The following is a 40,790-nucleotide window of genomic DNA, read 5'->3' as shown; positions in this document are numbered from 1 at the left end:
AAAAGTGTCAACACACCCTAATTAAATAAGGATTTATATGATCAACAGTTTCAATAACTTCATCTGAAATTAAATATTTATTTTTTATATTTTCTGATGAAGCCATGCCAATGATAGCTACTGTAACCCCAGCATTACTTCTTGCATTGTTCGACCACTTAAATGAAGTATAGGCAAAAGATATTTCTATACTATTTTGTAAAAGCTTAGGCCATAAAACAGATACTTGTTCACCTTGAGTTATTGAATTCGTAGTAACAAACGCTAGTTTCGCCTTAGAGGCAGAGATCATCTCTACACCTTTTTTAAACCAGCAACTAATATAATCAAGATTGTTACTACCTTTTAATGATCCAAAAAGTGATTTAACATCATTTTTTTGTGCTGTAGTTTGAAGACGAGCACCTAAGTATGGTGGATTACCTAGGATATAAATTTCACCATCATCACCACAGACATTGATCCAATTTTTAGCTAAAGAGTTTCCTTGAATAATTTGACCAGCTTGTTTTAAAGGCAAGGAAGGAAGGAATGCCCCAAACTCATCTTTAAACATTATATTCATCTGATGTTCAGCTAACCATAATGACAAAATCGCTATTTCATGCGCAAAATCATCAATTTCTATCCCATAAAATTGAGAAACCTGAATTACTGAAAATGGTTTTGAAGGTTGACCTGTTTTTTCTAGTTCTAATTCTTGAATACGTTTTAAAAGCTCCATTTCAAATTTACGAAGCTCTTTATACGCAATAATAAGGAAGTTACCTGAACCGCAGGCAGGGTCAAAAATTTTAAGTTGACCTAAACGTTGCTGTAATTTTAATAGCTTATTAATGCTGTCTTGGTTTTTCTCTAATTCTTCATAGAGATTATTTAAGAATAAAGGCTCAATTACCTTCATAATATTGGGAACAGAAGTGTAATGTTGTCCCATCGTGCTACGCTGTTCAGTATGAACAACCGCTTGGAACATAGAACCAAAAATATCAGGGTTGATATCGGACCAATCTAATTCCGCACCACACTCAATCAAAATCCTACGTGATTTACCTGTGAATTTTGGAACTTGAATATCATCTTTAAACAAACCACCGTTTACATAAGGAAAATCTGCTAAGTATTCAGGTAAATCTTTTTCACGATCTTCAGGTGACTGGTTTAAGACTTTAAATAATCGACCAATTAAAGATGATAAATCTGATCCATCTTCATTGCTCTTTGATATTGCCGAAGTAAACTGCTTGTCTTTAAAAATCTCTGTATCTTCAGCGAAATAACAAAATAGCAGTCGAGATAGGAATATATTAAGTTGATGTAAGTTATTTTTATTATGTAAGTCATCTTCATCGAAATTATCTGCTTTAATTTCGTCAAAAAGCTTTGCTAATTTTTCAGCAGCCTTAACATCCGCAGGGTTTTCGCCTTGATATACGGCTTTCTCCATCCCAGCCCATGGTAAGAAGAAATCAAATTTTTTAGCTAAATCACCAAAAGGAACATCCAATGTATCTTGTGTTTTAGTATCTATGGCTAATAGATTTTTAAAATCTGTCACGATCAAGAAGCGAATCTTATTACTTTCAGTTCGCTTTTCATTCTTCATTTGGTCAATCAGACCATGTAAATCATCTTGTTTCGCAATTTTGAAATATATTTGACGCTTCCAAAAAACAGAATTTTCTTTATCTTCCGCTAAATTACGCTCGCCATTACGAACACGTCCAATAGACTGACTGCGATGCCCATAAGCTAAAAGTAATTCGTAGATAAAATCTTTGTGGGCCAACTTACCCTGAGAAATCAAGTGAATAAGTTGTTTTATATTTTCTTCAATTTGGATAATATTCATGTAGGCACAGAACCATTCAATAGCTGTCTAATATTTTATATAAATAAAAAAATATATAAATAACAAAATTTTATCCTCACGACATATTTTGTCGTCATTTATACTTACCCGATAGATAACTTCTGTTAGTTTTATTTAATATTTCAAAAATAAGGTTTTTGCTAATTTATGTGTAATACCTCATATTTATCAAAACACAACTAACCAAGACTTTAATTCACTGCACTTAAAAGCCTGGCCTTTTAACCACAAAAATATTGAAGTTATTATTTAGAAGCAATTAATAGAAAAATAAACAAATCTTTTTTAAACAAGCTACTAATAAAAATATCTCCATCGAAAATAAAGTATAAAAATTCAAAAACCATTTAATAAAGTATCAATAGAGTTAAAATACATATAGCTTACTTTTAATTTTAAAGAGGAATACAAGAAATAATTTCTTGTATTCCTGTTATAAGATTGGGAGAACCAAGTTGATAATTTCACCCATTTCTTTGGATCTATTAATTTAAGTTTCGACTTTACTTATTTGAGCTTAGCCATTTGGTCGAGTCACAATCGGGAAAATTGAATCTGGACGTTTAAACATTGCAAAGAATTTTCCAATTTTCAGTGGATTACCTTTGACTTTACTGTCTTTAGAAAGCAGGACTTTTACCCCTTCTATTTGACCTGTAATCATTTTTAGATATAAGGGCTTGGTTAAGGTTAATGTAGGGCAATCCAATGCCAAATCTTTACTTTCATCATAACGCTTAAACTGCATGACTGAGTTTTCAACCCATAATGAAAAATGCTCTTTGGTATCCGACAAAACCAGATTGATACACTGGTTTTCATTTTTTAAATTTTCCACATCTAAATTTGTCGCCATAGCTTCAAGAAATCTTTCAGTTGGTGTATGAATCAATAAATCACTCGGATCAGAAGTATTTTGTAGGGGTACATTATTTTGTAGCTCTTGAGCGCCCACCAAAAAGAAATTACGCCAAGTTGAAGCCTCAGCAGCATAGCCCAATTGACGATAAGTATTCGCCAATAAGTCTTTTGCTTGTTGGTTTTGAGGGTTATTCAACACAATATGTTTTAAAATCTCGGCAGCCCATCTATAGTCAGCTTGAGCGTAGGCATCCCGCGCATTTTTCAATGCATTGTTCTCCCCACCTGCTAACTCAATATATTTTTTTGCAACAGCTTTAGGGGGTAATGGATCTAAATTGGAAGGATGGGCATCGAACCATCCCATATAATATTGGTATACTGCTTTTACATTATGTTTTAGGGTTCCATAATAGCCATGAGCATATAGTTTTTGATCAAGTGCCGCTGGAAGCTTAATTTTTTCGGCAATTTCAGCGCCATTAAAACCAGAGTTCATATATCTCACCGTCTGATCATGCGTGAACTTATAAACATCTCGCTGGGTTTTAATAAAATCTTGAATATTGTCATTGCCCCAGACAGGCCAATGATGCTGTGCAATCAATACATCGGATGCTTTGGCATGCTGCATTGCTTGGTCTAGATAGCCCACCCATTTTAAGGCATCACGGACTTTAGCACCCCGAAGGGTATAAAGATTATGCATGGTATGAGATAGAATTTCTGCGCCGTTATAAAGTTTCAATGATGGGATAGAGAACGTTAATTCTGCTGGTGCTTCTGAACCCGGCACGTTATAAAACACAAAATCCAAGCCATCAACCGTCATTTTCTGTTCTGGTTGAGTGATCAGTTGTGTAGGCTCAAGGATGCCCATTTTTCCCACAGCAACAGCCTTACCTAAACCTGTATCCACCAATCCTTCCGCATTTTTAGGTAGAAAAGTTCCATACATATAAGTCGCACGACGTATCATGGCTGAACCTGCCATCACATTTTCACTGGTCGCTTCTTCCATAAAGCCTTTTGGCGCAATAATTGGAGTTTTTCTAGCGTTAATTTCTTCGCTAGAAAGAACGCCTAATGCACCACCAAAATGATCGATATGGCTATGGGTAAAGATAATGGCTGAAATTTTTTGCTCACCTAAATGCTGTCTAGCAAATTTAAGTGCTGCTTCAGCCGTTTCTTTAGAGGTTAATGTATCCACAATAATCCAGCCAGTATCACCCTGAATGATGGTCATATTTGCCAAATCAAAACCACGAATTTGCCAAACTCGATCTGTTACTTTAAATAGCCCAACATTGTTGTTTAATTTTGCTTGTCGCCATAGAGTGGGATTAACGGTATTTGGTGCTTGATCTTGTAAAAAACTAAATGCATCAAAATCCCAGATAACATTGCCTTTCTCACTTTTAATTTGACCTGTTGGCTTGGCAATAAAGCCCTTTTGAGCCTGATTAAACTCAGTCATATCCTCTAAGTTATACTTCGCCTTATATGTATTATTTGATTCAATGACCGCTTTTTCTACTACAGTATTTGCTGCAAAAACAGAAAATGGCAGAATAAGCATCAATGAAACTGTTAAAAACTTAATTTTCATCTTCTTTCCTTTTTTTAAATAGAGGTGGTCCCACATGTTTGAACAACTAAAAGCTTATTTATAAGTGATACTCTGCTCTAGTTAAGCTACCTTATTTTGTTGTGGTAGCTGGTCATAGTAAAACTCATCTGGAGTCATTTTGTCCAGACTCGAATGAGGTCGTTTCAAATTATAAAATTCAAAATATGCGTTTAATTGCTTCTTCGCATCCAAAACATTGCTGTAGGCTTTGAGATACACCTCTTCATATTTAACGCTCCGCCATAATCGTTCAACCATCACATTATCAACCCATCGACCTTTACCATCCATGCTGATTTGGATGTCATTTGATTTCAATACTTCTTAAGTTTTCAAAAATTTGATTCTGAACATTTTCCTTGGGTTCTCCCCAAATATCACTTAACTTATTAATAACAGGCATGACCGATGCTGGCTGTAGCGGCTTATTCCCATTCATAACAAAAGGTCCATCTGTTTCAGTTAATATTCTATCTTTTGGTATATGACTTACAAGCAACCGACCTCTATCACTAGACAACATCCTTTGGTTAACTGAAAACCAGCATCCTTGAGCGATGGCTTTTTTTAAACCATCCTGTTTCCCTGTATACCAATGTAAAATTGGTATACCATTATTAAAATAAGTATCTAATCCATCTAAAGTCGCTTCCACAGCATTAAGACTATGTATAGTTAATATTTTAGGTGAAGAACTATTAGCTGTTTTCAAAATATGTTGGAAAACTTTACTTTGTATATTTTGATGAGCTTTCAGTGCTGATGAGCCGTCCAGACCAATCTCACCTATATACTTTGTTTCATTGATTAGTAAATCAAAAAAATCTAACTCGTCATAACGCTCATGTGCTATTTGAGGATGAAGACCAAGGGCTGTCTGAATTCGTTTATGATTTTCAGCAAGCTTCTTTGTACCAAACCAAGCTTTTGGCGTAGTTGTTACAGACAAAATATAATTTGACTCTCCACAAGCTGAGACCACAGCTTGTGGATTTTCGTATAAGTCCAAATGACAATGAAAATCGATCAACGGAAACATTAAATGTTTACACCTAAATTCTCTTTTTTTAGATACTGCTCTACTTCCGCAAACCCTCTTAAAACAGTATCAATGATTTGCTGACGTTCCTTAGGCTCTATTGGCAAAAATCCAGATTTTGCTACCCACAAATTTGTGTTTCCAGTATTTTTAATTTTGCTGATCGCCATAACCATAGACATTAGGTCATCCCTCTGCTTATCTCGTTTAATCACATCACTTAAAACAGAGTATTGATAATCAGTTAAATCTTTAAATTGGGATGCATTAAATGAGGCACGCCTAATCAAACACGGTAAGCACTTACCACATTGCACTCCTGACCTCTTCCATTTCCCACAGGATACTGTATCAGTAGCAACCTTTTTCAATAACTTTTGATCTTTACATTCGAGCATCATTTCTCCTTTGGTCTTGAACTGATAAGGATTTAATAACTCTACTGGTAAATCTATACTTGAAAATAGTTCATTTAATTTTTTTAGAAAGTATGGATGTGTTGTTCGCGTACTTAATGAACCTATTCGCCTAGGAGTAAGTGGAGGGTTAATAGAAATGAGGCCATTCTCGGGAATGTAAAGCGGTATTATCTTATTTGAATGATGGTTTTTACTCAAAGCAGTAGCGATTAAAGCTCCAAAGGCAATAAAGTTAAAACTGCGCGTTCTCATTTGAACATCTGCTGGAATTTCTTTAACTTTCCGAGGATTTGCTACAACTTGAAATCTAGCATTACTAAGTCGAAGCTTGTGGTACACACCATCTTGCTTTTGTCTATCTTTTGGGTAAGCATGACTGACTAAAACTGATTTTTTTCCTTGAAACTGCAAATCTATCGCACCAATTGTACTATCCAAACCTCCTGAAAATAAGCAAACAGAATCATGCTTATTTATGAAAATTTTTCGTGCTTTCATACCTTTCATCATTTCAGGGATTTGAAAGTCACTTTGTCTAAATTCAAAATCCCACAAGTCTCCACTTAAAAAATGCAATGTTTCCTTTAAGAGCGGCTTTTGTTTATCCCAAAGAGTTGGATTTAACATTGGAAGGTTTATCTTTAATTGGCGACACCATGCATCTTCTGCTCGACTATCTCTCTCTACAAAAGTATCAGCAGCCGTTACTGCTAATGAAAGCATCATTAAATCAAAAGCTGTTTCATGCGCTTCCTCTTGAAGTCTTCTAAATTCAATTAGTGCTGCTCCACCAATACTATTGTATTTACCAGAAATAGCAGACTTCCCAAACATCAAAACAGGTAATAATCGATCTGATAAAGGTGGTAATTTTGCACTATCGGTCTCAAAATAAAGCTCAATCATTTAAATAGTCCTCCCATTCACCCCAAATATCTTCTAATGCTTTTATTTGTATATTTTCAATATCTTTTCTTGTTAATGAATTCGCACCATTCTTTAATTGCTTACTCATATGCTTATCCACTGAAGAATTTATTAAGGAACGTAGATCCTGCTCAAGACTAGCAACATTCTCAGGCGTATCAGCTTTATCAAAAGCAGCTCTTGAATCTAAGACTATTTGTTGAAATAAATACTGCTCTGTGTAATTCAGCATTAAATCAATAATCATATCACTAGAAATTTGAGTGAAATCAAACTCATCTATCCCATCTAAACATTCAGCTAAAGATTGATTCAAACTTGCCCTGATTCGCTCAGAGTCTCCATCAATAACTAAAAGATTTTCTATAATTTGATCAATGACAATGTCAATAGGCTTACCATTTAGATCTGATATTTTCAGGTTTAAATAGTCATTTCCAGCTTGAATATTCTGGAATAAATCAAATAAACCTCCACCAGTTGCAATAAGTTTTTGGTAGCGTTTAGGACCTACCTTTTTTCCACCTGTTGCATTCTTAGCATAATGACCAATTGCTTTTCTTAAGTTTGTACCACTTGGACCAGACGGTTTATTCGCAGCTTTCCCTAAATACCCCCTAAATTCACCTAGAGTATTATCTATTCCACATGAAATTGCTCCTCCCCCCTCATTTGCCCAAGATGGCACTAATGGAGTCTTTCCATTTGGCCCCTTACTTGAAGTAGATGTTCCCATAATCCCTTCCTTTTTTTATAACTTATAAATTAGCTGTTAAACCAAACTTCATCTTTAATAAGACTTTTAAACCAAGGTTTAAGTTTTGGCATGACCTCTGAAATAAAGGCTTTGAACTGTGACCTAGTTTCTTCTAATTCTTGTGCTAGTAAAAAAGCACCAGCAAAACCTGAAGGTATGTCACTCCAATTTGAATGTTGTCTTAATTCCTCTAAAATTAAACGCATTACATCTTTTTCCTCACCTTGAGGAATTGTTCCAATTGCTTTAATTGCAGATGGCGAAGATACCTTGGATGTTCTTATTAATAGCCTATACGCACTATCTGCAATTTCAGATAAACCTCTAGAAACTATGCGAAGTGGGACAGTTTCTTTACTTAAATAAACAAGTGGTCTTAAATCTCTATCTGAAATAGACGGTTCCAAATTCACCCAATCAAAAAGGAAGACTTTGTGTTCTTTCCAATCTTTTGGTAATTTTTCTTCAAAAGCTTCGAGATCATTTTTAACAGCCTCAAGCTGTCTAAATAGTTCTGGCTTTCCATCGGCAGTAGCATTAATTTCATTGTAGAGAATAGATATCGCAGTTGATTTACAGCATCTTTCAAACAATGCCATTTTTGCTATAAGTTTCAAATCCACAGGCATCTGTCGGGCGCTTGCTATCATATTTCGCATACTTATTACATTTAGCATACGCTTTACAATTCTTGGATTACCTTCAACGCTTTTGGAGGTTGCCAATAATGGTGCTATTCGATCGGCTACAGTAAAATCATTTAAAAGATTGAATGTACTTGGACCATCCGAATCTAAGAGTAGCAAAGCTTTCTCCACGCTAATCGGATCTTCTTTCCAAGAAAGCCTCAAATTCTTTTCTAAACCAGTTCTTAATGCTTCTATTTTAACCTGTTGCTTTCCATAGGTTTCATGAATTGATGCGTAAAGTAAAAATAAATATGCTCTAACTTCACGAGTACTAATTTTTGGAACTTTAACTGGAAATTGAATTAACTTATCCAAATAGTCTGTAATATGTTTTTCATCTATACCATTGAAGTGTTCTTTAACAGCATGTCTTACCATATCTTCATCAGCTGCTATCACAAAAGCGGTATTGGGCATAAATAAAAATAAGCGTAATGATTCCAATGTTTGTATAGTCTGCTTTGGTAAACATCTATCTAGGTTGTCTACGAAGATGACTATTTTCTTGTTAAATCCCACAAGCAAATCTGCAAATTCTGTTTTTAAAGCAGCTATTTCTTTCGGTGCAGATGTCATTTCTTCATTCAAAAGTTCTTTTAAACTACTCTGACCATCTTTTATTATTTTACTTATTGCCTCACCATCTTCTGAATCAGCTTTCCCTTTAATCCCATCACCAAGAGCTTCAACTGCTTTGTATGCAGCACCAAAAGTTGGCACTCCTGCCATCCAAGAAGCACCTTCTGCGGCCATTGCTAACAAACGTAATTTATTTACTCGTTTAGTTATTGTCTTCGTTTTATCTAAAAGGGTCTTATTGTCCTCTACAAGTTTGGCTATCTCTAAAGCAACAACTTCAATTAATGCGGCTCTCGCATCATCAAACCCTTGATAAAGCCATGCATCAAACTTTATAAGAATATAATCTTTTTCATTTTCTGATTGTAGCTTTTGTTCAATCAAATTTAAGATTGTTGATTTTCCTGTCCCCCAAGAGCCAAATACTCCTATTGAAATCGGTAACATTGTAGGATTACTTAATACATTGACTACAATTTCAGAGGCTTCAGAATAATTTAAAAAATCCTTTTTTGATTCGATATCTGACCACATAATATTTGTTTCGCACTTTTTCTACTTGACTTCCAATCTATCAATAAATATTTAAAATTCAATAAATAAAAAGTCTACGTACAATTTCATACCATATAAAAATGCTAATACAAATACCCTATGCCCTCAAAAACCTAAATCCCATAAGTTAATTTATATAGTTAACGTAGTAATCATTTTTTAGACAATAGCAACCATTGATGTGCACAAAAAAATAAGGGAGCTTGTACTCCCTACTATAAAGAAATTCCTCAACATAGATGTATTGAAATCACTAGCTGATCAATCAACACTTAAGCTATTTAATTCACCGCCCTTACACTCCCCTGCAATCCTTTCTGTATATCCTGCACAAATCCTTCCCCTTGATTCGGTTTAGGCTTTGCCTTGGTTCGAGCTGTAGTTTCAGACTTTACTTGTTCAATATTAGTTTCTTGATTTTCATCACTATAAAACTCCTCCACAAAATCCAAACCTTCTTCTGCATTGACTTCAAACTGTGCATTGGCAAAACCCTGCCTTGCAGTCTGATCTAACGCCGTTTGATTAAAACCTGCTTGTTTACTTTGCTGGTCAATCTCTTGCGCTATTTGAATCGCCTGTTGCAGATTAATTCCATCCCTCAGCGTTAAATCCACGTAATACACAGGAGTACGATAACTTTGTGTGGTGGACTTACCTCGAAGGGTCAGTTGTAACGGCAAACAAGATAGCAAGCCATTCGAAGCTGCATAGTAATAACTTAGTCGTGCTGCCAAAGTCCGAATGCTGTTAAAACCAGTGGTTCTAAAAATAAATGTACCGAGTTCATCCGATTCATCTAAGTTCACATGCAAACGCCCATAAGGCTTACAGTTGCCTCCTTGAGCTAAAGAACATAAATCAGGGGATGGGCAGGAATGTTGTTCTACGCCTTGGTTGGTGAGTCGCTGACAGGTTTCACCATTGCCTACACAGACAGGCCGTCCTGTTTGACGGTCAAACAAGGTGTACTCAGCCCTTAGATTCAGCTCAGGATCATTGAAGATCATCCTTACTGGAATGGTACGGAGTTTTTGATTCGGTGCTTTACTGCGTAATTGCTCATCAAGCGGATGTTTGATCCACCCCTCTTTGCTTTGGATTTGACTGGTAATGGTAAATTGGTCGTCCTTTTCAGGCAGTCGTTTACCGTTCTTTTCAACAACTTTACCAATACTGATACGTCCAAGGATCGCTGGTGTGATTGCTAAACCTTTAATCATGATAATTTTCCTCTAAATAAAATTTTACTGTTGACCCTTTGTTATGTAAGCAAATACAAAACCGTTTAAAGATCAGATGAAATGCAAAGACCGCCATTGTTGGCCTACCGCTCCTTCGGGAGTCGGTAGGTCGGGGGTGGTTTTTTGCGCTTTTTTGAAGAATGGAAATATCGACGTGATGAATTCAGTCATTGGTATAGATCTGAAAGCGTCGTGTTCCTGCTTTGTTTTGCGGAAACTGCTCAAGCATTTCTGGGTGAAGTTTGAGTAAGGCTTTGCTGTCTAAACTGATTGAATCTTTGGATTTCTTCCACGTCACCGAACCATTCGCAAAGGTTGCTCGTTCAGCATCCTTCATCAACATCTGGATTTGATGCTTAATTTCATCAAAGTTATTTTGATGCTGCTCAATGTGATGCTTTTCTTGAATCAGTTGAGCAAACACTTGATTGGCTTGTTCGTTAAGACTCAAGTCTTCAACAGTCAACGGAATATGTTGTGGATAGAGCTGCTGTATGGCTTTGGCTGCGGACTCACTGGCATCTGCATCAGGTGGTATATCTTTTTCCACACAATCCCAGAAGTAACGTTCCGCATTGATGATATGTTTGATCACGGATTCGGAGCGCGTCACTTTGAAGATTTTGGTTTCATGACCACAAATCAGCACACAAACATGTGCTGCTCGTTTGCCTGTCACTGCCAATTGATGTTGTACCTGACACAAGACATATAAAGGCACACCCTCTCGCCAAAGTTTTGCGCCGTACTCTCCTGCTGTTTTGCATTCCAGAATTTGAACTTCATCACTACCCACAACGGAGTAATCCAGATTGGCAAGCATAAAATGCTTATCAGGATCTGGATGCTGAAGCACTGCATTGATTCTGCGTACCTTGTTATTGGTATGCATGCTGTAGTACTCAGCCACCAATGGCTCTAGTTGCTTACCCCAATAGAGTGGAGCGATACCTGAACTTTCATCTTCAATCGATTGTTTGACTCGTCCTGTCTTGATCATCCAAAGTTCGAGCATCGACATATAGGGATTCAATCCACAGGCTGCTGCACAATCACTGCTGCCAATGCCTTGTCGTCTGACTTCAAGCCAGTCAGATTGAGTCATGTTTTTGGTATTGACCAAGCGTTTGGCTGTGAATAATTTTGGGGCATTAAAGGGTTTACTTGCTTGTTGAATGGATGGGTTTAATATTGCTGTATTCATAGCTTGCTTCCTCATTTTATATGGATGGTGGCAAATAAAGGGCATAAAAAAACCACACCCGAAGATGTGGTTTAATTTTTTGAAATGTAAATTTATATTTAAAATATAAATAGATAGGTCTAACTTTCCATTGCAAGAAACTCAAATTTCTACGCTATGACACCATACGTAAAGCCTGTTCGAGTCCACGTTGCTTGATCGCTGCTCCTGCACCAAACCAAGCTGAATCGAGTCGATGATCTGTACTCATGGCACGTCGTTCATGATCAATAAATTCTGTAATTGAACACAGTAATCCATAGGCTGTTCCTTTAGCAGAACTCAACTCTGCACCACGTCCCTGACCATTAAACATGTCCATTGCTTTTGTCATCGCCTTGGCATTAGGTTCAGCTTTTTCCTTGGTATCTGCATGTGCCGCCTGAGTCGCAACCTCACGGTAGAACTGAATAATATTGTCCTCCTGATCTGCCACACTCATGCTAGTGTTGTTGAACACTGCATCAAAGAAAGCTGCTGCTTCTCCTTGGGTGACTCTACGCTGACTGAGCTGCTTCATTTCGTACATGTGTTCATCCCATGCACGAACTGAAATACCCAATTGTTGTTTGACTTTATCTGCATCAAACTTGGTGCTATGCGGAACTTTCACTACACCTGCACTACTGTTCTGACCACGTAAAGCAATCGCCAAGGTGTTGTTGCAGACAACACGAATGGAGGTGAATTGTGCTGTTGTCGCAAGCGTACCGTCACATGCAGTTGCAAGAAGAATATAGCCATTACTGACATCCTTGCCTTTAAGTGCAGTAGATTGACCTGTACGTGCCAGCGCCCAGAATTTCTTGCCACCTTTAAGCACGCCTGCGGTTTCCAATTCAAAGCCTGATTGTTCAGTTAGATCACGATAGAACTCTAAGATCTCACGAGGTTGTACTTCCTGAAAACGTTGACTGACCACTGACAAAGGTGCATGGGTATCAGAACGGTACAGTACACGCTGTTCTTCATACGGCATGATGATGCTTTGCCCACGTTCATTCTGTGCCATATAACTGACATTGGATGACTCGATACACCAGTCCATGCCTGCCTGCTGTGCCCAGACCTCAATCGGTTGGTTTTGACTTAGTTGATTCCCTAGCCCATGCCAAGGGGTTTCACCGACATAAGCCATTTGTTCAAGTTGATGTGCCATAGTTTTATTCCTTTTTAAAATCATATTGAAAAATTGGATCTGTTCTTAATTCAGATATTGAATGGGGAACTTTTGGTAACAGTTATGGCAGAAGCACAAACTTTGCTGCGGAGGTGTGCTTTGTTCTGTAAAAGAATTAAACAAACCACCGAGTACAGTTCCTGCAATTCCTCCAACGATGGGAGGCAAATTCAAAGACTTCGCAACGGTTGTACCTAAGGCCCCTAAAGCTGCGGGTGATGCAAGATTTGATAATGTTGAATTTGCTTGTTGCGCATTCGCTTCAACAATCATGATGTCGGTTGAATGACAAAAGGGACAATTCAAGCTCATGACTTGACTCCTAAATTTTGGGCATAAAAAAGCCTGCACGATGGCAGGCTTAATATTCATTTTTCATGTGTACTCTAAAGAGCTTCATGATTCTCATTAGGATGTTATGTATCTGAAATAATTTGGAATATGATTCAATTTAATGATTGATTTGTTATATAAAATCAGTACGATAAAAAAATACAAAATGGTTCTAAAATTATGACACACATTCGAATTGCAGATTTTTGTGCAAAGTATGGCTATACGAAGCATCAAATCCAACATGCAACACGTACAGGAAAATTAGATAAAGTTGCCAAAGGTATTGTGGACGAGCAACATGCGATTCAAGCAATGTCTTACACAAAACCGTTAAAGCCCCCAAAGCAAACAAAGGTCAAAACTGATACTATCACTCAGCCAGATCAATTTGTATCATCAAATCCAACCTCAGAAAAACCTAATTTTTTATCTCAGGAATGGGTAAAATCTATGCTTGCACCTGCAAGTAAAGGTGGAAAAGTTTTACCTCCAGAAGAATAACGTCCATCAACATAGCTGTGAAGGGATGTTGCTACATCCCTCCTTCCACCCTTAGCATTCAGCTAAATACCCAATTTATTTTATATTTATGCCATCCCTTGACACTCTCAATACATCACTGAGTTGCTTTAATTCCAACTAATTCTGGCAATTGATAATCATCAAAATTCTTAGAATAATGACTCATTTTATAATATTTCTACGCCTATCCACATCATACTGACTGATCCCAAATGTCCTCATGTTAGGAGATGTCTTAGCACGTAAACGTTGATCTACTTTGTTAGGATTCACCAAATACATACCTGCTCGAAATGCATTCTCCAGTTGTTGTGGTTGATTTCTATGAATCATTCCTATACCAAGTAAACCATTGACCTCAAACTTTTCTTTATTCTCTTTTCGGTTACAGTTGTAATAGCACCCTTGGTTATTGGTAATGGATTGTTGCCAGTACTTGCCAACTTCCTCTCCTAACCATTCATCTCTCCAATGCAGGTTAGCATCATAAATAAGCAATAAATGGCAGTGGTAGCCTTTCTTTGCACCTTGCTCGAATGCCCAAACACACCCTTGTAAACCATGAAAGCAAGTATCTTTATTTGACATTCTATTTCGTAGTATTTCCAAAGCCCTATGAAAGTCTTTAACACCCCAATTCTCTTGATGTTCTTGAAGGATCCCTACATCTACTCGTACAAAAAGCAACCTAGCATAATGATTGAGTATTTTGTTCAAGTAACCTTCTAATTCAATTTGATTTTTTCGTTCTTGATATTTAAATTTATGAATATCTTGAACAGCACTTTTCATTTCATGCTGAATCATGCCTTGTATATAAAATATATGATTTAGTTCAAACCGTAGAATGTCTGCATAAATATGAAAATCTAGTCTTTCCATGATGTAATCCACAAGGTTAATCACCCTTTTAAAAACCTGTATGATTTTGGAATAGCAAAGATCAAATCTATAAATCTGCTTAAACAGTACTACCGCTTCTAATAATTCTCGTTTGAACTCATCATGATCATCAATGAATTGCTCATGACAGGTACTGATTAAAAAATCTTCGATTGAAATAAGAATGGAGGCTTCATTGGCTAATGGAATATTTTGGTACATTTAGGTTCTCACTGAAACATAAGGTTCATATGTAAGTGAGGAATATATTTTTTTACTGATCTTGATTCTAAAGCAGGATTTTGTAGTCATCCTGCTTAGCTGAATATGCTCATAGACTTTTGTAACATACTATAGGGTTAGTTCTGAATATTTTAATACTGTGTTATTGATACATAGTCTATAGCCCATTTGAGTATAGGCTATACTGTGCTAAGTGTCTCACTCAACTAGATAAGATATTGTTTATGTTTGATATATTACTTATAGTTAATAATATAAGATACCTGTTAAGCATTCTGAGCTGTTACTTCGATAAGATCATTCATCTACATAACGCTTATCGCCGATGTATCGGATCTTGCTTAGGCTAAAGTTACGCCACTTTTTTATTTTAGAGCTATGATGAATAACCTTAATCCATCCTCTACCAATCAAGATGAAGATTTAACAACAAGCATAGGATCTCAAAAAACTTATGAGCTTAAAGTATTTGATGAAAATGAGGCATATCGCCAACTTGAAATCATTCAGCTCATTTTACATATAAGAAAATCTGAAAAAAAATCTATCTACTTACCACATCAAAAAAAGCAAAATATTTATTTGATTGCTGATAAAAATATACATGACTCTCTTCGAAGAATTGATCCCTATTACTTTGAAGATAGTACATGTACCAGTCCTGAAGTGGACTTATTTCGCAAGGTATTAAAAGAAAATATAATGCTTCATCATTTAACAGTTAGTCAGAGTGATTTTTGGCTTAGAAGTCATAATGATGCTATCGCCCTAGCACCCAATCAATTTATGTTAAAAGCTGAAATTTTAAATGACTTTTACCATCAGCTTGCCTGTGCTATTGCAAGCGATACAATCTATCAAAAAACACTTCTGTCACGCCAAGAAAAAAGTCTCAATCAGAACAAGAAAGCTAAAAGGCTTGCTAAAAAACTATTAAGTACATTCAGAAGGTTACTTATAATTAAAATGGATTTCTCCATACATACTGATCATACAGTCACGCTTGAATTATTAAAAACCTACCTCCGAATGTTCATCAAAAAACTTCATACACCAAATGATAAAGTCCCCCCCATAATCGGTTTTATTTGGAAATTAGAATACTCAGCATTAAAAAGATATCACTATCATTTTCTATTTTTCATGGATGCGAATACTTTTACAGAAGATAAAAACTTTGCCTATAAACTTGGTGAATTATGGCAAAAAATAACCTTAAAAAAAGGAATCTATCAAAGCTTCAATCATGAAGAGCAAGTACGTAAAAATCTTGCTATTGGTATACTCACTCATGATGATCAAGAAAAAATTGACTCTTTAAATAAGATGATTGATCACATAACCAAAACAGAGCAGTTCATTCTTGAAAGGAGCCAAATTAATCAACGAACATTTGGCTACAGCACTCGCAAGTATGCAACAAGGTAAATCAGATACTTTATTATGCTTTAGCTAGATTTATTGCAGAAGAGTAATTCAAAATACTTTAGAATCGACTTCCATCTGGATAGGAACACTATCAGCTTGATTAATTGAATATCTATGAGCACACCAACAAACCAAATAAATTTGATACATACCCACGGTCAAAAAAATTTCTGTGTTAATAAACATAATCTTTCGATTATGCAAGAGATATCATCAATCATCACAAATCCAAGTTATAGTGCATTCAAATTAAAATCCAGTAAGAAGGGTAAATACTATGTCAGTAACTCCCCTCAAACCGATCACGTATTTGAACTTTTACAAAATTTTTCCGGCATAAGTCCAATGCTACTCGAACATAAATTTTTCAAACTTAGTCAAAGTGTAAAAGCATTACACAAAGCTTATTCAAAATTAGGATATGAATTAGATAGGCCAATCAATCATTTATATTTACATAATGAACAATATATCAATTATATTTTGCCTATAGTAAATTCTTTCGTGAATGAATTAAAAAGAGATTCAACGACTCGAATAGCAATGGCTGACAGACTCCAACGCTTAGAACTTATTAATGTATTAAAAAAAGAAAATGCACGAGTAATGAAAAAGCTCTTCAAAACCCAGCAACGATTTAACCTTAATATTTTTACATATGTATTCGATATGAATAAATGTGATTCACGTGATAAATCATTTATTGAGCAAGGGCTTACACAACAAATTTCAGTAATGATTGATAAATTTCATGATAAGTATCAATCTGAAATTTTAGATTTGTTTTTTCGCGTTCAACGTGATTTATCAAATAATTATGTACTAACTGTATATAGTGCTACAGAACGTGAATGTAAACCGCTTTCGATGAAAGATTTCATCCCTCTTAGAAATGAAAAGTATCTTATCATTGCACCAAATACAAATATTATATTAACCCCTCATGAAGTTGATTATCCAATGGATATTCAAGGTGTTGAGGGCACAAATGAAAAGACATGGAAAGCAATCTTCGGAGAAATACTTTTTAAATACAACTATTTTTATTACGAAACTGAATATGTATCACCCAAATTTATTTACAGAAAATGTGCCTCCAACCACTGAATTATATAAAGCTTAATTGACCATTATTTGAATCTGCATATTATATAAAAAATATATTTAATCTTTATTAAATAAAATTTCCTTTAATATTTCAGGCTGATTTCTTAACTCATGGATGATTGTTTCAGCAATGTATCCACCACTGTAAGGCATCTTATACCCAAACTTTTCCATCTCTTTAGAAGGATATTTTGCTTTCAGTATCTGATTAAGATTATTAAGTTCGAGCTGTAATTTTTCTATTTTTTTCGCAATTGATGCTGGCTTTCTTCGCACGCCTTCAGACTGAGCTTTAGCGTACAACTGCTTACTCTCCTGTTCTAATTCACTGAGCATTTTTTGCTTAAGCACAAGTTCAGACTGAAGCCACTCAATATCGTAAACCTCAAAAGCTTTGACCAGATCATCAAGCACAAAATGAACAGCTTGATTTAGATTCTTCCATTTACCACGACGCGCCACCTGCTCTCTTAAAGTGCGATATAAAATTTCCCGTCTTGGATATAAATGCTTGTCGTAACGAGCTTTGACTGCAATGATTGCCTTTGCACTTTTGGCAAGTGTACGGTTCTGAATAAACTCCACCCCACCAAGAATTTGCACATAAGCAATTAAAATATCTGAATATTGCCTTTGGAAAATTTTGGCAGGCAAGTTATTCACCTCAAGTCTTAATGTATTTATCTGCATTAAAAGCTGTGCAATCTGGAATGGCTTGAAAGGGATTGAAACCACATCTCCCATCATTTCTAAATGAAAAGCTGACTGCTCACTCAATGGAAAATCATTCTGCTGCATTCTTTTTATGATTTTTTCTTTTTGATCAATATATGATTGATTCTCCGTTTCTATTAATTCATTATCCAATTCACACTGATAGTAGTAACCAAAGTTTAACCATATATCCTGCTCAAGCTGCTCTAACCTTGATAATTTTTTATCAATCATAATTTATTAAAATACAGATAATTGCATAGCATAATACTACTATATTTCTAGATATGCGTACTGCTCTATTTTAAACATTTTCTAAATTTTATAGTTACCCCATCAATGAACTGATCTAATAGTTTTAACATTATAGGTTGATTTCCAGCCAATATTTAAGGTTAAAAAATTAGTTCTTTTATCTAATTGCGATAATCACAAAAGGATCAAAGATATGGGCTACTTAACATCTAAAGAAATTCGCCACAAACTCAAAAATTGCTCTGCATCTACTTTATGGCGTTACCAACAACGTAATCAAAAAATGTTCGAGCAACCAATGCCTCAACCTATTAAGAAATGCGCTGGCTCTACTAGCCTTTGGGATGAAGAAACGTTTAACGAATGGTTAATCAAATATTTCAATAACAACCAAATGAGTAATCTGTCTAGCTAGACAGATTACTTAACTTTTTCCACCATTTTTTATAAGCCTTCGACATCTCTTTTTGATAATCATAATAGTCATATGTCCCCTGTTCCCCAGGCATCACATGACCAACCATCAGTTCCGCAACATCCCTACTTGTAAACGCACTGAAATTTGTCCTTGCTGTACGCCGTAAATCATGCATAGACCAATGATCCATTTCAATTTTATAATTCTTCCTTGCAAATTGCATGAAGTTATAAGGGGTATCTGTTGGCCCACTACGCCCCATTGGCTCTTTGCCATTTTCATGTGGGAAAATGTATTCAGAATTACTCAAATCCATTGCAGACTGAAGCCACGGTTTGATCTCATCAATAATAGGTCGAACAATGTCCCCTTTACTTTCTCCTGTCTTATGATTTTCATACGGTACTGTCCATGTATTTTTACTAAAATCAAAATCTGATTTCCGTGCAAGCCTCAACTCACTATATCGATTACCATAAAACAAACATAACTTGAGAAATAAAACATTCCTTAATGATGTTCTAGACTCATCACAAATTTTAAAAATTAAAGACAACTCATCATCTTGTAATACTCGAACAGTTTTATTTTTCTTAATATTCAAGTCACGCTTTCCAGTGATATGTCTTATGGGATTTTGCTCAATTAATTTTCGATTAATCCCCCAATCCAAACACTGCTTTGTATTCGTAAGAATGCGATCAGTTATCGATGGCGACTGTTTAAATTGCTCTTCTAGTAAATCTAACCACATATGTAATGTGATTTGCTCAGCAGGTATGCTACCTAACTTTGGAAAAACATAAAGTTCAAATGATCTTAAATATTGATCTGCATTCTTTTTATTAGGAATACTATATTTCGCATGCCACTCACGAAATAACGCTTCAAAAGTTATAGCCTCTGTGATCTTGTGAAGCTCTACTTTTTTATGAATACGCGGGTCATGTCCCTTTTCTAAAATTGCTTTCATTTTCTGCAATTCAATACGAGCCTCTTTAAGGCTCATATTTGGATAGGTTCCCAAGTCTAAACGAGCTTGCTTATCGTTATATCGAAAACGCATCTGAAAAGTGAGTTTTCCTTTTTGCGATACACGAACGCTCAATCCATCTTGATCAGACTCTGTATGTATAGCTGAACGTTCACGATCTAGATTCTTCTTAAGCCACGTATCTGTTAAAGGCATTTTACTCCACCTGTGTACATATTTTTTTCAAATAGAAAATTCTAGAAAATGTGTACACACATATGTACACAAACATACTGACTAGACTTGAAATCTATTGAATGGGGTTGAAAGATATACCAGATAAAGAATATCAATATTTTTATATTTTTACAGCACTTACAATGCTTTTATTATTATATTTGAAATAGGTTGAATGGGCTTGAATAGATATCAAATATTTGGGTGGGAAATAATCGCGAAAGTACGTCGCTGAGCGACCTGCGCCGCTAACTCTTGTTTAAAACTCATGGAAAATACCTACTGCAGATCCGCAGTGCAAAAGATCAAGCACGATCAATATGAAAAATTGGCGATATTGTAGCAGAATTTCTAAATGCAGTACTCATTCCTCAATGCCCACCCTCTCCTGCACTTCTTCTTTATAGAATGGACAGTTTTTAGAAGAACACCGTCTTCAGGTTGAAATTTCAGGAGAAATATCGACTTTTATCTCATGGTGAAACCTATTTAAAATAGATTTATATTTTAAGAGATCATTTAGTTTCTAGAAATTTATTGAAGCACCTGATCACATTTAAATAAGGATAAAAAAATGACAAGGATTGCCTTTCAGGATCTCTATGCTGAACCCTACACCCACTGTTACGGCTGTGGACGTGACAATCCACATGGTCATCAACTGAAAAGTTACTGGGACGTTCCTTTTGTACAGACTATTGCACATATTTTCCCCGCCTCTCATTATACCGGCGGTGTACCCGATCATCTGTATGGTGGCTTGATTGCATCTCTTCTAGACTGTCATGGGACCGCCTCTGCGGCAGCATTTAAAAGCCATACAGCTGGCATCGCCTTTGACGGTAGTGAAGCCTTAATTCGATGTGTTACTGGTAGTCTGAATATGCAGTTTATTCGACCGGTACCTGTGAATACTGAATTGATGTTGACGGGTCGATTACTGAAAATTGAAGGTCGAAAAATCCAGATTGCACTTTCTCTGTCTGCCGATCAGATTGAATGTGCAAAGGCTGAAATGCTCGCTATTCAAATTAAGTAGCTTCTGAGTTCAGAGGCTGATTGATAAAATTAAACAGATTAAGAAACGATAGCGGCTTCGGGTAAATCTTTCACACTAACTGGTCTACTGAATAGGAATCCTTGTAACTGCTGGCAACCCAAACGGGTCAGGATGTCTGCCTGTAACTGAGTTTCTACCCCTTCAGCAGTAACCTGCAAACCCAGCTTAATTGCAAGATGGATAATACTTTCCAGGATCATCTCTTCCTTGGAACCTGCGGTCAGGTCTGCAATAAATTCTTTATCGATTTTCAGCTCATTCACTGGCAGGTTCTTCAGATACAGGAAACTGGAATGCCCTGTACCAAAGTCATCAATTGCCAGCTGAATCCCCATATCACGCAAGCGTTCCAGGGTACGCACACTGCTATCAATATGATGCATGGCTGTAGATTCAGTAATCTCAATCATCAAGTGATTCGGATTAATCTGGTAACGTGCTAACAGTTCTTCCAGATTTTTAAACAGGTTCTTGTGTTCAAACTGCACGGCAGACAAATTAACGGCAATCGGGAAGAAATTCGTTCCTTCCGTTTCCCATTGATGAATCTGTTTACAGGCCTGCTCCAGTGCCCAATACCCCATCTGAATAATCAGGCCGGTTTTTTCCGCCCCCCGGATAAACATTACTGGTGATAACAAGCCCAGTGCCGGGTGCCGCCAGCGGATTAAGGCTTCAACCCCACAAATCTGCAAATCTTCGGTACGATATTTAGGCTGGTAATACAGCTCAAACTGGTGTTCTTCAACCGCTTTATACAGGTCATTAATCAGCTTGCTCTGACTTCTGGATTCCTTTTCATCATTACTGAAATTGAACAATGAATAGGTATTACGCCCCTGATTTTTGGAAGTCAGCATGGCTGAATCGGCATTAATCAGAAGATCCTGAACATTTTGACCATGTTCCGGATACATTGAAATACCAATACTCCCTGAAACATTAATCACCTTGCCAGCAATCGTAAAGCTTTCCTGAATCATGCTTAAAATCTTTTCAGCGACTTCAGCGGCCTGTTGCGGTTCTGCATTTTCCAGAATCAACAAGAATTCATCACCCCCAATTCGCAGTAATCTCGAGTGCTCATTGAGTAAACTATGAATCCGGTTAGCCAGCTGGATCAGGAGCTGGTCCCCCACATGATGCCCAAAGACATCATTTACTGCTTTGAAGCGGTCAAGATCAATATACAGAAAGGCAAACTGTGCATTACGGTAATGATGATCATTAAACAGAAAGTGAGAATACTCTGCCAGATAGAAACGATTGGGTAACTTGGTTAGATTATCCTGCACAGCCAGATTGGCCAGCTCTTTATTGGCCTCAGCCAGCTGACGATTGCGATGCTCAAGACGCTGTTCCAGCATGGCTACACAGAAACCGGCAACAAGAACCAGACAGGTAATGAAAACTACAGTAATCAGTAATTCGCGCTCAAGCGTGGACATTTCGGCCAAGCCTTCACCCACTATGGAATGAAAACTGGTCGCTGCCATCCCGGTATAGTGCATCCCGACAATGGAGAAAGTTAGCATCAATGCCACACCGGCTTTCAGCCAGAAGCTACGGCGAGCAATACTGCGATTCTTAAACAGCATCCAGAAGCCTAAACCAGCCCCGCTAATCGCAATGAGTACCGAACAGATCACCAGTACCGGATCATAGCGGATCACATAACCCTGCACCACCATACTTATCATGCCGGTGTAGTGCATGCCGGAAATTCCCAGCCCCATTAATACCGCGCCGAGTACCAGACGGGGAAAAGGCAGGGTTTGTCGTGTCGTCAGCCAGATGGCAAAGGTCGAGGCGATAAAAGCAATAATGTAAGAGGTAACAGTCAGTCCGGAATCAAAATAGGTATTGTCTGGCAAATGACTGGCGGTCATGCCGACAAAGTGCATACACCAGATAGAGAATCCTAAAATCGCACCACTTGTAACCAAAATCAGCTTTTCATATTTGGGAGGAGCTTTATCAAATAACAGCTGTTCAATTGAAATGGCAAGAAAACAAACTACCAAAGCTACAATGAGCGAGCCTATAACCAGATTAATGTCATAATGAACATGAATCATATAAGAGTCCTGTAGAAGCTTGCTTTCCCGAACTGCTTAAGCCCACATTGCATCTTTACCTGCCTAACTCGAGGGCACCCAAGAACATTGCTCAACCCATACACCCTTGGTCATATTTGACCCATAAAAAATTTTTAATTTATCGATACTTAAACCGCAATATTTAAAGCACAACAAAAACTATAATTTTACTGACTTAAATCCAAATCTGACAAAAATAAGAAATATGTGACATATATTAAAAGTGTTTCAAGTTTTAGCAAATGGTTAAATTCATTCATTGACTAGAATTTAGCAGATCTAGATCACAACATTATGAATTTCAACAAAACAAATAGCATTTTTAACACTTATCAACTTTTTTCTTGTTTACTATTTTTCAACAAAAAATAGAAAAACAGCCTGCATATGCAGGCTGTAAGTCAAATTAAATCCTTCAATTCTGAATAACTATTTCGCTTTTCCTTGTAAACGGGCATAGTCATGCAAAACATTGGCAGCTTCTACAACAAATACTTCCTCTTCAGGGAGCTGCGGACGATCTTTAGCTTTCATCTTGGCACGTGCTTCAATTAATGCATCCATTGAGGCCTGATAGCTTTCCCAGTTTGGATAAGGTTTCTGACCGGTTGCTGCACGACGTGCATTTTCAGATTCCAAGGTCTTACGTTCAAGTTCCAGCAATTCCGCTTTACGCTGATTCAGATCCAATACTAGACGCTTTTTCTCGTCAGTTTTCTTAGCAATCGCTGTACGTTGCTCAAGATACTTGAATTGTGGATCCAGATTGACACGAACCTGTGAGCTCTTGATCAGATCAGGTACATATTTCTGTACTTCACCTTCACGTTTAAAGGGTGCCGTCGGAATGGTATCCCACTGCAAGGCATTTTTAGCCTTACGCTCACCAAACTCTTCATTGTAAATATCGACCAGTTTGATATCCGGGACCACACCCTTGTTCTGGGTACTGCCACCAGTGATACGATAGAACTTACGTTGTGTCAGTGTAGCCTGTCCATGTGCCAAGGTATCCAACTGTACCTGTGCAGTACCTTTACCTGTCGTGGTGCTACCAATGACAATACCACGTTCATAATCCTGAATTGCAGCAGAGTAGATTTCACTTGCCGATGCAGAAGCGAGGTTGACCATGACCGCCAGTGGACCAGCATAGGTCTGTGCACCGCCATCATCATCTTCAAAGACACTGACATTGCCATTGCCATCACGAATCTGTACCACTGGACCGGACTTGATCACTTGCCCCAGCATACGTGCAACTTCTTCTAATGAACCACCTGGATTATTGCGCAAATCAACAATAATCCCTTCCACATTCTTGGCTGAAAGTTCTTTCAGGGCATTGTTGGTATCTTCAGATACAGAACGATAATCTGTACCTGCACGTCGTGCACGATAGTTCAGGTAAAATGATGGAATTTCAATCACACCATATTGATACTTCTTGCCATCTCGCTGAATCTCGACCACACGGGTACGTACGCCAGCATCTTCTTCCTGGATCACATCACGGGTAATAGTGACATTACGCGCCTGTCCGAGTGTTGCGCCAGCACCCAGCAATTTTAAAGTAACTTTAGTACCACGTTTACCACGAATCAGACCGACAATTTCATTACTCGGCCAACCAATGACATCGACCATTGGTCCGCCATCCTGAGCGACCCCAATAATACGGTCACCGGATTTCACTTGACCTGATTTACTCGCTGGACCACCTTCCACAATAGTTTCAATCTTGGTGTAGTCTTCATTGCCACGTTCTGGGCGAATTGAAACACCCACACCTTCAAGCTGTAAAGTCGTTTGGCGGTTCAGCTCCATCGCATCCACAGGCGGGAAATAATTGCTATGTGGATCATAGGTCAGCATCATGGCATTCAGGGTTTTATCAAGCACATCATCGCTTTTGATGCGACTTAAACGTTCAAGCTGACGGGTATAACGCTTGGTTAAGGTTTGTGCCGGCGTCAAATCCTCTGGACTACTCAGATCCTGACCATTGGCCAGTTCTGGGTTGTCTTTTAATGCTTTCTGTTTGGCCTGCTCTTCTTCTTTACTGATGGTCAGATTAATCAGCTGAGAAACCAGCATTTTTGACCAGTAAGCGCGTTGTTCTTCAGGTGTCTTGAAGAATGGTGCTTTCTCACGGTCAGTCTCAATATAAACATTACTTTGATTCAGGTTTTGAGGCTTTTTCAGTTCATCCAGCATAAAGGTATAGAACTGTTTGAGGCGATCACTATAGTGTGCATGAATCTCAAATGGACCAGCCAGATTGCCTGCTTTCAAGTTGGCACCAAAATTGGCACCATAACGTTTTTTATAGTTATCAATTTCAGGTGCCAGGAACAGGCTATGCTCCGGATCCAGGCTATCAATATAAAAATCAAAAATGCGCTGTGAGGTTTGAGCATCCAGACGCATATTCAAATAGTGCTGACGATCCACTAAAGTAGCCAGCTGTCTAGATACGAGCGCTTGTTCTTGAGATGGTTGAAGGGCTTTGCTTACGACTTCTGATTTTTCAGCAGCAATCGCGTCGCTCACCACATGGGTAAAAAAGAATCCGCCTGTCGCAACTGCAACTGCGCAAGCTACTGTTTGAAGTTTCATAAAAATTCGTACTTCCTTGGCCTTTTGACCAATTTAACCGTGTCGTTTTCCGATCTGAAATAAACGTATCCGCGATCTTAAACAACTTAATAAGTTTATGTTGTGTAGTTTTATCATATTCTGTGCAGTCAAAGTGTAGCAAAAGATTGCAGAAATCAGGTATTGTTTTCGCTGAAAAATTCTAATATGGACACCGCATATGATTGGCGCATTGATGCTCGACATCGCTGGCACTCACCTTACCCAGGAAGATATTGAACTGCTACAGGCTCCGCAGGTTGGCGGGGTCATTCTGTTTGGCCGTAATATTGAATCACCTGCACAGGTTCGCGCCCTGACAGATCATATGCGTCAGATTCGCCCGGATATTTTGATTGCAGTCGATCAGGAAGGTGGTCGCGTTCAACGCTTAAAACAGGGCTTTACTTTACTCCCGGCCATGGGTCGTTTTGGAGAACTTTACCAAAGCGAACCTGAACGTGCATTACAACTGTCAGAGAAATGTGGCTGGTTAATGGCAATTGAAGTGCTGGCAGTCGGCATTGATTTTAGTTTTGCTCCTGTGCTGGATCTGAATGACATCAGCGATGTTATTGGTGACCGTAGTTTTGCCACAAATATTCAGGACATCATTCCACTGGCAAGCGCTTTCCTGAAAGGTATGAAACGTGCTGGCATGGCATCGACCGGCAAACACTTCCCGGGTCATGGTTCTGTAAAAGCCGATTCTCATGTGGCAGCGGCCGTAGATCCACGCAGCTATGAAGAAATCCAGCAAAAGGACATGCAAACCTTTATTCAGCTACAGTCACAACTGGATGCCTTGATGCCAGCACATGTGATCTATAGTCAGGTCGATCCCAATCCAGCCGGTTTTTCAGAATTCTGGATTCAGAAAATCTTGCGTCAGGAACTTGGTTTTGACGGTGTATTGTTCTCGGATGATTTGAGTATGCAAGCCGCCTGTGTCGCAGGTGGCGCTGATGCCCGTATTCAGGCAGCGCTGAAGGCAGGTTGTGATATGGGTCTGGTCTGTAACGACCGGGCAGCACAATGTCTGGCACTTGAGGGGATTGTAGATTTACCATTACCGAATCAGGAACGTTTAGAGCGTATGCGCGGTCGTATTCCTCAGATTCAGATTAATGACGTTTTAGATCTTGGCAAAGAATGGCGTCAGGTTCGTGATGAAATTACAGGATTTAGAAATCAGGTGGCTTCATAAGCATATTTGGGTAATACGATTTAGGAATACGATAAAAGGAACACCATAAGTGTTCCTTTTTGTTTATGATGTAAAAATACAAAAACTTATACAATAACAATAAGGTCAGGAAGACATGACACAACCACTCTCGCAACATCGACATATCTCTTTTACTGCGCACTATACCGGCTATATCTGGTACCAAATGGGAATTTCTCATCCAGTGTTTGCGACTGGACGAGGTAAATTTCTCGCTGCATTGGTCCATCCCTTGGAAACCTGGGCTGAAAAGCACGTGGGCGGCAGTATGCGTACTACCTTAAAACAGCGCCACCAGATGATTGATGAACATCTCTGTCAGCTCATTACTCAGCACCCACAGCTACAAGTACTGGAAATTGCTTGCGGACTATCTCCGCGTAGCTGGAATTTCAGACAAAAATTTCCTAAAATCAATTACCGCGAACTTGATCTGCCAGATATGGCCAAGATCAAAACTCAGGCGCTGAAAATTCTGGATCAGGATGCACCAGAAGTCTTGACTGCTGATATTTTTAGTGCAGAGCTGGCCAATATTTTTCAGGTTTTTGATTCTGAACGACCACTAGTAGTCATTAGCGAAGGACTGATTAACTACTTTGACAAGGACATGTTGCACACCTTATTAAAAGGTATTGTCGAGTATGGACAACGCTTTCCGGAAATTCATTACCTCAGCGATATTTACCCTGAACCCGTGAAGAATCGATTAGCCAGCTTTATCTGGACATGCAGCCGCTTACTAAAGTTTATGTCACGTAGTGCTTTTACTTTCCACTTTAAATCACCACAAGAATTACAGCAGTTTTGTCAGCAGACCGGTTTTATAGAGGTAGAAGTAAAACAGCCGCAGCGCTATTTTGCCCAACCTCAGCAGTCCAATCCCACAATTGAACAAGATGAACATTTAGGTGATCTAGTCTGGATGATTCATGCGACCAAAAAAAACAGCGTTGAATAACGCTGTTTTTTTTTCAAAGTATCTATTTAACTTTCAAATTCAGGCCGGGAGCATTCTAAACGACTGCATCCAGCACTTGTGCTTCAAGTAAAGCTTTTTGAGTCTGCACAAAACCTAGCAAACGTTCCGCCACTTCAAAACTACCGTGCTTAAACAAGGCACGAATCTGCGTTTCATCATGCTGGAAAATCAGGCATTCAATTTTGAACTCACCTTCTTCATCTTCCAGATGCAAAGCCAAATCCCTTGGATACTGGATGGCCTGCTGCACCTGCGCTTCTTCCATTTCAAATAAGACACCAAAGAAACTTAAATCCACAATGGTGGTAGGCAAACGCAGATCCGAGTGTCGATGGCTCAGGAAACGTTCTGGCTCTTGTACCGGAATACGGTCTTCACCACGACGTTCAAGTTTCAGCATCTGTTCCCGAGTAAAGGGAATAATCCCTTCCAGCTGATCTACGGGTTCATCACGCAGGAAAGTGGCGAACAGATGCATGGTTTCTTTACGGCGCTGCAGCTGCGGTACATGGTCGGCACTGGCAATCTGTACATACTGCATGTCTGGACACTGTAGGGCAAAGCCAGCATTTTCATGCGGCAGGGTAAAACTGTCATATTGGCCGCAAGCAACGAGTACTTTACATTGTGGAATGGGTACATGTTTCAGGCGTAATAGACGGTTGCAGTTAACATCATAACGATCCTGCTCAGTTGCGGTAAACTCTGCCATCTGTCTAAAAAACAGACGCTTGGCCGTCGGTGACATACGGGTTTCTTTTAAACGGGCATGATTGACCAGATACAAAATGACAGCTTGACCAAACTCGTCCATACGCCCTTCTTTCATCAGGTGCAGGGATTCTTCCAGCAACATCCGCCAGCTCTTGCGGGTCTTTTGCATCACCCCCATCAGGATCATGCGATCCACCAGCTCAGGACGCTGATCTGCCAAACAGGAAGCCACGACAGATCCTAATGACATGCCCAATACTGCAACCTTAGGCAAGCACATTTGCTCTAGCCAGCGCCCTAGCATGCCTGCGAGATCTTCCAGTTCCAGAGAGCCTGCAGAGACGCCAGTATCCACATTGGTGATCTGCTGGTTAGCGCCCATTGAAGGCAAGTCAATCAGGATGATTGGACCTGCAGCGAACAGCTGCTCTACACAGTATTTATAGGAATTAAAGTTCTGAAATGCCCCACCAATAATAACCATCGGTGTCATATGCAGGGTTTCAGGGCGGGCAATTGCCATATATTCAATTTTCCAGCCATCCATCCAGGTCGTACGTGGTGGCTGTTTAAAACTGTTTTTATCGTATAGATCAAAAAACGCATAGTGGCTGTGTTGCTCAATGCGGTGGTGGTCCATCTGGATAATGGAATTCATCTTCCTTTCCTCCATCCTTGCCTTATTTTTATTGTGCAAGCAATTATTGAGAGATTTCATGCTTCAAGATCAAATGTGAAAGACCTGAATACGCGTCCTACTCTTTATTTATTATTGAATTCGACATCAATGTCGCTGTCATTCATTCTATACAGAGGTTCTTTTTACAAGCAACTAATCTTGCAACCGCTTGTCTGCTTTTAAAGATAAAACGATTTCAAAATGTTTAACGATTGTAAAAGCACATGAAATTTAGCCAGCAGACTTCATTGTATCGGCTCAGGCTGTTAATATCAGAAGGATATTTCTAAGTGATCGAACCGCTATGCAAGAGTCTATTGAACAATATATGCAAACGGTAGGACAGCAGGCTCGTCAGGCTTCACGCGTCTTGGCGCGTGCGTCCACCCAAACAAAAAATGATGCATTGTCAGCAATTTATACTGCTTTAAAAAACAGTGAAGCTGCGATTTTGGCTGCCAATCAGATTGATATGGCCAAAGCGCATAGCAATAATCTGGACAGTGCTCTCCTCGATCGCTTAGAACTGACTCCCGCACGCTTCAAAGGCATGCTACAGGGCTTAAATGATGTGATTAGCCTGGTCGATCCGATTGGTGAAATTACCGATATGGCCTATCGTCCATCTGGTATTCAGCTGGGTAAAATGCGCGTACCTCTGGGCGTAGTCGGCATGATCTATGAATCACGTCCAAACGTGACCTTGGAAGCAGCATCTTTAGCACTGAAATCTGGTAATGCCATTATTTTACGTGGTGGTTCGGAAGCACTTGAATCTAACCAGGCCATTGCCAAAGCGATTCAGCACGGCTTGCAGGTTTCAGGCTTACCAGAAGCAGCTGTGCAAGTGATCAATACCACAGACCGTGCAGCAGTGGGTCAGCTGATTACCATGTCTGAATATGTCGATGTGATTGTGCCTCGTGGTGGTAAGGGCCTGATTGAACGCATTACCAATGATGCGCGTGTACCAGTAATTAAGCATCTTGACGGTAATTGTCATGTTTATGTAGAAGCACAGGCAGACTTGCTCAAAGCCTTACCTATTGCCCTGAATGCTAAAACTCATCGCTATGGTGTATGTAATGCCATGGAAACTTTGCTGGTCGATGAAAAAGTTGCGGAAGAGTTCCTGCCACGTATTGCCGAACTTTATGAAGAAAAGCAGGTAGAACTGCGTGGTTGTCCTGCAACTCGCCGTATTCTGGAAAATGCAGTACCTGCTTCAGAAGAAGACTGGTATACCGAATATCTTGGTCCGATCCTGGCAGTTAAGGTGGTTTCTGGCGTTGAAGAAGCGATTGAACATATCAATAAATATGGTTCACATCATACCGATTCAATCATCACTGAAAACTACAGTATTGCGCGCGAATTTTTAGCTGGTGTGGATTCAAGCTCGGTAATGATTAACGCCTCTACCCGCTTTGCTGATGGCTTTGAATATGGTCTCGGTGCGGAAATTGGTATTTCAACCGATAAGATTCATGCCCGTGGTCCGGTTGGCCTTGAAGGTCTGACTTCACAGAAATGGATCGTATTTGGTGACGGCCAGATTCGTCAATAACAATGCAGTAAAAAATCATTTTCAGCTCTGTTCGCGCAGGGCTGATTTTTTATAGAAGCGAATGAAGAAAATAAAAAAACAGCTCAGTGAACCTTCAGGTCACCTTTTATGAAGATTATCTTTGGAAATTTGTAGCTTGTTTAAATTTCCAGCAATTCAATGTATAAACTATAAAAAGTGAATCTGTTTAGCATGCTTTATAAGGTTTATTGGCTCAACGCTATTTTGAATGAGGTGTGCTTTTACTACTATTTCATTGATAAATGAAAACGATGAACTGATAAATTTTAATTATAACTGGCAAAATGATCGATAGTGCTTAAGTCTAATCACCTAAAGTCTATCTAGGACAGAAAAATATCGCATGTTACAACTGCATCACTGATCTAAATTGCATCGCCTAGGCGCACAAAATAGATCAATCAAATGGATGAGAATTTTAATTAGAATCGGGTAAACAATCGTGTCTAAATCAGTATTAGTTATTAATTGTGGCTCTTCTTCAATCAAGTTTGCCTTATTACTTGAAGAACAGAATTTCCGTATTCACGGCTTAGCTGAGAACTTAGGCACAGAAAATGCCCGTATTAAAGGTGTGACTGTCGGTAATGAACCGGTAGACATCCATATCCCATTTGCAGATCATAAAAAAGCACTGGAAGTTGGTCTGGAGCGTCTAGCCAATTATAAACCAGATGCGATTGGTCACCGTGTGGTACACGGCGGCAGCTTGACTAAAGCCGAACTGATCAATGATGAAATTATTGAAAAAATTCGTGAAGCTACCCCGCTTGCACCGCTACATAATCCAGCACACCTGATTGGAATTGAAGCAACGCAACGCCTGTTCCCGGATCTGCCACAGGTTGCAGTATTCGATACCGCATTCCATCAAACCATGCCAGCACATGCTTACCGTTATGCTGTGCCTAAATTCCTTTACGCTGACTTTGGCGTTCGTCGCTACGGTTTCCATGGTACCAGCCATGCTTATGTATCTGAGCGCGGTTCTGAACTGGCTGGCAGCTTTAAACAAGGTGGCTGGTTAACAGCACATCTGGGTAATGGAAGTTCGACCTGTGCCGTATGGAATGGGCAAAGTGTAGATACTTCTATGGGCCTGACTCCACTGGAAGGTCTGGTAATGGGTACCCGTAGTGGTGATGTTGACCCAAGTCTGCATAGCTTCCTGGCAGCGAATCTGGGCTGGGACGTCTATAAAATTGACAGAATGCTAAACAAAGAAAGTGGCTTGCTCGGTTTATCAGACAATCTGTCTAATGACATGCGTACGCTGATCGAAGCTTCTGAAAATGGCAATGAAGATGCAACGCTTGCAATTGAAGTATTCTGCTACCGTCTAGCAAAATCACTTGCTGCTTTAAGCTGTGGTCTACCGCGTCTTGATGGTCTGTTCTTCACAGGTGGTATCGGTGAAAACTCAGCTTATATTCGTGAAAAAACTATGGCTTACCTGCCACATTTTGGCTTCAATCTCGATAAAGATGCTAATAATGTATTAAAGCGTGGTACTGAAGGTCGCATCGATAATGGTACAGGCCCACAAATCTGGGTCGTACCAACCGATGAAGAAGGCCGTATCGCCAAAGAAACCCAAAGCGTGGTTGAGCAGGAAGTGGAGAACACCACTGCAAAAAAGTCTGAACCTGAGGCTACGCTTGCTTAAGCAAGTGTAGGATTCCTATACCTTCTATTTGATTTTAGATATTTGAATACGCTATGAAGACCATTCTATTAGTTCCGACTGGGGAAGGCGTTGGTTTAACGTCTGCATGCTTAGGCCTGATTTACGCACTGGAATGCCAAGGTGTAAAGGCTGGTTTTGTTAAACCATTTTCTCAGGAAATTACGGATACGGCAGACCGTACCACTGCCCTATATCGTCATATCTCCAATGCAAAAACTGTGGAACCCATCAGCTATAACGCAATGATGCAACGTCTCAGTCATGGCGAGCAGGATGAACTTCTAGAAGATGCCGTGCGTCTGCATCGTGAAATTGCCCGCAATCACGACCTGATTATTGTAGAAGGTGTAGTGCCAAATGGTCGTGACAGCTTTGTCGATGAACTGAATGCTTCTCTGGCTCAGGCACTCGATGCCAAAGTGGTTATTGTCAGCAATGCCGATATCCGTCATCCAGTGCAAACAGCAGAAAAAGTTGAAAATCAGATTCGCAATTTTGGTGGTGCAAGCTCAACACGCCTGTCTAGTATCCTGTTCATGCGTACCAAAGGCTTACCTGAAGAATCTGCCCAGATTCCAGTGACCATTGATCCAGAATTGCGTCTGACTGCTGAAACTGAACAGTTTGTACACGCTATTCAGAAAACCCATCCATATATCGGCTCTGACAAACTTCCAGTGATTGGCTTGGTTCCGTTTAGTAAAACCTTGAGCGTGCCACGTATGTCCGACCTGGCTGCACATATTTCTGCGCTATGGATCCATCAAGGTGAAGCGGCTCAACGTCGTGTTCAGCATAGCAGCCTGATTGCATCCAGCATTGAACATGAACTGCATAAATTTGTCGCGGGTGAACTGATCATTACTGCCTCTGACCGTGTCGATGTGCTGCTGGCAAGTAGCCTGGCGAGCTGTAATGGTATTCCACTGGCGGGGTTAGTCCTGACTGAGCAACATCAGCCAAACGAACAGGTGTTAGGTTTCTGCCAGTCTGCAATTAAACATGGCCTGCCAATTTTACATACCCCATTAAGCACATTCGAAACTGCGCAAAAGCTGGCCAATCTTGGCAATGAAATTCCAGTTGATGATACAGAACGTGCTGATCAGGTTACCCGTTTTGTATCTAGCCATATCAATCCAGATTGGCTGATTCAGATGCTAAATGGCACCTACAAGCCACGCCTGTCTCCTTCTGCTTTCCGTCATGAATTGGTACAAAAATCGATTGCAGCAAAAAAACGTATTGTACTACCTGAAGGTGATGAGCCACGTACTATTCAAGCCGCAGCTATCTGTCAGTCACGTGGTATTGCGCATTGTATTCTGCTGGCTAAGCCTGAAGCCGTACTGGAAGTTGCCAAAGCACGCGGCATTGAATTGCCAGAAGGTTTAGAAATTGTCGATCCTGACCTGATTCGAGACGACTATGTCGAAAAAATGGTAATGCTGCGTAAAGGTAAACTGAATGAACTGCAAGCCAAAGAACAACTGCAGGATACTGTTGTTTTAGGCACGATGATGCTGGCACTTGATCAGGTGGATGGCCTGGTATCTGGTGCAGTTCACACTACTGCGAATACTGTGCGTCCAGCCTTCCAGCTGATTAAGACTGCGCCAGATTATTCACTGGTTTCTTCAGTGTTCTTTATGCTGTTACCAGATGAAGTATATGTATATGGTGACTGCGCGATTAATCCGGATCCGGATGCTGCGCAACTGGCAGAAATTGCCATCCAGTCTGCTGACTCGGCAAAAGCTTTTGGTATTGACCCACGTATTGCCATGATTTCTTACTCTACTGGAACTTCTGGTGCCGGTGCTGATGTAGAGAAAGTGGCAGAAGCTACCCGTATTGCCAAGGAACGTCGCCCTGATCTGTTGATTGATGGTCCATTGCAATATGATGCTGCATCGGTTGAAAGTGTAGGTCGTCAAAAAGCACCAGACTCCCAAGTAGCTGGTCGTGCCAATGTCTTCATCTTCCCGGATTTGAATACGGGTAACACTACTTATAAAGCGGTGCAACGTGCAGCAAATGTGGTGAGTGTTGGTCCAATGCTGCAAGGCCTGAATAAGCCAGTAAATGACTTGTCACGTGGTGCCTTGGTGGATGATATCGTATTTACTATTGCACTCACTGCGATTCAGGCGGATCAGCAGGCAGCCCACTAAGCGTCATCCCCATTCTCTATCTGTGCTTTCCCCATCCAATGGACACATTGGATGGTTTTTTGTTTTTAGTTCTTAAAAATTGCATATATGAGAATGCCAGTCGATTTGACTGGCATTCTTTGATAAATCATTTGCTTTTCTTATCAACTTATACAAAGAGATATAAGTTAAAGAAAAGTAGTTTGACTTACATCGTGGTCCATTCATTACGGACATCATCGGCCGCTTTATTCAAAATGACCTGATCGCCTTTCACTTCACTGACCCAACTTAACGGAATCAGATGATGCTCATTATTTTCGTCATCACTTCTTGTTAATTTAATTGAATCTTGACCTTCTAAATGGTCCACTTTTCCAACTTGTGTTCCGTCTGAAGCAATTACTGATGCATGTTCCTTGATGTCACTTGGATTTACTGTAGTCATTACAATTGCCCTATTATTAATAGAAGTTGAGAGAAATCAGTCTAGGCAATAAAAATTCGACTGTGTGTAAGGGTTATCAGACTTTAAGTATTACTAGGTTAATAGTGTAATGATAAAAATACAGTGTGTTTCAACAAGTGAGTAGCGTAACGAATTGATGGAAAGATTTAGGGGATTGTCAGTTTAGAGAATATGGTAATAGTTTTTTTATAATTTTTTTAGCATAAAAAAAAGAAGATTAAGCTTAGGCTTGATCTTCTTTTTGACCGTACATCCAAGTTGCCGCGATATATACACAAAAACCGCTAGCCATCAAAATACCTGTAACCATTGTCTTAGGATCTCTTTGTTTCGATGTGTGCATTATGCGAAAGTTTTATGACAGTTATATGACAATATACGAAGTATTTTATTTTTAAAATAATTATTAATTTCAAATATTTAATAAAATAAATACTATTTTTTGGGTTTTATAACATGAAATATGACAGTCATTATGACAATTTTTATTCAAATTATAACGCCGTAGACTTTATCTCTAGGCAGTTAAACGAGTATTAAACTTTCGCCCAAAGGCCCTGTAAAACGTCCCACAACTTTTATGTTTTGTCATATAATTTAGCCCGCTAGCTATCAGCCCGCTCAAGAGATTTTTGTATGACAACTATTATCAAGCAAGATGACTTGATCACATCGGTTAAAGATGCGCTTCAGTTCATTTCTTACTACCATCCACAAGATTTCATCCAGGCGATGAGTCGTGCGTATGACCGTGAAGAAAACAAAGCGGCTAAAGATGCGATCGCGCAAATCTTAATTAACTCTCGTATGTGTGCAGAAGGCCACCGCCCAATCTGCCAGGATACCGGTATCGTAAACGTATTCGTTGAAGTGGGCATGGACGTTAAATTCGATTTAACGATGAGCTTAGACGATGCGATCAACGAAGGTGTACGTCAAGGTTACCTAGAAAATTCTAATGTCTTGCGTGCGTCTGTACTTGCAGACCCTGCATTCGGTCGTAAGAATACGAAAGACAACACCCCTGCTGTGATCTACCACAAACTTGTTCCAGGTAATAAAGTTGACATTACTGTTGCAGCGAAAGGTGGCGGCTCAGAAAACAAATCTAAACTGGCAATGCTTAACCCATCTGACTCAATCGTGGATTGGGTACTAAAAACTGTTCCAACAATGGGTGCAGGCTGGTGTCCACCAGGTATGCTGGGTATTGGTATCGGTGGTACTGCTGAAAAAGCCATGATGCTTGCAAAAGAAGCATTGATGGAAGAGATCAACATGGACGAACTTCTTCGTCGTGGTCCACAAAATAAACTTGAAGAACTTCGTATCGAAATCTTTGAAAAAGTAAATGCTCTGGGTATCGGTGCACAAGGTCTTGGTGGTTTAACCACTGTTCTAGACATCAAAATCAAAGATTACCCATGTCACGCTGCGGGCAAACCAGTCGGCATGATTCCGAACTGTGCTGCAACTCGTCACGCACACTTCACGCTTGATGGTTCAGGTGTTGCAAACATTATTGCACCGAAACTTGAAGACTATCCTGAAGTAACTTGGGATTCATCATCATCTAAACGTGTTGACCTAGACACGATTACTCAAGAAGAAATGAACGCTTGGAAACCAGGCGATACCCTACTTCTTAACGGTACAATCTATACAGGTCGCGACGCGGCTCACAAACGTATGGTTGACATGTTGAACAACGGTGAAGAGCTTCCTGTCGATCTTAAAGGCAAGTTCATCTACTACGTAGGTCCTGTAGATCCAGTAGGCGACGAAGTTGTAGGTCCTGCTGGTCCAACCACGGCTACACGTATGGATAAATTTACACGTCAAGTCCTTGAAGCAACTGGCATGTTTGGCATGATTGGTAAAGCGGATCGTGGTCCTGCTGCTGTTGAAGCCATCAAAGACAACAAAGCGACTTACCTCATGGCTGTGGGTGGTGCTGCATACTTGGTATCTAAAGCCATTCGTGAAGCTGAAGTTGTAGCATTTGCTGACCTTGGTATGGAAGCAATCTATAAGTTCGTGGTGAAAGACATGCCTGTATCTGTTGCGGTCGACGTAAACGGTACTTCTGTACACGCAACTGCACCAAAAATCTGGCAAGCTAAAATTGGCAAGATTCCAGTAGTTGACGCTGCTGCAGGCTAATTTAATCTGCAAAAAAGCACCCTTGATGGGTGCTTTTTTATTGCGCTCTTTTCCTATAAAGGTTTAATTACCAAGTACGCGGATCCCATAACTTAAATGGGGTAGTCAGTTGTACGTCTTCAGTCGGATCATATTCGATGGCTTTAATTTTCTGAGCTTTCTTGCGAAGTTTCCCCGTTTCCTGATCTTGGGCAACAAAATTAAAACTGTCCGACTTAAGCTGGGTAAATGCAATTTCATTTAAACCAACAGTTTCAGGCATCAGCATTAGCGGGCCTGTAGCTGTACGGCGAGTCGTTATATTTTCTTCATCATATTTAATGAAGTAAGATCTGCCGGATTCCACGCTAAAATCCAAATATTTTGGTTTCTGGAAATGCAGTGCACCGAGCGGACGGCTAGTACTCAGACGATACGCACCCGGTGGCAGTTCAACCCAGTAATAATGATTATGCAACAGGCTTGGAATACGTTCCTGATTGATAAAGATACTGGCAGCCACAATTTCCTGGCGGTTCCATTTCGAATCTGGACGATATAAGTAAACCATTGCCGCCTGTTCATGCTGCGGCTTCACTGGTGCAAAACGTTGACCCAGCTTTTGATTGACCCATCCACCAATCGTGAACATGCCTACCTTATGCTGCTCGACAAACCCCGGTTTTTTGTTCAGATCGATATTTTTCAGTGTTGATGTCAGTTGCTGTTCCTGAACAGCGTGCTTCGAATGACACCCCATCAAGGCTAAACTGCTGATGAGTACAATTGCGGCTCCACGCATGCTTATCCCTCACTGCGTCTTTATTATTTTATGTACATTTTTATAAATTTATATGAATGATCAGGCGTCCACGCCTAAGAAACGAGATTAACATTGTGATTTATTTTTGAAAATAAAAAACGTGCGAAAACAGTTCATTTTCGCACGTTTCAGACGAACAGCAGTTAAGCAGACTTGCTATTTACTACCTTTAAGTCTGCCTTGGGAGTAGCAGTCTGTTCAATAGCGGCCTGACGTTCCGGACGGAATTCCGGTTTAGTCTCGCCATTGATCACAGCCTCACTCACTACCACAGTACCAACATCGGTACGGCTTGGCAGGTCATACATGGTTTCAAGCAATGAGTTCTCAAGAATAGAACGCAGACCACGTGCACCTGTATTACGTTCCAAGGCTTTTTTCGCCACAGCGCGTAATGCAGAATCTTCAAAGACCAGGTCTACATTTTCCATATCGAAAAGATGCTTATACTGACGAGTTAAAGCATTCTTCGGCTCAGTCAGGATTTGCATCAAAGCTTCTTCATCCAGCTCATCCAGCGTTGCGATCACTGGCAGACGGCCAATGAATTCTGGAATCAGACCGAATTTCACCAGGTCAGTTGCTTCAACTTGGCGGAACAGGTCAGATAGCTTCTTGGTTTCCTCTTTATTGCGTACTTCTGCAGTAAAGCCGATACCGCCCTTCTCCTGACGTTGCTGCACAATTTTCTCAAGTCCTGAGAATGCACCACCACAGATAAACAGGATATTTGAAGTATCAATCTGAATAAATTCCTGCTGCGGATGCTTACGGCCACCTTGTGGAGGAATTGAAGCAACCGTACCTTCGATCATTTTTAATAATGCTTGCTGTACCCCTTCACCCGATACATCACGTGTAATGGATGGGTTTTCAGACTTACGGGTAATCTTGTCGATTTCATCGATATAGATAATACCCTTTTGCGCTTTCTCGACATCATAATCAGCTTTTTGCAATAGCTTTTGTACAATGTTTTCAACGTCTTCACCGACATAACCTGCTTCGGTTAAGGTCGTTGCATCTGCCATCGCGAAAGGTACATCTAAAAGACGTGCAAGAGTTTGTGCCAGTAAGGTTTTACCCGAACCTGTTGGACCGACCAGCAAAATATTACTTTTGGCAATTTCAACGCGGTCATCAGCTTTTTTACCATTGGTCTGCACTTTTAAACGCTTGTAATGGTTATATACTGCAACAGATAACGTCTTTTTTGCTACGTCCTGACCAATTACATATTGATCTAGCGCCGCACGGATCTCATGCGGTTTCGGCAAAGGACGATTCGCCCAGTCATTGGTTTCTACCTGTTGACTGGTCTGAACCAGATCCAAGCATACGTCTACACATTCATTACAGATGTAGGCGTCTTCGCCAGCAATCAGCTTGCCGACTTCAGACTGCGTTTTACCGCAGAATGAACAATGCTTTTGTCCTTGGGTATGTTCGGACATAGTCTCTCCAATATCTCAATCTTTCAAACTTATGGACGTTTCGTTAGAACTTCGTCCACGAGACCATATTCTTTCGCTTGCTGAGCAGTCATGAAGTTATCACGGTCAGTATCACGCGCGACTTTATCAAAGTCCTGGCCACTGTGTTCTGCCATCAGACGGTTTAAACGCTCTCTGATAAACAGGATTTCACGGGCATGGATTTCAATATCAGATGCCTGACCCTTAAAACCACCCAATGGCTGGTGAATCATGACACGGGCATTTTCAAGGCAATAACGTTTGCCTTTTGCGCCCGCATTTAACAGAAATGCACCCATTGATGCAGCCTGACCCATACAATAAGTCACAACATCCGGCTTAATAAATTGCATGGTGTCATAAATGGCCATACCTGCAGTCACCGAACCACCTGGCGAGTTAATATATAGATGAATATCCTTGTCAGGATTTTCAGCTTCTAAAAACAGCATTTGTGCAACAATCAAGTTGGCCATGTTGTCTTCAACTTCACCAGTCAAGAAAATTACCCGCTCACGTAAAAGACGTGAATAAATATCAAAAGAACGCTCACCACGAGATGATTGTTCTACCACCATTGGAACTAAAGCGTTTTCAATCGCTGGAACATACATACGTTTATTTATTCCTAAATTTTTTGTGACTTAACCCATAATTACAATATGAGGGATAATGATCTAAATTGCAAAATATTCGCCATGAATTCCATGATATTTTTTGCATTAGTTTTGTGAAAAACTGATTAGGTCATAGAAAGCTAAAGTATTAAAAAAAGGCGCTTAAAGCGCCTTTTTTATGACCAGCTAAACTTAGCCTTGTTGGCGAGCTTGCTGAGCTTTTAATAGGTCTTCATAGCTAACCTTAGTGTCAGTCACTTTAGCAGCAGCTAGGATGTGATCAACAACTTGGTCTTCAAGAACAACTGCTTCGATTTGAGCAC

At 39.6% G+C, this 40,790-nt stretch carries 31 protein-coding genes and 3 pseudogenes (1 of these 34 only partly in view); 11 read left to right on the top strand and 23 right to left on the bottom strand.

Features of this window, described 5'->3' with window-relative positions; translation table 11 throughout:
• Positions 1-22 precede the first annotated feature (22 nt).
• The 11 genes and pseudogenes from BK820_RS08030 to BK820_RS15095 all read right to left on the bottom strand — a co-directional run.
• Positions 23-1,852: pseudogene (locus BK820_RS08030) on the bottom strand (DNA methyltransferase); the annotation flags it as partial.
• Positions 1,853-2,390: 538 nt separating this feature from the next.
• Complete coding sequence (locus BK820_RS08025; protein ID WP_000693745.1) at positions 2,391-4,346, bottom strand: alkyl/aryl-sulfatase; 1,956 nt, start codon at positions 4,344-4,346, stop codon at positions 2,391-2,393.
• 81 nt (positions 4,347-4,427) lie between these two features.
• Positions 4,428-4,691 (bottom strand): annotated as a pseudogene (locus BK820_RS08020) (integrase core domain-containing protein); the annotation flags it as partial.
• On the bottom strand, positions 4,672-5,406 hold the full coding sequence (gene qatD, locus BK820_RS08015; protein ID WP_071320606.1) for a Qat anti-phage system TatD family nuclease QatD: 735 nt from the start codon (positions 5,404-5,406) through the stop codon (positions 4,672-4,674). The gene qatD and the pseudogene BK820_RS08020, both read right to left, overlap by 20 nt.
• The gene (gene qatC, locus BK820_RS08010) at positions 5,406-6,731 is read right to left on the bottom strand and encodes a Qat anti-phage system QueC-like protein QatC (protein ID WP_071320605.1); all 1,326 of its coding nucleotides are present in this window, start codon (positions 6,729-6,731) and stop codon (positions 5,406-5,408) included. Before qatC ends, qatD begins: the two co-directional genes overlap by 1 nt.
• Positions 6,724-7,488, bottom strand: coding sequence for a Qat anti-phage system associated protein QatB (locus tag BK820_RS08005; protein WP_071320604.1), 765 nt, complete (start codon positions 7,486-7,488; stop codon positions 6,724-6,726). Before BK820_RS08005 ends, qatC begins: the two co-directional genes overlap by 8 nt.
• A gap of 29 nt (positions 7,489-7,517) precedes the next feature.
• Positions 7,518-9,311, bottom strand: a complete 1,794-nt coding sequence (locus tag BK820_RS08000; protein WP_071320603.1) for a KAP family P-loop NTPase fold protein — start codon at positions 9,309-9,311, stop codon at positions 7,518-7,520.
• Positions 9,312-9,613: 302 nt separating this feature from the next.
• Positions 9,614-10,555 carry a recombination directionality factor gene (locus BK820_RS07995; protein ID WP_071320602.1) on the bottom strand — a complete coding sequence of 314 codons (942 nt, stop codon included), beginning with the start codon at positions 10,553-10,555 and terminating at the stop codon, positions 9,614-9,616.
• A 184-nt stretch (positions 10,556-10,739) separates the two neighbouring features.
• The gene (locus tag BK820_RS07990; RefSeq protein WP_071320601.1) at positions 10,740-11,780 is read right to left on the bottom strand and encodes a YqaJ viral recombinase family nuclease; all 1,041 of its coding nucleotides are present in this window, start codon (positions 11,778-11,780) and stop codon (positions 10,740-10,742) included.
• Positions 11,781-11,934: 154 nt separating this feature from the next.
• Positions 11,935-12,978, bottom strand: coding sequence for a DUF932 domain-containing protein (locus tag BK820_RS07985; protein WP_071320600.1), 1,044 nt, complete (start codon positions 12,976-12,978; stop codon positions 11,935-11,937).
• A 45-nt stretch (positions 12,979-13,023) separates the two neighbouring features.
• Positions 13,024-13,311 (bottom strand): hypothetical protein, encoded by a 288-nt coding sequence (locus tag BK820_RS15095; RefSeq protein ID WP_005129696.1) that lies wholly within the window; start codon positions 13,309-13,311, stop codon positions 13,024-13,026.
• Between the two features lie 201 nt (positions 13,312-13,512).
• Between BK820_RS15095 and BK820_RS07975 the strand changes: the two genes are divergently transcribed.
• Positions 13,513-13,836 carry a hypothetical protein gene (locus BK820_RS07975; RefSeq protein WP_020752780.1) on the top strand — a complete coding sequence of 108 codons (324 nt, stop codon included), beginning with the start codon at positions 13,513-13,515 and terminating at the stop codon, positions 13,834-13,836.
• 183 nt (positions 13,837-14,019) lie between these two features.
• Here BK820_RS07975 and BK820_RS07970 read toward each other — a convergent pair whose 3' ends face one another.
• A complete protein-coding gene (locus tag BK820_RS07970) occupies positions 14,020-14,961 on the bottom strand; it encodes a YagK/YfjJ domain-containing protein (RefSeq protein WP_020752779.1) in 942 nt (313 codons plus the stop codon).
• Positions 14,962-15,363: 402 nt separating this feature from the next.
• Here BK820_RS07970 and BK820_RS07965 point away from each other — a divergent pair, with 402 nt between their 5' ends.
• Together BK820_RS07965 and BK820_RS07960 are read left to right on the top strand one after the other, a co-directional pair.
• A complete protein-coding gene (locus BK820_RS07965; protein ID WP_071320608.1) occupies positions 15,364-16,410 on the top strand; it encodes a YagK/YfjJ domain-containing protein in 1,047 nt (348 codons plus the stop codon).
• A 198-nt stretch (positions 16,411-16,608) separates the two neighbouring features.
• Positions 16,609-17,517: a hypothetical protein gene (locus BK820_RS07960; protein WP_038346659.1), complete on the top strand. Its 909-nt coding sequence runs from the start codon at positions 16,609-16,611 to the stop codon at positions 17,515-17,517.
• A 57-nt stretch (positions 17,518-17,574) separates the two neighbouring features.
• Here BK820_RS07960 and BK820_RS07955 read toward each other — a convergent pair whose 3' ends face one another.
• Complete coding sequence (locus BK820_RS07955; protein WP_020752776.1) at positions 17,575-18,465, bottom strand: hypothetical protein; 891 nt, start codon at positions 18,463-18,465, stop codon at positions 17,575-17,577.
• A gap of 214 nt (positions 18,466-18,679) precedes the next feature.
• On the opposite strand from BK820_RS07955, the gene BK820_RS07950 reads away from it, so the two are divergent.
• Positions 18,680-18,901 carry a hypothetical protein gene (locus tag BK820_RS07950; RefSeq protein ID WP_071320598.1) on the top strand — a complete coding sequence of 74 codons (222 nt, stop codon included), beginning with the start codon at positions 18,680-18,682 and terminating at the stop codon, positions 18,899-18,901.
• On the opposite strand, the gene BK820_RS07945 is transcribed toward BK820_RS07950, so the two are convergent.
• Both BK820_RS07945 and BK820_RS15850 read right to left on the bottom strand, forming a co-directional pair.
• A complete protein-coding gene (locus BK820_RS07945) occupies positions 18,894-20,093 on the bottom strand; it encodes a tyrosine-type recombinase/integrase (RefSeq protein WP_004890115.1) in 1,200 nt (399 codons plus the stop codon). The genes BK820_RS07950 and BK820_RS07945 overlap by 8 nt on opposite strands.
• Before the next feature lie 219 nt (positions 20,094-20,312).
• Positions 20,313-20,384, bottom strand: a pseudogene (locus BK820_RS15850) (hypothetical protein); the annotation flags it as partial.
• Between the two features lie 304 nt (positions 20,385-20,688).
• On the opposite strand from BK820_RS15850, the gene BK820_RS07940 reads away from it, so the two are divergent.
• Positions 20,689-21,153 carry a PaaI family thioesterase gene (locus tag BK820_RS07940; RefSeq protein WP_004813176.1) on the top strand — a complete coding sequence of 155 codons (465 nt, stop codon included), beginning with the start codon at positions 20,689-20,691 and terminating at the stop codon, positions 21,151-21,153.
• Positions 21,154-21,191: 38 nt separating this feature from the next.
• Here the strand turns inward: BK820_RS07940 and BK820_RS07935 are convergent, their stop codons facing one another.
• Together BK820_RS07935 and BK820_RS07930 are read right to left on the bottom strand one after the other, a co-directional pair.
• Positions 21,192-23,252 (bottom strand): bifunctional diguanylate cyclase/phosphodiesterase, encoded by a 2,061-nt coding sequence (locus tag BK820_RS07935; RefSeq protein ID WP_004813178.1) that lies wholly within the window; start codon positions 23,250-23,252, stop codon positions 21,192-21,194.
• Between the two features lie 450 nt (positions 23,253-23,702).
• A complete protein-coding gene (locus BK820_RS07930) occupies positions 23,703-25,892 on the bottom strand; it encodes a carboxy terminal-processing peptidase (protein WP_004813179.1) in 2,190 nt (729 codons plus the stop codon).
• Between the two features lie 199 nt (positions 25,893-26,091).
• Here BK820_RS07930 and nagZ point away from each other — a divergent pair, with 199 nt between their 5' ends.
• Both nagZ and BK820_RS07920 read left to right on the top strand, forming a co-directional pair.
• Entirely contained in the window at positions 26,092-27,117 is a 1,026-nt protein-coding gene (nagZ, locus tag BK820_RS07925) for a beta-N-acetylhexosaminidase (protein ID WP_004813182.1), read from the top strand.
• Positions 27,118-27,232: 115 nt separating this feature from the next.
• Complete coding sequence (locus BK820_RS07920) at positions 27,233-28,099, top strand: class I SAM-dependent methyltransferase (protein ID WP_004813186.1); 867 nt, start codon at positions 27,233-27,235, stop codon at positions 28,097-28,099.
• A gap of 55 nt (positions 28,100-28,154) precedes the next feature.
• Here the strand turns inward: BK820_RS07920 and BK820_RS07915 are convergent, their stop codons facing one another.
• On the bottom strand, positions 28,155-29,492 hold the full coding sequence (locus BK820_RS07915; RefSeq protein WP_004813188.1) for an alpha/beta fold hydrolase: 1,338 nt from the start codon (positions 29,490-29,492) through the stop codon (positions 28,155-28,157).
• A gap of 325 nt (positions 29,493-29,817) precedes the next feature.
• Between BK820_RS07915 and BK820_RS07910 the strand changes: the two genes are divergently transcribed.
• The 3 genes from BK820_RS07910 (at position 29,818) to pta (ending at position 34,962) form a co-directional block, all read left to right on the top strand.
• Positions 29,818-31,080 carry a glutamate-5-semialdehyde dehydrogenase gene (locus BK820_RS07910; RefSeq protein ID WP_004813189.1) on the top strand — a complete coding sequence of 421 codons (1,263 nt, stop codon included), beginning with the start codon at positions 29,818-29,820 and terminating at the stop codon, positions 31,078-31,080.
• Between the two features lie 463 nt (positions 31,081-31,543).
• Positions 31,544-32,767 carry an acetate/propionate family kinase gene (locus BK820_RS07905; RefSeq protein ID WP_071320597.1) on the top strand — a complete coding sequence of 408 codons (1,224 nt, stop codon included), beginning with the start codon at positions 31,544-31,546 and terminating at the stop codon, positions 32,765-32,767.
• 53 nt (positions 32,768-32,820) lie between these two features.
• Complete coding sequence (pta, locus tag BK820_RS07900) at positions 32,821-34,962, top strand: phosphate acetyltransferase (RefSeq protein ID WP_071320596.1); 2,142 nt, start codon at positions 32,821-32,823, stop codon at positions 34,960-34,962.
• A gap of 187 nt (positions 34,963-35,149) precedes the next feature.
• Here pta and BK820_RS07895 read toward each other — a convergent pair whose 3' ends face one another.
• Positions 35,150-35,389 carry a DUF2171 domain-containing protein gene (locus tag BK820_RS07895; RefSeq protein ID WP_004813194.1) on the bottom strand — a complete coding sequence of 80 codons (240 nt, stop codon included), beginning with the start codon at positions 35,387-35,389 and terminating at the stop codon, positions 35,150-35,152.
• 657 nt (positions 35,390-36,046) lie between these two features.
• Between BK820_RS07895 and BK820_RS07890 the strand changes: the two genes are divergently transcribed.
• A complete protein-coding gene (locus BK820_RS07890; RefSeq protein WP_004813196.1) occupies positions 36,047-37,573 on the top strand; it encodes a fumarate hydratase in 1,527 nt (508 codons plus the stop codon).
• A gap of 67 nt (positions 37,574-37,640) precedes the next feature.
• Here the strand turns inward: BK820_RS07890 and BK820_RS07885 are convergent, their stop codons facing one another.
• From BK820_RS07885 to tig, 4 genes are all read right to left on the bottom strand, one after another.
• Positions 37,641-38,354: a DUF2846 domain-containing protein gene (locus tag BK820_RS07885; RefSeq protein WP_071320595.1), complete on the bottom strand. Its 714-nt coding sequence runs from the start codon at positions 38,352-38,354 to the stop codon at positions 37,641-37,643.
• A 164-nt stretch (positions 38,355-38,518) separates the two neighbouring features.
• Positions 38,519-39,829 carry an ATP-dependent protease ATP-binding subunit ClpX gene (gene clpX / locus BK820_RS07880; protein ID WP_071320594.1) on the bottom strand — a complete coding sequence of 437 codons (1,311 nt, stop codon included), beginning with the start codon at positions 39,827-39,829 and terminating at the stop codon, positions 38,519-38,521.
• Positions 39,830-39,858: 29 nt separating this feature from the next.
• Positions 39,859-40,464, bottom strand: a complete 606-nt coding sequence (clpP, locus tag BK820_RS07875; protein WP_004813202.1) for an ATP-dependent Clp endopeptidase proteolytic subunit ClpP — start codon at positions 40,462-40,464, stop codon at positions 39,859-39,861.
• Between the two features lie 195 nt (positions 40,465-40,659).
• On the bottom strand, positions 40,660-40,790 hold the final stretch of the coding sequence (gene tig, locus BK820_RS07870; protein ID WP_071320593.1) for a trigger factor. 1,201 nt of this gene lie beyond the right edge of the window; 131 of the gene's 1,332 nt are visible here — the last part of the coding sequence; the start codon falls outside the window, past its right edge; its stop codon occupies positions 40,660-40,662.

Origin of the sequence: Acinetobacter sp. LCT-H3 (genome assembly GCF_001866125.1) — a bacterium.
GTDB lineage: Bacteria > Pseudomonadota > Gammaproteobacteria > Pseudomonadales > Moraxellaceae > Acinetobacter > Acinetobacter schindleri.
This window is presented reverse-complemented; position numbering and strand designations above follow the sequence as displayed.

Coding starts and splice junctions, on each gene's coding strand:
- BK820_RS07895 (WP_004813194.1), bottom strand. CDS start 35,389: ATGACTACAGTAAATCCAAGTGACATCAAGGAACATGCATCAGTAATT.
- BK820_RS07955 (WP_020752776.1), bottom strand. CDS start 18,465: ATGATTGATAAAAAATTATCAAGGTTAGAGCAGCTTGAGCAGGATATA.
- BK820_RS07985 (WP_071320600.1), bottom strand. CDS start 12,978: ATGGCACATCAACTTGAACAAATGGCTTATGTCGGTGAAACCCCTTGG.
- BK820_RS07910 (WP_004813189.1), top strand. CDS start 29,818: ATGCAAGAGTCTATTGAACAATATATGCAAACGGTAGGACAGCAGGCT.
- BK820_RS07960 (WP_038346659.1), top strand. CDS start 16,609: ATGCAAGAGATATCATCAATCATCACAAATCCAAGTTATAGTGCATTC.
- BK820_RS07890 (WP_004813196.1), top strand. CDS start 36,047: ATGACAACTATTATCAAGCAAGATGACTTGATCACATCGGTTAAAGAT.
- BK820_RS08000 (WP_071320603.1), bottom strand. CDS start 9,311: ATGTGGTCAGATATCGAATCAAAAAAGGATTTTTTAAATTATTCTGAA.
- BK820_RS07920 (WP_004813186.1), top strand. CDS start 27,233: ATGACACAACCACTCTCGCAACATCGACATATCTCTTTTACTGCGCAC.
- BK820_RS07940 (WP_004813176.1), top strand. CDS start 20,689: ATGACAAGGATTGCCTTTCAGGATCTCTATGCTGAACCCTACACCCAC.
- BK820_RS07975 (WP_020752780.1), top strand. CDS start 13,513: ATGACACACATTCGAATTGCAGATTTTTGTGCAAAGTATGGCTATACG.
- clpP (WP_004813202.1), bottom strand. CDS start 40,464: ATGTATGTTCCAGCGATTGAAAACGCTTTAGTTCCAATGGTGGTAGAA.
- BK820_RS07995 (WP_071320602.1), bottom strand. CDS start 10,555: ATGATTAAAGGTTTAGCAATCACACCAGCGATCCTTGGACGTATCAGT.
- BK820_RS07950 (WP_071320598.1), top strand. CDS start 18,680: ATGGGCTACTTAACATCTAAAGAAATTCGCCACAAACTCAAAAATTGC.
- BK820_RS07885 (WP_071320595.1), bottom strand. CDS start 38,354: ATGCGTGGAGCCGCAATTGTACTCATCAGCAGTTTAGCCTTGATGGGG.
- BK820_RS15095 (WP_005129696.1), bottom strand. CDS start 13,311: ATGAGCTTGAATTGTCCCTTTTGTCATTCAACCGACATCATGATTGTT.
- BK820_RS07965 (WP_071320608.1), top strand. CDS start 15,364: ATGAATAACCTTAATCCATCCTCTACCAATCAAGATGAAGATTTAACA.
- BK820_RS07945 (WP_004890115.1), bottom strand. CDS start 20,093: ATGCCTTTAACAGATACGTGGCTTAAGAAGAATCTAGATCGTGAACGT.
- pta (WP_071320596.1), top strand. CDS start 32,821: ATGAAGACCATTCTATTAGTTCCGACTGGGGAAGGCGTTGGTTTAACG.
- BK820_RS08005 (WP_071320604.1), bottom strand. CDS start 7,488: ATGGGAACATCTACTTCAAGTAAGGGGCCAAATGGAAAGACTCCATTA.
- BK820_RS07915 (WP_004813188.1), bottom strand. CDS start 29,492: ATGAATTCCATTATCCAGATGGACCACCACCGCATTGAGCAACACAGC.
- clpX (WP_071320594.1), bottom strand. CDS start 39,829: ATGTCCGAACATACCCAAGGACAAAAGCATTGTTCATTCTGCGGTAAA.
- qatD (WP_071320606.1), bottom strand. CDS start 5,406: ATGTTTCCGTTGATCGATTTTCATTGTCATTTGGACTTATACGAAAAT.
- nagZ (WP_004813182.1), top strand. CDS start 26,092: ATGATTGGCGCATTGATGCTCGACATCGCTGGCACTCACCTTACCCAG.
- BK820_RS07935 (WP_004813178.1), bottom strand. CDS start 23,252: ATGATTCATGTTCATTATGACATTAATCTGGTTATAGGCTCGCTCATT.
- BK820_RS07990 (WP_071320601.1), bottom strand. CDS start 11,780: ATGAATACAGCAATATTAAACCCATCCATTCAACAAGCAAGTAAACCC.
- BK820_RS07970 (WP_020752779.1), bottom strand. CDS start 14,961: ATGTACCAAAATATTCCATTAGCCAATGAAGCCTCCATTCTTATTTCA.
- qatC (WP_071320605.1), bottom strand. CDS start 6,731: ATGATTGAGCTTTATTTTGAGACCGATAGTGCAAAATTACCACCTTTA.
- BK820_RS08025 (WP_000693745.1), bottom strand. CDS start 4,346: ATGAAAATTAAGTTTTTAACAGTTTCATTGATGCTTATTCTGCCATTT.
- BK820_RS07930 (WP_004813179.1), bottom strand. CDS start 25,892: ATGAAACTTCAAACAGTAGCTTGCGCAGTTGCAGTTGCGACAGGCGGA.